This window comes from Zwartia sp. (assembly GCF_049655405.1).
GTDB lineage: Bacteria > Pseudomonadota > Gammaproteobacteria > Burkholderiales > Burkholderiaceae_B > Zwartia.
In genome coordinates this window covers 57,672-113,454 of the sequence record NZ_JBASJR010000001.1, presented here as the reverse complement: position 1 = coordinate 113,454, position 55,783 = coordinate 57,672, and the positions used below count along the sequence as shown (strand labels likewise).

General features: G+C 52.3%; 59 protein-coding genes and 1 pseudogene (2 of these 60 only partly in view). 28 read left to right on the top strand and 32 right to left on the bottom strand.

What is annotated here, in order from left to right; genetic code table 11:
• The 5 genes in view from WBJ47_RS00555 to soxA are tightly spaced (at most 51 nt apart) and all read left to right on the top strand, a layout consistent with a single transcriptional unit that may run on beyond the window.
• On the top strand, nt 1-688 hold the 3' portion of the coding sequence (locus WBJ47_RS00555) for a molybdopterin cofactor-binding domain-containing protein (RefSeq protein ID WP_422244554.1). The gene continues 1,502 nt to the left of window position 1, outside the view; 688 of the gene's 2,190 nt are visible here — the last part of the coding sequence; the start codon falls outside the window, past its left edge; it ends in the stop codon at nt 686-688.
• 38 nt (nt 689-726) lie between these two features.
• Nucleotides 727-1,140: a sulfur oxidation c-type cytochrome SoxX gene (soxX, locus tag WBJ47_RS00550; RefSeq protein WP_422244568.1), complete on the top strand. Its 414-nt coding sequence runs from the start codon at nt 727-729 to the stop codon at nt 1,138-1,140.
• A complete protein-coding gene (locus WBJ47_RS00545; RefSeq protein ID WP_422244553.1) occupies nt 1,137-1,589 on the top strand; it encodes a SoxY-related AACIE arm protein in 453 nt (150 codons plus the stop codon). The genes soxX and WBJ47_RS00545 overlap by 4 nt, the downstream gene beginning before the upstream one ends.
• Nucleotides 1,586-1,918, top strand: coding sequence for a thiosulfate oxidation carrier complex protein SoxZ (locus WBJ47_RS00540; protein ID WP_422244552.1), 333 nt, complete (start codon nt 1,586-1,588; stop codon nt 1,916-1,918). Before WBJ47_RS00545 ends, WBJ47_RS00540 begins: the two co-directional genes overlap by 4 nt.
• A 51-nt stretch (nt 1,919-1,969) precedes the next feature.
• The gene (gene soxA, locus WBJ47_RS00535; protein WP_422244551.1) at nt 1,970-2,755 is read left to right on the top strand and encodes a sulfur oxidation c-type cytochrome SoxA; all 786 of its coding nucleotides are present in this window, start codon (nt 1,970-1,972) and stop codon (nt 2,753-2,755) included.
• Here the strand turns inward: soxA and WBJ47_RS00530 are convergent.
• The 5 genes from WBJ47_RS00530 to WBJ47_RS00510 form a co-directional block, all read right to left on the bottom strand.
• Nucleotides 2,752-3,366, bottom strand: a complete 615-nt coding sequence (locus WBJ47_RS00530; RefSeq protein ID WP_422244550.1) for a histidine phosphatase family protein — start codon at nt 3,364-3,366, stop codon at nt 2,752-2,754. The two genes, soxA and WBJ47_RS00530, sit on opposite strands and share 4 nt — an antisense overlap.
• Before the next feature lie 31 nt (nt 3,367-3,397).
• Nucleotides 3,398-4,276 (bottom strand): peptidoglycan DD-metalloendopeptidase family protein, encoded by an 879-nt coding sequence (locus WBJ47_RS00525; RefSeq protein ID WP_422244549.1) that lies wholly within the window; start codon nt 4,274-4,276, stop codon nt 3,398-3,400.
• 5 nt (nt 4,277-4,281) lie between these two features.
• A complete protein-coding gene (locus WBJ47_RS00520; RefSeq protein WP_422244547.1) occupies nt 4,282-4,878 on the bottom strand; it encodes a disulfide bond formation protein B in 597 nt (198 codons plus the stop codon).
• Nucleotides 4,879-4,887: 9 nt separating this feature from the next.
• Nucleotides 4,888-5,046 carry a DUF5993 family protein gene (locus tag WBJ47_RS00515; RefSeq protein WP_422244546.1) on the bottom strand — a complete coding sequence of 53 codons (159 nt, stop codon included), beginning with the start codon at nt 5,044-5,046 and terminating at the stop codon, nt 4,888-4,890.
• A 106-nt stretch (nt 5,047-5,152) separates the two neighbouring features.
• Nucleotides 5,153-6,013 (bottom strand): MOSC domain-containing protein, encoded by an 861-nt coding sequence (locus WBJ47_RS00510; RefSeq protein WP_422244544.1) that lies wholly within the window; start codon nt 6,011-6,013, stop codon nt 5,153-5,155.
• 70 nt (nt 6,014-6,083) lie between these two features.
• Between WBJ47_RS00510 and WBJ47_RS00505 the strand changes: the two genes are divergently transcribed.
• A complete protein-coding gene (locus WBJ47_RS00505) occupies nt 6,084-6,566 on the top strand; it encodes a YajQ family cyclic di-GMP-binding protein (RefSeq protein WP_422244542.1) in 483 nt (160 codons plus the stop codon).
• Nucleotides 6,567-6,639: 73 nt separating this feature from the next.
• Here WBJ47_RS00505 and WBJ47_RS00500 read toward each other — a convergent pair whose 3' ends face one another.
• The gene (locus WBJ47_RS00500; protein WP_422244541.1) at nt 6,640-7,752 is read right to left on the bottom strand and encodes an NADH:flavin oxidoreductase/NADH oxidase; all 1,113 of its coding nucleotides are present in this window, start codon (nt 7,750-7,752) and stop codon (nt 6,640-6,642) included.
• A gap of 73 nt (nt 7,753-7,825) precedes the next feature.
• Complete coding sequence (locus WBJ47_RS00495; protein ID WP_422244540.1) at nt 7,826-8,362, bottom strand: methylated-DNA--[protein]-cysteine S-methyltransferase; 537 nt, start codon at nt 8,360-8,362, stop codon at nt 7,826-7,828.
• 132 nt (nt 8,363-8,494) lie between these two features.
• Between WBJ47_RS00495 and otnK the strand changes: the two genes are divergently transcribed.
• From otnK to denD, 3 genes are read left to right on the top strand one after another with little or no spacing between them, the layout of a single operon-like run.
• Nucleotides 8,495-9,781 (top strand): 3-oxo-tetronate kinase, encoded by a 1,287-nt coding sequence (gene otnK / locus WBJ47_RS00490; protein ID WP_422244539.1) that lies wholly within the window; start codon nt 8,495-8,497, stop codon nt 9,779-9,781.
• Nucleotides 9,778-10,461: an aldolase gene (locus WBJ47_RS00485; RefSeq protein ID WP_422244537.1), complete on the top strand. Its 684-nt coding sequence runs from the start codon at nt 9,778-9,780 to the stop codon at nt 10,459-10,461. The genes otnK and WBJ47_RS00485 overlap by 4 nt, the downstream gene beginning before the upstream one ends.
• A gap of 2 nt (nt 10,462-10,463) precedes the next feature.
• Nucleotides 10,464-11,447, top strand: a complete 984-nt coding sequence (gene denD, locus WBJ47_RS00480; RefSeq protein WP_422244535.1) for a D-erythronate dehydrogenase — start codon at nt 10,464-10,466, stop codon at nt 11,445-11,447.
• Nucleotides 11,448-11,460: 13 nt separating this feature from the next.
• Here the strand turns inward: denD and WBJ47_RS00475 are convergent, their stop codons facing one another.
• Nucleotides 11,461-12,261, bottom strand: coding sequence for an SDR family oxidoreductase (locus tag WBJ47_RS00475; protein ID WP_422244534.1), 801 nt, complete (start codon nt 12,259-12,261; stop codon nt 11,461-11,463).
• Nucleotides 12,262-12,263: 2 nt separating this feature from the next.
• Nucleotides 12,264-13,460, bottom strand: a pseudogene (locus WBJ47_RS00470) (CaiB/BaiF CoA transferase family protein); the annotation flags it as partial.
• A 94-nt stretch (nt 13,461-13,554) separates the two neighbouring features.
• On the opposite strand from WBJ47_RS00470, the gene WBJ47_RS00465 reads away from it, so the two are divergent.
• The 6 genes from WBJ47_RS00465 (at nt 13,555) to WBJ47_RS00440 (ending at nt 17,212) form a co-directional block, all read left to right on the top strand.
• Nucleotides 13,555-14,043 carry a GNAT family N-acetyltransferase gene (locus WBJ47_RS00465; protein ID WP_422244533.1) on the top strand — a complete coding sequence of 163 codons (489 nt, stop codon included), beginning with the start codon at nt 13,555-13,557 and terminating at the stop codon, nt 14,041-14,043.
• A gap of 13 nt (nt 14,044-14,056) precedes the next feature.
• On the top strand, nt 14,057-14,437 hold the full coding sequence (locus tag WBJ47_RS00460; protein ID WP_422244532.1) for a thiol-disulfide oxidoreductase DCC family protein: 381 nt from the start codon (nt 14,057-14,059) through the stop codon (nt 14,435-14,437).
• 90 nt (nt 14,438-14,527) lie between these two features.
• Nucleotides 14,528-15,235, top strand: a complete 708-nt coding sequence (gene folE, locus WBJ47_RS00455) for a GTP cyclohydrolase I (protein WP_422244531.1) — start codon at nt 14,528-14,530, stop codon at nt 15,233-15,235.
• Nucleotides 15,236-15,237: 2 nt separating this feature from the next.
• Complete coding sequence (locus tag WBJ47_RS00450) at nt 15,238-15,663, top strand: BLUF domain-containing protein (RefSeq protein ID WP_422244529.1); 426 nt, start codon at nt 15,238-15,240, stop codon at nt 15,661-15,663.
• Nucleotides 15,664-15,684: 21 nt separating this feature from the next.
• Nucleotides 15,685-16,899, top strand: a complete 1,215-nt coding sequence (locus WBJ47_RS00445; RefSeq protein WP_422244527.1) for an MFS transporter — start codon at nt 15,685-15,687, stop codon at nt 16,897-16,899.
• A gap of 13 nt (nt 16,900-16,912) precedes the next feature.
• Complete coding sequence (locus WBJ47_RS00440) at nt 16,913-17,212, top strand: 4a-hydroxytetrahydrobiopterin dehydratase (protein ID WP_422244525.1); 300 nt, start codon at nt 16,913-16,915, stop codon at nt 17,210-17,212.
• On the opposite strand, the gene WBJ47_RS00435 is transcribed toward WBJ47_RS00440, so the two are convergent.
• The 14 genes from WBJ47_RS00435 to WBJ47_RS00370 all read right to left on the bottom strand — a co-directional run bounded on the left by WBJ47_RS00435 (nt 17,199) and on the right by WBJ47_RS00370 (nt 32,558).
• Complete coding sequence (locus tag WBJ47_RS00435) at nt 17,199-18,740, bottom strand: cryptochrome/photolyase family protein (RefSeq protein ID WP_422244524.1); 1,542 nt, start codon at nt 18,738-18,740, stop codon at nt 17,199-17,201. The genes WBJ47_RS00440 and WBJ47_RS00435 overlap by 14 nt on opposite strands.
• Nucleotides 18,725-20,029 (bottom strand): DASH family cryptochrome, encoded by a 1,305-nt coding sequence (locus WBJ47_RS00430; RefSeq protein WP_422244523.1) that lies wholly within the window; start codon nt 20,027-20,029, stop codon nt 18,725-18,727. Before WBJ47_RS00430 ends, WBJ47_RS00435 begins: the two co-directional genes overlap by 16 nt.
• Nucleotides 20,026-20,175, bottom strand: coding sequence for a DUF2256 domain-containing protein (locus WBJ47_RS00425; RefSeq protein ID WP_422244567.1), 150 nt, complete (start codon nt 20,173-20,175; stop codon nt 20,026-20,028). The genes WBJ47_RS00430 and WBJ47_RS00425 overlap by 4 nt, the downstream gene beginning before the upstream one ends.
• 14 nt (nt 20,176-20,189) lie before the next feature.
• Complete coding sequence (locus tag WBJ47_RS00420) at nt 20,190-21,740, bottom strand: FAD-binding domain-containing protein (RefSeq protein WP_422244521.1); 1,551 nt, start codon at nt 21,738-21,740, stop codon at nt 20,190-20,192.
• A gap of 36 nt (nt 21,741-21,776) precedes the next feature.
• Nucleotides 21,777-23,150 (bottom strand): MmgE/PrpD family protein, encoded by a 1,374-nt coding sequence (locus WBJ47_RS00415; protein ID WP_422244520.1) that lies wholly within the window; start codon nt 23,148-23,150, stop codon nt 21,777-21,779.
• 35 nt (nt 23,151-23,185) lie between these two features.
• Complete coding sequence (locus tag WBJ47_RS00410) at nt 23,186-24,370, bottom strand: acyl-CoA dehydrogenase family protein (protein ID WP_422244518.1); 1,185 nt, start codon at nt 24,368-24,370, stop codon at nt 23,186-23,188.
• Nucleotides 24,371-24,382: 12 nt separating this feature from the next.
• Nucleotides 24,383-25,183 carry an enoyl-CoA hydratase/isomerase family protein gene (locus WBJ47_RS00405; RefSeq protein WP_422244517.1) on the bottom strand — a complete coding sequence of 267 codons (801 nt, stop codon included), beginning with the start codon at nt 25,181-25,183 and terminating at the stop codon, nt 24,383-24,385.
• Complete coding sequence (locus WBJ47_RS00400) at nt 25,180-26,346, bottom strand: CaiB/BaiF CoA transferase family protein (protein ID WP_422244516.1); 1,167 nt, start codon at nt 26,344-26,346, stop codon at nt 25,180-25,182. Before WBJ47_RS00400 ends, WBJ47_RS00405 begins: the two co-directional genes overlap by 4 nt.
• Before the next feature lie 93 nt (nt 26,347-26,439).
• Nucleotides 26,440-27,129: an MBL fold metallo-hydrolase gene (locus WBJ47_RS00395; protein ID WP_422244514.1), complete on the bottom strand. Its 690-nt coding sequence runs from the start codon at nt 27,127-27,129 to the stop codon at nt 26,440-26,442.
• 59 nt (nt 27,130-27,188) lie between these two features.
• Entirely contained in the window at nt 27,189-28,256 is a 1,068-nt protein-coding gene (locus WBJ47_RS00390) for a tartrate dehydrogenase (RefSeq protein ID WP_422244512.1), read from the bottom strand.
• A gap of 91 nt (nt 28,257-28,347) precedes the next feature.
• Nucleotides 28,348-29,220, bottom strand: a complete 873-nt coding sequence (locus tag WBJ47_RS00385) for an isocitrate lyase/PEP mutase family protein (RefSeq protein WP_422244510.1) — start codon at nt 29,218-29,220, stop codon at nt 28,348-28,350.
• A 20-nt stretch (nt 29,221-29,240) separates the two neighbouring features.
• Nucleotides 29,241-30,872 (bottom strand): amidase, encoded by a 1,632-nt coding sequence (locus WBJ47_RS00380; protein WP_422244509.1) that lies wholly within the window; start codon nt 30,870-30,872, stop codon nt 29,241-29,243.
• On the bottom strand, nt 30,869-31,579 hold the full coding sequence (locus tag WBJ47_RS00375) for a molybdate ABC transporter substrate-binding protein (RefSeq protein WP_422244507.1): 711 nt from the start codon (nt 31,577-31,579) through the stop codon (nt 30,869-30,871). Before WBJ47_RS00375 ends, WBJ47_RS00380 begins: the two co-directional genes overlap by 4 nt.
• Before the next feature lie 37 nt (nt 31,580-31,616).
• Nucleotides 31,617-32,558, bottom strand: a complete 942-nt coding sequence (locus WBJ47_RS00370; protein ID WP_422244505.1) for a LysR family transcriptional regulator — start codon at nt 32,556-32,558, stop codon at nt 31,617-31,619.
• A 100-nt stretch (nt 32,559-32,658) separates the two neighbouring features.
• On the opposite strand from WBJ47_RS00370, the gene WBJ47_RS00365 reads away from it, so the two are divergent.
• The 3 genes from WBJ47_RS00365 (at nt 32,659) to WBJ47_RS00355 (ending at nt 35,872) form a co-directional block, all read left to right on the top strand.
• Nucleotides 32,659-34,065, top strand: a complete 1,407-nt coding sequence (locus tag WBJ47_RS00365; RefSeq protein WP_422244503.1) for an MmgE/PrpD family protein — start codon at nt 32,659-32,661, stop codon at nt 34,063-34,065.
• 17 nt (nt 34,066-34,082) lie between these two features.
• Nucleotides 34,083-34,763 (top strand): DUF1007 family protein, encoded by a 681-nt coding sequence (locus WBJ47_RS00360; protein WP_422244501.1) that lies wholly within the window; start codon nt 34,083-34,085, stop codon nt 34,761-34,763.
• 71 nt (nt 34,764-34,834) lie between these two features.
• Nucleotides 34,835-35,872 (top strand): nickel/cobalt transporter, encoded by a 1,038-nt coding sequence (locus WBJ47_RS00355; RefSeq protein ID WP_422244566.1) that lies wholly within the window; start codon nt 34,835-34,837, stop codon nt 35,870-35,872.
• A 1-nt stretch (nt 35,873) separates the two neighbouring features.
• On the opposite strand, the gene WBJ47_RS00350 is transcribed toward WBJ47_RS00355, so the two are convergent.
• Nucleotides 35,874-36,239 (bottom strand): Fur family transcriptional regulator, encoded by a 366-nt coding sequence (locus WBJ47_RS00350; protein ID WP_422244499.1) that lies wholly within the window; start codon nt 36,237-36,239, stop codon nt 35,874-35,876.
• A 69-nt stretch (nt 36,240-36,308) separates the two neighbouring features.
• Between WBJ47_RS00350 and WBJ47_RS00345 the strand changes: the two genes are divergently transcribed.
• From WBJ47_RS00345 to WBJ47_RS00300, 10 genes are all read left to right on the top strand, one after another.
• Nucleotides 36,309-36,560, top strand: a complete 252-nt coding sequence (locus WBJ47_RS00345; RefSeq protein ID WP_422244498.1) for a hypothetical protein — start codon at nt 36,309-36,311, stop codon at nt 36,558-36,560.
• Nucleotides 36,553-37,356: a metal ABC transporter ATP-binding protein gene (locus tag WBJ47_RS00340; RefSeq protein ID WP_422244496.1), complete on the top strand. Its 804-nt coding sequence runs from the start codon at nt 36,553-36,555 to the stop codon at nt 37,354-37,356. The genes WBJ47_RS00345 and WBJ47_RS00340 overlap by 8 nt, the downstream gene beginning before the upstream one ends.
• Nucleotides 37,356-38,249, top strand: coding sequence for a metal ABC transporter permease (locus tag WBJ47_RS00335; RefSeq protein ID WP_422244494.1), 894 nt, complete (start codon nt 37,356-37,358; stop codon nt 38,247-38,249). Before WBJ47_RS00340 ends, WBJ47_RS00335 begins: the two co-directional genes overlap by 1 nt.
• Nucleotides 38,249-39,178 (top strand): metal ABC transporter substrate-binding protein, encoded by a 930-nt coding sequence (locus WBJ47_RS00330; protein WP_424585618.1) that lies wholly within the window; start codon nt 38,249-38,251, stop codon nt 39,176-39,178. The genes WBJ47_RS00335 and WBJ47_RS00330 overlap by 1 nt, the downstream gene beginning before the upstream one ends.
• Before the next feature lie 104 nt (nt 39,179-39,282).
• A complete protein-coding gene (gene hemP / locus WBJ47_RS00325; protein WP_422244490.1) occupies nt 39,283-39,498 on the top strand; it encodes a hemin uptake protein HemP in 216 nt (71 codons plus the stop codon).
• A gap of 67 nt (nt 39,499-39,565) precedes the next feature.
• A complete protein-coding gene (locus tag WBJ47_RS00320; RefSeq protein ID WP_422244488.1) occupies nt 39,566-41,872 on the top strand; it encodes a TonB-dependent hemoglobin/transferrin/lactoferrin family receptor in 2,307 nt (768 codons plus the stop codon).
• Between the two features lie 45 nt (nt 41,873-41,917).
• Nucleotides 41,918-43,000, top strand: coding sequence for a hemin-degrading factor (locus WBJ47_RS00315; protein ID WP_422244486.1), 1,083 nt, complete (start codon nt 41,918-41,920; stop codon nt 42,998-43,000).
• Complete coding sequence (locus WBJ47_RS00310) at nt 42,997-43,899, top strand: heme/hemin ABC transporter substrate-binding protein (RefSeq protein WP_422244485.1); 903 nt, start codon at nt 42,997-42,999, stop codon at nt 43,897-43,899. Before WBJ47_RS00315 ends, WBJ47_RS00310 begins: the two co-directional genes overlap by 4 nt.
• The gene (locus tag WBJ47_RS00305) at nt 43,896-44,969 is read left to right on the top strand and encodes a FecCD family ABC transporter permease (RefSeq protein WP_422244483.1); all 1,074 of its coding nucleotides are present in this window, start codon (nt 43,896-43,898) and stop codon (nt 44,967-44,969) included. The genes WBJ47_RS00310 and WBJ47_RS00305 overlap by 4 nt, the downstream gene beginning before the upstream one ends.
• 14 nt (nt 44,970-44,983) lie before the next feature.
• A complete protein-coding gene (locus tag WBJ47_RS00300; protein WP_422244482.1) occupies nt 44,984-45,754 on the top strand; it encodes an ATP-binding cassette domain-containing protein in 771 nt (256 codons plus the stop codon).
• Here the strand turns inward: WBJ47_RS00300 and WBJ47_RS00295 are convergent.
• The 8 genes from WBJ47_RS00295 to WBJ47_RS00260 form a co-directional block, all read right to left on the bottom strand.
• Nucleotides 45,734-46,225, bottom strand: a complete 492-nt coding sequence (locus tag WBJ47_RS00295; protein ID WP_422244481.1) for an anti-virulence regulator CigR family protein — start codon at nt 46,223-46,225, stop codon at nt 45,734-45,736. The genes WBJ47_RS00300 and WBJ47_RS00295 overlap by 21 nt on opposite strands.
• A 144-nt stretch (nt 46,226-46,369) precedes the next feature.
• On the bottom strand, nt 46,370-46,780 hold the full coding sequence (locus WBJ47_RS00290; protein ID WP_422244480.1) for a ribonucleotide reductase subunit alpha: 411 nt from the start codon (nt 46,778-46,780) through the stop codon (nt 46,370-46,372).
• 15 nt (nt 46,781-46,795) lie between these two features.
• On the bottom strand, nt 46,796-47,587 hold the full coding sequence (locus WBJ47_RS00285) for a peptidylprolyl isomerase (RefSeq protein ID WP_422244479.1): 792 nt from the start codon (nt 47,585-47,587) through the stop codon (nt 46,796-46,798).
• A gap of 11 nt (nt 47,588-47,598) precedes the next feature.
• The gene (narI, locus tag WBJ47_RS00280) at nt 47,599-48,345 is read right to left on the bottom strand and encodes a respiratory nitrate reductase subunit gamma (protein ID WP_424585264.1); all 747 of its coding nucleotides are present in this window, start codon (nt 48,343-48,345) and stop codon (nt 47,599-47,601) included.
• Nucleotides 48,346-48,347: 2 nt separating this feature from the next.
• A complete protein-coding gene (gene narJ, locus WBJ47_RS00275) occupies nt 48,348-49,055 on the bottom strand; it encodes a nitrate reductase molybdenum cofactor assembly chaperone (RefSeq protein WP_422244477.1) in 708 nt (235 codons plus the stop codon).
• Nucleotide 49,056: 1 nt separating this feature from the next.
• Nucleotides 49,057-50,589, bottom strand: coding sequence for a nitrate reductase subunit beta (gene narH, locus WBJ47_RS00270; RefSeq protein WP_422244476.1), 1,533 nt, complete (start codon nt 50,587-50,589; stop codon nt 49,057-49,059).
• A 27-nt stretch (nt 50,590-50,616) separates the two neighbouring features.
• Entirely contained in the window at nt 50,617-54,426 is a 3,810-nt protein-coding gene (locus WBJ47_RS00265; RefSeq protein ID WP_422244475.1) for a nitrate reductase subunit alpha, read from the bottom strand.
• Nucleotides 54,427-54,579: 153 nt separating this feature from the next.
• Nucleotides 54,580-55,783, bottom strand: the 3' portion of a protein-coding gene (locus WBJ47_RS00260; protein ID WP_422244474.1) for a NarK family nitrate/nitrite MFS transporter. 185 nt of this gene lie beyond the right edge of the window; the window shows 1,204 of its 1,389 coding nt (coding positions 186-1,389); its start codon lies off the right edge, out of view; it ends in the stop codon at nt 54,580-54,582.

Below are 55,783 nucleotides of genomic sequence, written 5' to 3'. Positions count from 1 at the left end.
ATTCCCCAATCAGTTGATCGATCATGCGATGCGCAACACGCACGTGCCTCCCGGTTTCTGGCGGGGTGTGAACGTGAACCAAAACGCGATCTTCATCGAATGCTTTATGGATGAGCTGGCGCACGAGGCCGGTATGGATCCAGTTGAGTTCCGTCGCCAATACATGGGTAAATTCCCGCGTAACCTCGCTGCAATGAATGCAGCAGCAGAGGGCATTGGCTGGAGCAAACCCGCACCTAAGGGTGTGCACCGCGGTATTGCGCAGATGATGGCTTTTGGTAGCTACGTGGCTGCAGCGTGTGAGCTGTCTGTCACAGACGGCAACAAGGTCAAGATCCATCGCATCGTGGCGGCAACGGATTGCGGTTATGCCGTCAACCCTGCACAGATTGAGCGCCAGGTATCAGGCTCCTTCGTGTATGGCTTGTCCGCCTTGTTTGAGGAAGAGTGCACGATCAAAGACGGTCGCGTTGAGCAAAAGAACTTTGACACTTTTAACTCAATTCGCCTGGCCCAGATGCCTAAGGTTGAAACCATCATTATTCAGGGTGGCGGAAAAGCTTGGGGTGGCATTGGTGAGCCTACGATTTGCGTGGCCGCACCCGCAGTGCTGAATGCTATTTTCAGTGCAACAGGCAAGCGTTTGCGTGATGTACCTTTGAAGAAAAGTGGTTTTACCTTGGTATGACGCAGCGAGTGATAAATTGGTGTTTGGCAGCGTGTTTTGTGTTGGCAGCACCATCTATCACTCTCGCTCAGCAGCTTGAGCAAAAGATCACAAGCGGGGAGGTCATTGTCGACTCCCTGTCAGGTGCCCCCGGAGATCCTGTTCGGGGGCGCGTGATTGTTTTAAGCCGTCAAAGTGGGTTGTGTATTCTTTGTCACAGCGGTCCGTTTCCTGAAGAGCGATTTCAGGGGAATCTGGCGCCTGATTTGGCAGCAAGCGCAGCCAAACTTTCAGAAGGCCAGCTTCGGGCAAGACTTGTAGATGCGAGTCGCTTTAATCCCAACACAATCATGCCACCGTATTTCAGTCGAGATCACGGCGTGCGTATTGCCCCGCAGTTCGCAAACAAGACGATGTTGACTGCGCAGGAAATCGAAGATGTTGTGGCTTTTTTAGTGAGCTTAAAACAATGAGTACAAGTCGCAGAGCATTTATTGCAGTCATGGGGGCGACGAGCATCGTTCCCTGGTTGAAGGCGCAAGCCACACCCGCGGAGGCCACGCAGGCCATTAAAAAAATTCTTGGCAACGCTCAGCCAAGGATGGGGCGTGTCAATTTAGAAATATCGCCTCTGGTGGAAAACGGCAATCTGGTGCCTATGAGTGTTTCGGTAGACAGTCCTATGACAGCGACTGACTTCGTTAAGGCGATTCACGTCATTGCCGAGGGAAATCCTCTGCCAAATATCGTTAGTTTTTATTTTGGTGCGCGCGCGGGTCGTGCGCAGGTGGCAACGCGTATCAGGTTGCAAACTTCACAGCGCCTTTGGGCCGTCGCAGAGATGAGCGACGGGTCGTTCTGGCAAGGCTCTGCAGAAGTTCTCGTGACGTTGGCTGCCTGTACCGAGGAGGTACTCGTATGAGCAAGACCTCGCGTACCGTTGTGTCGATGGCTAAAACTGCCACCAAGGGTGAGGTTGTATCGATCCGCGTGATTGTTCAGCATGATATGGAGTCTGGCTTTAGACATACCGATCGTGGTGTGCAGGTCCCCAGAGATATCATTCGTGATTTTATCTGCACCTATGATGGCGTTGAAGTGTTTCGTGCCGAGTTGCATCCTGCCGTAGGCGCCAATCCTACGTTTAGTTTTTATACCGTCGCCACGCAGACGGGCACGCTCGAATTCAAGTGGACAGGCGATAACGGTTATGCCTCGAGTGTCACGAGTCAACTGACTGTGACGGGCTAGTGTGAGCCTTTATTTTCAAGTGGAGCAGGGGGCGCAATGAGGATGGGCGCAATGGTTCGGTTTGTGTGCCTGATTCACTTGTGCTTGGGCATGTCTTTTGCACATGCCCAGCCTAAAGAGCCTGCGACACAGCCGACCCAGCTTAAGCGTCAATCCAGCTACTGGCTCATGTCTCCTGAGACGCGTGCGATGCAGGACGATGAAGCACTCAATCCTGCGACCTTTTGGGTGTTGGATGGCCAAACACTTTGGAATGCACCAGCAGGTAAAAAAAATATGGCCTGTGCCCAGTGTCACGGTGATGCTGCCGTCTCAATGAGGGGTGTTGCTGCGAGCTTTCCAAAAGTCGTCCATCACACACTGCTGAGCCTAGAAGGCCAGATCAACATGTGTCGTCAAAATAAGCAAGAGGCTGCATCACTGCCACTGGAAAGCAAACCCTTGCTATCCTTGGCGAGCTACCTGGGACAGGCCTCCAAAGGTATGCCGATTACTGTCGAGCGAACCCCCGTGAATGCTGCTGATCTCGAAGCAGGTCAGCGTTTATTTGAGCAGCGTATCGGGCAGCTCAACTTATCGTGTGCGCAATGTCACGCAGAGCGGGCGGGCCTCAAACTCGGTGGGAATCTTATTCCTGAGGCGCATCCAACGGGGTACCCGATTTATAGACTCGAATGGCAGACGGTCGGATCGTTACAACGACGTTTGCGAAACTGTATGACGGGCGTGCGTGCGGAGCCCTATGCTCTGGGCGCGAAAGAGTTGGTCCAACTCGAACTTTTTTTGATGTGGCGCGCACGTGGCATGCCGCTTGAAACGCCAGGTGTGCGGCCTTAGCCACCTGACAGGCTGTGTTCACCCTCGGCGAGTCCAGTGCCCACTAAATGCGCTGTGCAGTTCACGAGCTCGGCGCGATGAGGCGACTGAGCTGAGATGATCGTCAGAGATGTGTTGCCAATGCGTTCGGGTAAGGCGTGCGGTCCAAGGTCGACATTGTTTTCTAGCAACGCTTTGATCACTAAGCCGTGACTCACCACAATCAGTGGCCCATCAATACACGCTCTATGCGAAGCAGCAAAGGCTAGTGCTTGAGTGATGCGGGCATGGAAATCAGCCATCGACTCTCCATTCGCAGGTGCTTCGAGCATTTCCATGGCGTTAAAGCTCAGCGAGTCATGCGAGACTCCTCGCAGGTCGCCAAAATTGCGTTCCCATAGCAAGTCTGTGCTGACGGGATGGAGCCCTGTCTGGCGACTAATCGCCTCCGCAGTCTGCCAGGCGCGCGGCATATCGCTTGCCAAAATAGCGGCTGGCTTGAGTGCGCGCACGCGTGCGGCCATGTGCTCGGCTTGTGCGAGGCCGCGAGGAGCGAGAGGTGTATCAGCAGGCTGAATCGTGCGCGCTGCATTGAGCAGTGTTTCACCGTGGCGAATAAAAATAATCGACATTGCCTCTTCCTTGTACCCTTCTCATCGAGGATTAGGGCGTGAACATACTGATAAAAATGGCGGGGTCTACGCGTGCATCATTCAGGCTGACGTTCCAGTGGAGATGAGCACCGGTCACACGACCTGTTGCACCGACTTTGCCGAGTACCTGACCGCGCACTAAGCGTTCACCGGGCTTAACGTCGATGGTGGATAAGTGACAAAACATACTGATCATGCCTTGGCCATGATCGACAAAGACGGTTTTGCCATTAAAAAAATAATCACCGACCAAAATAACACGTCCCGCCGCTGGCGCCTGCACAGGTGTGCCTGTTGGTACTGCAAAATCGAGTCCAGAGTGCGGCGCACGGGGCTGATCATTAAAGAAACGCTTGAGTCCAAACGGGCTTGATAAGGGACCTTTGACTGGGCGATCTAAGAGCAAATTGCTAGGCTGCTGCGGACTAAACACTTGATACGCATCGTCTTGCAGTTTTTTTTCACGTTCGTATCGAGCGAGGTCCTCGGGACTGAGGTCGACATGTTTGTTTGTTTTGAGAGTAATACGCTGCTCACGATACTTTTTGTCCCGAACAGTGAAGGCGTGCATCGATTTTTTCCCGCCTTGCACGACCTCAATACTTTGAGAGCCAAGGCTGGCTGAAAGCGGGATACCTACGACGGCCATCCATCTTCCTGAGTCGGAACGCGTGATCAGTACGGGCTTGTCCAGATAACGCGCTGTGGGCGGGCTCTGGGTGCTTGGGTTGACTCCAGAGAGATCCACGATGGCGACGCCCCCTGGAACAGGCTGATTCAAGGTCTTGAGTTGAGCGGCAGAAAAGGTATTTGCACTTGCGAACATCGGTGCGATGAGCGCCGCAAAGGCAACTAGCAAGCAGAGTGCGCGAACTTTAATGACATGCATGCAATTCAAGGCCAAAACTTCCAAAGATACTGAGTTGGATTGTCAGGACACGAGCCAAACTGACACACCATGATGGCGCTGATGAGGTTGGCCGCCGTAATCAGAAAAAAGAGACCAATCAGAAGCGTGGCAATGCGTTTATTCACTCGAGAGGCGCTGGATAACTGGACGCGGGGGGCAGAGAGCTGATTTCGATCTAGGCAGAGCATCACAGCGCAAAACACCATCATGACGACAAAGGAAATAAAGCCCCAGGTATAAAAGTGCAGCCCGAACAGCGTCGAGCCGTAACCGGTATCGCCTGGCGCAATATGTAGCAGGATTTGTCGACCAGAGGCCGTAGCGCCTCCTAAGGCGGAGGCGAGAATGATGGCGTAATGAACGGGTGAGGCGCCAAAGCGAACATTGAGCATCATGCCGATCCCAGCAAGCGTCAGTGCGACACGTTGCAGCTGGCAAAGCGGGCAGGGCAGCTCGTTAAAAAATATCTGCCAATAAAACGCTTCGAGCAAAGAACCGCAAACAGCGGCTAAAGCGAGCGCGTTGAGCCAGAAAGACAGTCCCTGGCCGGCGGCGCTTTGTGAACGACTTGAATAGTCCATGACCGACCTTTAGAGGGAAATGTTGAGTGTGTCTGTCATGTGGTACTGGAGCCACGCCAGAAAGATCAAAAAGGTAATCCCCCAGGCGATGATAGTGGGCGTCCTTTCGCCACGCATGGTCAAGCCAATCGCAATGAGGGCAGTTAAAAAGGGCAGCATCATAATCATGGGGGTGACTTCCTGGTTGGGCCTGGCACAGGTGGCGCTTAATTAGCTTAACACTCAGCAGTGCGCTAGAGAGGACTGTTATGTTTTGTAGGATGAATATTTAAGATCAAACGGCAAAATCTGCTTGGAAAGGCTGTCCGACCCGCAAGGTCTGTCCAGCGCCCGAACGGACAATTGCATTCATACCAAAGCAGATCGCATCATGCATACGATCGAGTCGACGGTAGGCCGAGAGCGTCTCCATGACTTCGGGGGTGCTTGTGGCGGTGTAAGGATCGATATTAGGGATCGGACAGCGACCGCAGGGCTTGACCAGTTGGAGGTCAATCATTCCAGCGGCTGTGTGTAGCAAAAGATGGGAGAGTTCGTCTTCGATATGCGCATCCAGCCCCTCTAAGACCAAGTTTGGTCTAAAACGCAACATGTCCACTGCCTCAAAACCCTCGGCTATCAGGCGCTCATTTAACACCTCGAGTGCGCGTTGTGTGACGACAAGTAGTGCAAAACCATCGCTAAACATATTGGGGGCATGAAGATCACCCGTCCATTCCTTTGCCGAGAGCCGGCTTGCCTGTGGCGAAAACCGGATTAGGCGAAATTGCTTGCCTGGCACGGCTAAAAAGGCATCAAGCCATGCCGCAACCTCATCGCCCATATCGTCGCCCGGGAGCGTATCGCGCCAGACGGTGACTTGTTTGGATGTGCCAACATGGTCAAACGCAACCCGAACCTCCTGGTGGTCGGGCGCGCTCAAGTAGAGCGCTTCTCCAGTGAGCCGCGGTGTGATCCAGACCATATGGGGAATCTGACGTTGGGTCAGAAACTGCCCTTCTTGGTCGACGATCATCCATTCACGGTCGTGCAATAGACCTGTATGCAGGAGTGGCGACTCCGAAATTTCGATGCCAGCGCACGACTTGATCGGGTAAATGAACATCTGGCTGATGACGCCCGTGCAGTCTGGCATGCTGATCTTCCTATTTGTCAAAGGTCGTTCTATTCTAAAATGAAGCTCTTACTTCTGTCAGGATTTCGTTATGCCTTCATTTGATGTGGTTTCAGAGGTCGATAAACATGAGTTGACCAATGCCGTAGATCAGGCCAATCGCGAGCTTTCGACACGCTTTGACTTCAAGGGAACGGATGCTAAGTTCGAACTGGATGAGTTTGTCGTGACTCAGGTGGCCTCCAGTGCTTTTCAGCTCAAACAGATGCTGGATATTCTGCGTAGTCGCTTAAGTGCGCGCGGGATTGATGTGCGGTCAATAGACGTTGCGGATCCCTTGGAAAACTTGGGTGGCGCCCGTCAAAAAGTGACAATCAAACAGGGAATCGAACAGCCGATTTCGAAAAAATTGATTGCTGCGATGAAAGAGGCCAAGCTCAAAGTTGAAACGCAGATTACGGGTGAAAAACTGCGCGTCACAGGTAAAAAACGCGATGACCTCCAGGAAGCCATCGCGTTATTGAAAAAGGTCGATGTCCCCTTACCACTGCAGTTCAACAATTTCCGGGACTAAATCCCGGAAATTCGAAGTTGAGTGGCTCAGGCGGTTGTTAAACGCAAGCGCTTGAGCCTTGCTAGACGAGCCTTTATCGACCGCCCGTTTTTGCATCGCCAAACAACGCGGTTAAGCCGCGCGGCTGAGAGCGCCAGTATTGCTTGGGCGCTTGCACAATGGCTCCGAGTTCAGCCGCAGCGTGCCAAGGCCAGCGTGGGTCGTACAACATTCCGCGCGCCAGTGCGACCATGTCAGCTTCACCCGAAGCAACGATCCCTTCAGCCTCTTTGGCTTCAGTAATCAGTCCCACCGCCATAGTGGGCAAGCCTGTCCCTTTTTTGATGGTCGTTGCCAAGGGAACCTGATACTTGGGTCCAAGTGGGATTTTTTGCTGAGAGGAAACGCCACCACTCGACACGTCAATAAAGTCGCAGCCGCGTGCTTTCAACACATTGCAAAACTCCACACTTTCTTCGGGCGTCCAGCCACCTTCAGCCCAATCTGTTGCGGAAATTCGAATGCCCAGGCTGGTCGTCTTTGGCGTCACTGCGCGGACGGCATCAAACACCTCAAGAGGAAAACGCATGCGATTGGCTAGCGAGCCACCATATTCGTCGGTCCGCTGATTGGCGATAGGAGAAAGAAATTGATGCAACAAGTAGCCATGTGCGCCGTGCAGTTCAATGCCATCAAACCCAATGCGCAGCGCCCGTTTGGCAGACTCAACAAAGGCATCTCGGATGCGCGCCAGGCCTGCTTTGTCCAGCGCTAGCGGTGGCGCCTCAGTCGGCAGGTGAGGGATCGCGGAGGGGCCCACTGGCTGCCAGCCACCCTGCTGTGGCGAGACGAGTTGACCACCTTCCCAGGGGCGCGCGCTAGACCCCTTGCGACCGGCGTGCGCCAGTTGGATCATGATGGGCATGGAGGCCTGCTGACGCACGATATCAATCGTTTTTTTGAGCGCGGCTTCTGTTTCATCCGAATACAAGCCCACACAGCCATGTGTGATGCGACCAATGTCTTCGACCGCTGTCGCTTCAATAATCAATAAGCCTGCGCCAGACATGGCCATTTGGCCAAGATGCATGATGTGCCAGTCGGTTGTTTTGCCTTCGTCTGCGGAGTACTGACACATCGGGGCAATCACGATGCGGTTGGGAAGACTAAGCGGTCCGATTGAAATGGGCGTAAACAGCTGACTCATGTGTCTGTATCCTTGTTTTTGTGAGACTGCAAAAAGGTAATGTCGAGATTGAGTGTTCAATAATCGCCAAATGCTAACGGTCGGCGTTCGAGACTGCAAGCTGATGGGCTTCCCAGGCAAGCATTTGTACCTTTAGCGCGGCGCCCCAGCGAAATTGACCTGTTTCCCCTGTGGCGCGAACGACACGGTGGCAGGGAACAAGGTAGGCCAGCTGATTGGCGGCAATCGCAGTTCCAACGGCGCGCGCAGCACCAGGATGGCCCAAGCTCTCTGCGAGTGCACCGTAGCTTCGGACTTGCCCAAAGGGGATGTCCCTTAAGGCTTGCCAGACCTTGAGCTGAAACGGGCTACCTGACATGGCCAGTGTGAGCCTCGGCTGCGAATGCTCCGACTTGCTTATCTGAAATACTTGTCCAAGATAAGCCTTTGCTTCTTTGTCGTCACGCGCAAGGGTGCAATCCGGAAAGTCCGTGGCCAATACATCCTGAGGCTGGGGATTGGCTGTTTGCTGCAGGTGCAGCATAACGATTCCCTGCTTAGTCCACCCGATTATTCCAAATCCAAAGGGTGTTGGTCCTTGTCCATAACGAACGGTCGTAAGCGTATGCATGATGATGAACCCATAGTAAAAGGGTGGGCGTGCGCATGAGAGGTCTTGATTAGTGTAATGGGTCTGTATGGCATGCGAAAGCTAGGCGACCCGGGCATATAATTTCCTGAAACCTTTAGAGGCAGGAAATCGATGAAGCAGGTGTTGTTAGGTTGCATTGCAGATGACTTTACCGGCGCCACGGACCTGGCGAACAATCTCGTGCGAGCCGGCATGCGCGTCCTGCAGACGATCGGAGTGCCTGCAACGCCGGTCGAAGCGGATGTGGATGCGGTGGTCGTATCGCTTAAAAGTCGAACGATTGCGCCCGCCGAGGCGATTGCGCAATCCCTTGAAGCATGCAAATGGCTGCGAGCGCAAGGTGCGCAACAAATCTACTTTAAATACTGCTCAACCTTCGACTCGACGCCTCAGGGCAATATTGGCCCGGTCATCGATGCCCTCATGGACGAGTTGAAGACGGACTTCACGATCGCAACACCGGCCTTTCCGGATATGGGGCGGACTGTATTTAAGGGGCACCTGTTTGTGGGTGAGGTGTTGCTCAATGAAAGTGGCATGCAAAACCATCCTCTTACACCGATGAAGGATCCTAACTTATTGCGCGTGTTGTCTCCCCAGACCACACATCGCGTAGGCTTGATTGATCATGCGGTCGTGGCGCAAGGACAGGAGGCGGTACGCACACGCATTGCTGAGTTGCGTCAGCAAGGGGTTGGGGTGGCGATTGTGGATGCCATCAGCAACGCGGATCTTTATCGATTGGCACCTGCGTTGTCCGATATGCCGCTTGTGACGGCTGGTTCTGGCGTCGCCATTGGTTTGCCTGCTAACTTTTCGATTCAGCCCAACCCCCACTCAGCCGCACTGCCTCCTGCGGCCGGTTCAAAAGCGATTCTGTCTGGGAGCTGTTCACGCGCGACCAATGCGCAAGTGGCTGATTTTGTCGCAAAGGGCGGGGCGAGTTTTGAGATTGATCCGATGGCTTTGGTCGATGGGGTCGAGTCAGTCGCTTCTGTCGTGCAACAAGCCCTGATCTGGGCTCGCCCCAGGCTCGGTCAGCAACCTGTCTTGATCTACTCGACCGCTGCCCCGGAGGCCTTGCAGGCTGTGCAGAGCCGATTAGGCGTGGAGCAGGCCGGTGCGCGCGTCGAAGCAACGCTCGCCAAGATTGCACAAGGCTTGGTGGAGGCTGGCGTGGGCCAACTGATTGTCGCAGGCGGTGAAACGTCAGGTGCTGTCGTACAAGCGCTGAAAATGACGCAACTTCAAATCGGTGCGCAAATTGATCCAGGTGTGCCGTGGTGCACTGGACGGACATATCCAGCAGACAGGCTGATCCACGTGACGCTCAAGTCCGGCAATTTTGGTGGTGTCGAATTTTTCACCCAGGCCTTTGAACGGATACAGGCGACATGAGTCTTTTATCTCAGCCCTCAGAAACACAGCTCCGTGAGCAACTGTGCCAAGTCGGCCGCAGCTTGTTTGAACGCGGCTATGTGCATGGAACGACCGGCAATATTAGCGTCAGGCTGCCTGAGCCGGCTGGCGGCTTTTTGATTACACCGACCGATGCTTGCCTGGGTTTTCTAGAACCCGACAAACTTGCCAAAGTGGATGCAAGCGGAGAGCAACTCTCAGGTGATCGTGCCAGTAAAACACTGGCCTTGCATCGACGCATTTATCAACATTCGCCCCAAGCCAATTGTGTCATCCACACACATTCTTCATGGCTGGTGGATTTGACACTGAGAGGGGTGTGGCGCGATGACGATATCGTGCCCCCTCTCACACCATATTTCGTCATGAAAGTGGGGCATGTGCCGCTTGTGCCTTACTTTAGGCCGGGAGATGTTCGTGTCGCGGACCATATTGCAACCCTTATCGAGGCCTATCGTACGCGTGGCCTGAGCTTGCGCGCTGTGATGTGTGATCGCTTAGGGCCGCAGGTCTGGGGAAGCAACTTAGTGTCGGCGATGGCTGTACTTGAAGAGCTCGAAGAAACGGCACGCCTCTGGTTAAGGAGTGGTCGTCAAGCCGAGCCACTTTCAGAGGCCGCTATTGAGGAATGTCGACAACACTTTCAGGCGTCTTGGTAATCATGAATATTCTTATCACCGGTGGTGCGGGCTTTTTGGGGACCTTGCTTGCGGGCGAGTTATTGAAACGCAACTGTTTGCGAGGCCGCCCCCTGACAACCCTGACGCTCACAGACCTAGTGGCACCCACGCGACAGGAAATTGTCCAGCATCCCAAAGTACGTATTGACAAGGGAGATTTGCTCAATCGTCTGCCCGAGTTATTTAAAAATGATTACGACGCGGTCTTTCATTTGGCTTCAGCGGTGTCAGGTGAATGCGAAGCAGACTTCGAGCTTGGCTTGCGCTCAAATCTTGAGGCAACCCGCGCCGTGCTGGAGGGGCTGCGTGCTCAGCATGCTCGCACGGGTCAAGCACCCTTGTTTTTCTTTGCGAGCTCTGTGGCGGTGTTTGGCTCAGACCCCGCGATTGCCATGCCTTCTGTGGTGACAGATTCAACTCTGCCGACGCCTCAGTCAAGCTACGGGATTCATAAGTTCATCTGTGAACAGTTGATTGCGGATTACAGCCGCAAAGGCTTTATCGACGGTCGTGTCGCCCGACTGATGACGGTCTCGGTTCGTCCGGGACGCCCAAATGGTGCGGCCTCAAGCTTTCTGTCAGGTATCGTGAGAGAGCCGCTTTCGGGTGTCGCGATGCGATGCCCGGTGAGTCTCGATACACGTGTGGCCTTGTCCTCACCCCTGACGTCCATTGCAGGTGTGCTGGCCGCTGTTGAGGCGACGCGCGAAGAGTTCGGGGGCCGGACGGCACTGAATCTACCTGCGCTGACTGTGACGGTTGGTGACATGTTGCAGGCTTTACGCGAGGTAGCGGGTGAGCAGGTAGCCGCTCTCGTCACGGTCGAACCCGATGAGCAGATCACGCGCATCGTGGGAGGCTGGCCGTCAAAGTTTGATTGCCAGCGCACCCATCGCCTAGGACTTAAAGGGGATGCGTCCTATCAAGACATCATTAGACAATACCTTGATATGACGCGTGCCTAAAAGGGCAGTTGCTTTAAACGACGCAGGGGTGTGCCGCGCCATCCATCGTGAGGATCGCGCCAGTGACATAACTGGCACGGTTTGAGGCAAGATAGACAACCGTATCCGCCACTTCCTCAGGGCTAGCCAAACGACCCATCGGCACCTGGGCAGTCATGCGTTTGAGAACCTCCTCTTGGCTAATTTTTTCATGATCAGCATTCACTTTTAGACCCTCAATGAGCCGATCTGTCAGGGTGCCTGACGGGTTGACTGCGTTGATGCGCACGCCTTTCGGGCCATAGGCCGCTGCGAGGCCTGCGGTGGTCAGCATGAGTGCTGCATTGGCACTGCCACCTGCGATGTGTGGTGTGCTGGGGACTTTTCCGCCAGAGCCGACAACGTTGACGATGACACCAGTGCCTCGGGCACCCATACGCTTGATCACTGGATCAATCATATTGATGTAAGTAAAAAACTTGGCATCCATCGCTTCCCGAAAGAACGCAGGTGAGAGGCTTTCTGCGGGTGTGCGTTTGGCGGCACCTGCAGAGTTGACCAGCACATCGATTGCGCCAAAGGTTTTTTCTGCCGCATTGAGCGCTTCCTCGGCCGACTCCGCTTTTTGCACATCGGCCGAAAACAAAGCGATTCGGTCCTGGCTGCCGGGTACTTGTGTGGAGAGTTGTTTTTTAGCTGACTCAAGCGTGACGGGATTGCGCGAGACCAAACTGACTTTACAGCCTTCTTCGAGAAATACTTTGGCACAGGCCAGGCCAATGCCTTTGCTGCCGCCAGTGATCAGCACGTGCTTGTGGGTGAGGTTTAATTCCATGTCACGACTCCATTGTCTTTGAGGGCAGATATTTCTTCTTGGGTATAGCCGATGCTTTGTAAAAGCTCAATCGTATCGGCGCCGATTGTTGGCGGGGCTTTGCGCACTTGCAGGCGTTCACCTTCAAGGGCGATCGGTAATAGGGCGACGCGGGTTTCGATTTCTCGTCCGGCGCCCGTGTTGTCGGCTGCGATCGTGACGGGTGCCAAGCCGCCCGTGGCGAGTAGATGGGGATCGTCAAACAAGTCGTGTGGGCGTGTAATGGGCGCATAAGGCAAGCCGCATTGTTCAAAACGGCTGCTCAGTTCTTTTGCACTCAACACGCCAAACCGTTCACGCAAAATCGGAATGAGCCAGCTGCGCGCCTTGACGCGGTCATTGTTCGTCACCAGTCTATCGTCAGACTTGAGATCATCAAAGCCGAACTCTTTGCACAAGATCGTCCATTGCGTGTCGCTGACGGCTGACAAGAATATCTGCTCACCATCCTTGACTGTAAAGACATCGTATACAGCCCAGGCGCTTAGCCGGTTAGGCATTGGATTGGCCGGAGCACCTGTCACGGCAAATTGCATCATGTGTTGCGCAACCAGAAAAACATTGTTTTCAAACAAAGCGCTTGCGACCTCTTGACCCTTGCCTGTGCGATGCCGTTTTTGTAGGGAGGCCAACACACCGATCGCGCCAAACATGCCACCCATGATGTCGTTCACGCTCGCACCTGCGCGCAAGGGTTGTCCAACCGGACCCGTCATATAGGCCAGACCGCCCATCATCTGCACCACCTCATCGAGTGCGGTGCGGTGTTCATATGGTCCTGGCAAAAAGCCTTTGTGGGACACATAGATGAGGGCGGGGTTTAGCTTGGATAAGGCCTCGTAACCAAAACCAAGCTTGTCCATGGTGCCGGTTTTGAAGTTCTCACTAAAAACGTCGGCTGAACCGAGCAGCTTAAGGACAATTTCTTTTCCCGCAGGATGTTTGACATCGACTGCAATGCTTTTCTTGTTACGGTTAAACATTGGGAAAAAACCAGAGCCTGAGCCCAGCAGCTTGCGGGTGTTGTCACCTGCGAGCGGTTCGACTTTGATCACCTCGGCGCCGAGATCGCCAAGAATCATCCCACAGGTGGGACCCATGACCATATGTGTAAATTCAACAACGCGAATGCCTTCAAGGGGCAGGGAGTCGGACATCATGTACCTTCGATTTGGGTCTGCAAACGAGTTGTTATACCATCGGACAAGCGGTGGCAGGCTCGTCGGTCCGCGTCAGCATCTAGGAGAGGTTTTTATGCAGTGCAGCATTGTTGTCAAAGTCGTGGATTATCTTGATCCAAGTGACCGCCAGGCTCTCCTTTCCATGCTTGATATGTATGCCAGAGATCCAATGGGAGGCGCTGAGCCCCTGCCTGCGGATACACGACTGCGTTTGTGTGACGACCTCGCTAAGTTTTCCGGAGCGATCAGTTGGCTGGCGTTCAAGGACGGCCAGCCAGTCGGGTTGTTAAATGCCTTGCCCGGATATTCGACCTTTAAAGCACGCCCTTTGCTCAATGTGCACGACATTGCTGTGGACCCTGCCCACCGCGGTCAGGGTGTCGGTCAGGCGCTTTTGACAGCGATGGAGGGGTATGCGCGCGCTTCAGGGTGCTGCAAGGTGACGCTTGAGGTGCTGAGCGGCAATACCCAAGCGCAGCGCTCCTACCAACGGTTTGGCTTTGAGCAATATTCCCTCAGCCCAGAAACGGGGCAGGCCCTCTTCATGCAGAAGTGGTTGTAGGTGTGTGGTCTTTATGGACAAAGCCTCTGTGAAAGCAAATAATCAGATCACTGTGTATTTCGATGGTTCGTGTCCGCTTTGCAGGCGAGAAATTGGTTTTTATAAAAACAGTGCAGGCGCGGACCAGATTAGCTGGCAGGATGTCAGTCGCGCGACAGACGGACAAGTCGCTGGTGATTTGAGTTGCCAGCAAGCGATGGCGCGCTTTCATGTGCGAGGCGCCGATGGCACCCTCAAAAGCGGTGCTGCGGCTTTTGTCGAGCTCTGGTTGAGCCTGAAATATTGGCGCTGGTTCGGGCGGTTGTTTGCGCATCCCCCTGGAATATGGTTTTTAGAAAAATGTTATGTTGGGTTTCTTCGGATTCGTCCAGCGATACAACGTCGGATCAAGTAGTGCTTAGCCAGATCGTGCTTCCGTTAATGCTTAAGTTTGATCTTCTTTTCCCCAACACAAGATACTCACACCACGATTAAACTCAACCTTATGAATCCTACTGATCAAGACCAAGACAAAGGCATACCCATTTCGGTATCCATCCGCAATCGCCTGAAAACAGCACGCAAGCGTTTTCATGCCAATGACAACATCTCCGACTTTATCAAACCAGGCGAACTTGCTCTGCTGTTGGATGAGGTGGAGGGAAAAATGAAAGGCGTGTTGGAAAGCTTGGTGATTGACACCGTTTCCGATCACAACACCAATGACACCGCGCGTCGCGTTGCCAAAATGTACCTCCAAGAGGTGTTTGGCGGTCGTTATCGTCCCCAGCCCCCGATTACAGAGTTTCCTAACGTCGAGCATCTGAGCGAATTGATGATTGTCGGACCGATGACCGTGCGTAGCGCGTGCAGCCATCACTTTTGTCCCGTGATCGGTAAGGTTTGGATCGGCATCATGCCCAATGAGCATACCAACGTGATCGGTCTCTCCAAATACGTCCGCCTCGCGGAATGGATCATGAGCCGCCCGCAGATTCAAGAAGAAGCGGTCGTGCAGCTCGCTGACTTGATTCAGGAAAAAACCCAACCCGATGGTTTAGCTGTCGTCATGAGCGCGACACACTTTTGTATGTCCTGGCGCGGTGTCAAGGACATGGATAGCCGTATGATCAACTCAGTCATGCGGGGAGCCTTTCTAAAAGACCCCAATTTGCGTCGTGAGTTCCTGTCCTTGATTCCTCGAGAGGTATAGCCATGTTGGTACGTTTGTTATATGTCAGTCGTGCACTAGACCCAAGCGCGAACGAGGAGACGGATTCGATTTTAGATTCCTCGCGTCAGCACAATATCGCCAATGGAATTACCGGCATTCTTTGTTATGGCGGCGGAATTTACCTTCAGGCGATCGAAGGTGGTCGCAAGCAAGTCAATGAGTTGTATGGCCACATCATTCGTGACACACGACACAAAGACGTTGTGTTGCTTCACTACGAAGAAATCACTGAGAGACGTTTTGGTGGCTGGACAATGGGAAAGGTCAATCTTTCCAAACTCAACACCTCAATCGTACTCAAGTACTCTGAGCAGCCCGAGTTGGATCCCTACTCGGTCTCTGGTGCGGTGTCACTTGCGCTCTTGGAGGAGCTCATGTTGACGGCATCTATTATTGGTCGCGCATAAACACACAGGAATCCAAAGAAGATGAGCGCAACTGACGCCTCCTTGCACACTCAGGACCATTCGTTGGCCGTTCGATTGTTGCTCAATGTCGGGCATGGTTTAGACCACATGTTCTTGCTGATCTTTGCGGCATCAGTCGGCGTGATTGCAATGGATTTTGGCTTTGACAGCTGGGAAGATCTGATGCCCTACGGTGTGGGAGCTTTCGTGTTGTTTGGTTTAGGCTCGATTCCCTCGGGTCGCCTGGGTGATCTCTGGGGGCGCCGTCGCATGATGGTGGTGTTTTTTGTTGGTATAGGTGCCTCCACGCTGATTGCTGCCTTGAGCCAAAACGCCTGGCAACTCGCCGCAGCGCTCACGTTGGTGGGTGCTTTCGCCTCTATTTATCATCCTGTCGGCATTCCCTTTTTGGTGCAAAAGTCGGTCAACCCGGGCTATGCGATTGGGATCAATGGTTTGGCGGGTAATTTGGGCGTGGCTCTTGCCGCTGTGGTCAGTGGTTTTTTGATCAAGTGGCTCGGATGGCGCGCTGCCTTTGCGATCCCAGCAGTATTGTCGATTGCCTGTGGCGTCTGGTTTGCTTATGTGTGTCCAGCAGAAACCGAGGCGCCCGCCAAGCGTAAAACAACGGCCAAGGTCAAATTCCCTCCTGCCTTGATTGCGCGGGTGTTGGCAGTGATGACGGTGAGCGCGGCGACCGGGAGTGTGCTGTTTAACTTTACGACCAATGGCAATGGTCAGCTGTTGCTCGAGCGCTTTAAGGGCATTGTGGAGGATCCCGCAACGTTAGGCATCATGTTGGCCGTTATCTATGTGGTGGCGTCGCTGATGCAAGTGATTGTCGGAAAGCTGCTTGACCGCTTTGCCATACGCCCCATTTTTCTTGGCATTGTGTTGCTGCAAATCCCGTTGTTTTTGCTCGCTTCCCACGCCCAAGGTTGGTGGTTGTTCGCAGCCTTGTTGGGCGTCATGGTGTTCATTTTCGGCGCGGTACCCTTCGTAGATGTGATGGTGGTGCGCTATGTGGACGACCGGATGCGTTCGCGCGTGGCGGGTATTCGCTTGGCCGTCTCTCTGGGTTTGAGTTCAATTGCAGTCTGGGCGCTTGGCCCATCGGTTAAGAGTCTCGGTTTTGATGTCATGTTGTTAGTCATGGCGGGTTTTGCTGCGTGTACGGCCATCGTCGTGATGCTGTTGCCCCGTGAACCCGGTCCTTCCAATACACAGTCATCTTGAGAGGTCGACCATTATGAGCATTGCACGCTTACAGTCTAGTGAACTCGATGCCGCCTGCGCAACCTGCCCGGATTGGCAATATGATTCGACCGAGGGAGGGCGCTTGTCCCGTACTTGGCATTTCAAAGACTTTAGCGAGGCTTTTGCCTTTATGACGCGTGTCGCGATCTTGGCAGAAAAATTGGACCATCACCCCGAGTGGTCCAACGTCTACAACAAGGTCTCTATTGTGTTGACCACGCATGATGCGGGTGGTCTGTCGACACGCGACATCATGATGGCCTGTGCGATTGACCGCCTCAGTACGTATTGAGTGATGCTTTGATTTCCTGAGCTTTTTCTTTGATGCCCTCGACGGCGGCATCACTCATTTTTTCAATATTTCTGTACACCATTCCGAGCCTGAAATTCTTGGAGAGTTTCTCTTCATGGCGGATAAAAAAGTCCCAGTACAAAGCGTTATACGGGCATGCGCGCTCACCTTCGCGTAACTTTTTATCGTAATGACAGCCTTTGCAATAGTCGCTCATTCGGTCGACATAGGCCGCGCTCGACACATAGGGTTTGGTGGCCAGCAGCCCGTCATCGGCAAACTGACTCATGCCAATGACATTGGGCAACTCTACCCACTCAAACGCATCAATATAGATTCCAAGGTACCAGCGATGCAACGCAGCGGGATCTAATCCAGCCAGCAGAGAAAAGTTGCCAATGACCATCAGACGTTGAATATGGTGTCCATAAGCATGCTCTAAGGATTGACCGATGGAGTCGGAGAGACAGTGCATCTTTGTCTTGCCGGTCCAAAACCATTCTGGCAAGGGCGTGGTGTGGTTAAACGTATTGTGCTGTTCATAGCCAGGCATATGGTGCCAATACATCCCACGGATGTATTCGCGCCAGCCTAGTATTTGCCTGATAAAGCCCTCAGCCGTCGCGATCGACACCTTGCCTGCGCGCCAAGCTTGTTCGGCGCGGCTCACCACTTCTTGTGGGTTGAGCATCTTGGTGTTGAGCGAAAAGGAGAGTAGCGAGTGAAACATTCTCCAGTGTCCCGTACTCATCGCATCTTGAAAGTCACCAAAGTTTGGCAATATGTGATCAATAAAGTGATCCAGTTCTGCGAGCGCTTCTTTACGGTTCAAGGGCCAGAAAAATTCTGCTGCATGTGGCACGCCTAATGTTTGAACACCCGCTTTTTCGATGACAGTCCACAAGGCAGAGTGATCGTGTTTGGTACGCTGATCTTTGGGTTCCGGAGGGGTGCCGGTCCAGCGCTTGCGATTCTCATGATCAAAATTCCATTGCCCTTCGACGGGTTTCTTAGCATCGAGCATGAGGACCTTGTGTTTTGTCCGCATCTGACGGTAAAAGCGTTCCATCAGCCAGCTTTTTTGACCTTTAAAGATCTCTCCTGCCTCGTGACGCGTCGTGTAAAAGTGTTCACTGTCGCACATCTCCACCGCGATCTTTAAACTTTTACCAAATGTTTCAAGTTGCGCATCCAGACGCCACTCATCAGGCTGTTGATATTCAAAGCGCGAACATTGATATTGTTTGAATAACTTTTCCAGATTAAGCGTAAGAGACTGTGTATTTTTAGCGTCATCGATGGCGAGGTAATGCACGCGGTGACCTTGAGACTCAAGCAGTGCAGCGAGGTCACGCAGACCAGCAAAAATCGCCAGTACCTTTTGGGCATGATGCACCACATAGTCTGTTTCTTGACGCATCTCCATCAAGGTGTAAACAACGTTTGGGTCCACGTTTGAAAACCAACTGTGTGCGGGGTTCAGTTGGTCACCCAGTACTAAGCGAAGCGTTGTCATGTCTGTGCCCATTGTTTGCGATAGAGCCCCTTAGGGTCATGTTCTAGCGCTTGTTTTTCTAAATTCATCCGTCGACCGCCTCTCGGATCTGTGCCCAAGCCCGCGATATAGAGCCAGTTTCCCTGATTGCTATAAACGTCGTAATCCAAGAGTTGTGACTCAAACCAGGCCGCGCCCGCTCGCCAATCGATTCTTAAGTCATAAATTAAATAGCTTGCGACGATCTGACGCATGCGATTGGACATCTTTCCTGTCGCGGCGAGTTCGTTCATCCCCGCATTGACGAGTGCATTTTTTGTTCTACCTTGAGTCCATTGCTCAAAGAGTTTGAGCGCGATGCCGCTCAAAGGCTCAGCAAGGCTGGGCGCATCACCGCTTGGGTCAGGCTTGCGCAGGCCTTGACGCAAGTAAAGGGCACGTCCATATTTCAGATGTAAAAAACGAAAGTAATCCCGCCAAACCAGTTCAAACCAGATCCAGTAAGTGCCATCGTTGGCACCTCGGGCAGCTTCGTATTGCGTGAGCCGCTCAACAATCATTGGGGCCGAGAGTGCTCCAGTGGCTAACCAAGTAGAAAAGCTGGTCGCGTAGTCTGTGCCAAAGAGTTGATTGCGTGTTTGTTTGTAGGTGTGAGGTAGTTCGTCTGAGAAGTAGTGGTCCAGGTGTTGCTGACCTTGAGAGGTGCCTGCGCTTGACTGACTGTTTGCTTCTAAACTCGAACCTAGATGCTCAAGCCGCTGCTTCAAGCAGACGCTTTCAACCGCAAGGTTCTCGGGCAGAGAAGGCATGCGCTCAGGTCGTGCGGCCACTGCCCGGGCGCGCAGTCCTGTAGATTCGAGCTTTTGCCTAAACTGCGTAAACACATCGGGCATTTGCCGAGGCGTAAAAGGCAACGTAGCCAAATCCAACATGGTGGATTGCCACAGGTATTGAACCTTGATGCCTTGCTCTCTAAGCTGCTCGATTTCGGCTTGCTCTTCGGGGGCGGCAATTTGCTCACAGATGATGCCGTCGGCTTGCGTGGATTGAACCAGTGAGGCGAGGGTGGTGACCGCATCGCCTTGCAACACGAGCAGTCGAGTACCGAGTGCTCGACATTGTGCATCCAGTGCGACAAGGGTCTCCGTGAGATATCGTTTGCGCGGCTCACTCTCGCGTGGAAAACCCCAGCGTGTTGTGGCGTCCTCTGGTGCGAGTACAAAAACGGGAATAAGGTGTGTCGCCGTGCGACAGGCTTGATTCAGCGCAGGAGAGTCCTGCAATCTCAGATCGTTTCGAAACCAATAAATCAAGGTGCTCATTTAGATGCTCCCGAAGACGTTCTACAGCGGTCGGAGCAAAATTTCACGTTTTCCCAGTCACGCTCCCATTTTTTTCTCCAAGTAAAAGGGCGGGCGCAACGCTGACAGACTTTGCTGGGGAGGTCAGCTTTTTTGCGGCCACGCATGGGGGAGGGGGTAGTCATGAGAAATCCAAGGCGTGCTGTGTCGGGGAGGGCGTTTGCGTGGGACTGTTGATCCGTCTGCGGCTGGTGGGCTGACTCGAACGCCTGCGCGAGGCGTGCTTTTCAACAATCGCTTTTTTTCCTGCTTTGACGTCTGCATCACTGCGTCTATCGTACAGGCGACGCTTAGACTCGCGTGTGGCGGCTTCGAGATCCACGACGGGCACAGGGAGCCTATTGTCGGCGTGGATGCCAAACTGCAGTTGCATCTCAGGTGTCAAATGCCAGGGTTCAAATAACCAAGTGTCTGGGACTTTTTTGAGCGCCGGAATCCAGCGTCGCACAAAGACGCCCTTTGGATCGTGGTCACGCGCCTGTTTGATGGGATTGTAGATGCGCGGAATATTAATGCCTGTGGTGCCCGCTTGCATCTGCATCTGACTCCAGTGGATACCAGGCTCATAGTCAAGAAAATGTCTGGCCAGCCATTGGCCGACTCCCCGCCAGTGCAGCCAGAGCGGGTACGCCGCGGTCGAGACAATCATCGCCCGCATCCGAAAATTAATCCAGCCCGTGTCTTTGAGCATCAGTACGCAGGCGTCCACGAGAGGCCAGCCTGTGCGTCCCTCGCTCAGCGCGACGAAATTCGCCTCATTCCAGTCATCTTCCCGCAGACCATCGTAGCCGCGGTGAACGTTTTGATACTCAAGCTCAGGTTCTGACTCCAACTTTTGAATAAAGTGACAGTGCCAGTACAGACGGCTCATGAGCGCGCGTAACCCTTTTGATTTGCGGCTCTCCCTGGAGCTCTCGCGGTCCATGACGTCCACCATCGCATGCACGACTTCGCGCATGCTGAGGCAGCCATAGGTAAAGTAGGGCGAGATCCGCGAGCATGCCGTAGGCGCCGACAAGGGTGAGGATATTCCGCCACGATATTGTTCGCTGCGGACCTCCAGAAAATCATTGAGAATTTCCAGACCAATCTGACGTCCGCCTTTTTGACGGTGAGGCGGATTCAATGGGTCAATGCAAAGTTGCGCCGCACTCGGTGGCCTTGGCTCAGTCCAAGGCAAGGGGAGAGCGTCGATCCGGGCCGGGGCGGGCAGGCAGTCTTGCTGCATGTGCTCTTCCCAGGCGGCTTGCCAGAGGTTTCGATTGTGCAGTCGTCGCACGACGCCAAACTGTATCGGCTCATGCCAGGCAATGCCTTGTTGACGGCACCAGTTTCCAACGGCAATGTCACGTGTAAAGCTCGGCGCGTTGCCGGTTTCCTGATGCGAATACAGTGCATCAAATGGCATGAGTGCGTGCAACCTCTGCAAGACGTCAAGCGCCTCCCCGGTTACAACGTGTAACTGTCCACCGAGTCTTTTAATCGCGACATAGAGATCGCGCAGACTTTCGATGGTGAACTCATAGTGCTGCGTCGAGGCATCCGGGCTGCGCCAGAGGCTTGGCTCGATGATGTAAAGACAACAGACACGACCGCGTTTGACAGCGGCAGTCAACGCAGCGTGATCATGGACGCGCAAGTCCTTTTTAAACCACACTACGCTTTGACTCATTACACTCCGTTGACTACATCATCGGCGCCTGCAGGACTATTTGCCAAATAGGCTCTGCACGCTAGGGAGATTCTCTAGACCCGCTATGCGGTCATAGAGGCCATCGTCCGCGCCATGCATGGCCGGATTTTCGGCTTTGCCTGTCGCGACGCAATCCATGAATTTCGCCTTTAAACCGGCGGCATCGATGGGGTTTTTTGCATTGCCCAGAGGAAAACGAATTTCACCTGAGTCAAACTTTTTTCCATTCTTTGTTTCAATCACCACGCGGTCTGTGAATGCAAAGGCGGGCTCTAACGGACAGGCGGTATCAACCGTAGTCACACTGACCTTTCCGTAGAGTTCTGACACATCAGGGCGTGTGGCAAATGCGTCCGTCAATTGGGATAAACCGACCTGACGCGCCACCACAGCGGAGGCCACTGCAAACTGAGCACTAAATTTAGCCTCGAGACCTGTCACAGGATGTTTGTTGCGCAACATTGAAGCTTGGGCGGGACCCATCGTCACGTGGACGTTGCTGATGTCCTCGGCTTTGAGGTTTTCACGTTCGACGATCGCCAGTACCCCGTCGATCGTTCGGTGACTCGAATAGCAAACAGGGTAGCGCTTGATCGATAAGCCGCTATCCAAAATCCGCAAGGTCTTACCCAGGGTGTCAGCGGGTCGCTTGAGGTCTGCACGGCCCGACAATGAAAGTGCAAACAAATAGCCAGCAGGATGTTCAAACACATCGGGTGCCGAAGTCATGCCGAGTTTGGACAAGCGGACTGCATCAATGCCGTGCGAGGCCGCGCGGCCAGCGTGAAAAGGCTTGGTCATGGTGCCAAAGTTCGCGACCAGACCACTAGCGAGACTGGCGGAGATGGCGAGTGCTTGACGCGCCTCCTCCACAGAAAGCTTATTGAGGTAAGCCACAGCCGCGGCGGCGCCCACCGCGCCAAAGACACCTGTTGGATGCCAGCCCTTGAGATGATATTGCTCAGGTTCGCGGCTGACGAGCTCCGCCCAGACTTCGTAGCCCACGATATAAGCACGGACGGCATCCAGACCTGAGCTATTGAGCTTGTGGCCTTCGGCCAAAATAGCGGGGACCAGGACAGTACTGGGGTGGCCTGAGATCGCCACATCGTCATAGTCTAAAGCGTGACCAGCCACTGCATTAATGAAGGCTGCTTGTGCCGCGGGGTGCATGGTGCCTAAAAAGGGAACCGGCGCCTCGGCTGGTGTCGTGGCTTGGGCGAAAAACTGTCGGACGATGTCCACGACGGGTTCGCGATGCCCGGCCATCATGGTCGCAATCGTATCGATAAAGCCTGTTTTTGCAACAGCATAGGCAGCTTGCTCTTGACCACCAAAGGTCGGTTGCGCTACGAAGGCGGCGAGAGCGTGGGTTAATCCTTGAGTCATATTTGTCTCCTGCACAATATTTTTATTTTGAGTGGTTAAAACGAACGTGGCATGCCGAGCATGTGTTCGCCGATATATGACAGCACCAGATTGGTCGAGATTGGCGCGATCTGGAACAGGCGCGTTTCGCGCCACTTGCGCTCGACGTCGTATTCCTTGGCGTAGCCAAAGCCGCCATGACTCTGCAGACAAGCCTCGGCTGCATGCCAGGTCGCATCTGAGGCGAGTAACTTGCCCATATTGGCCTCATCTCCGCAAGGCAGGCCCGCATCAAACAGCGCGGCCGCGCGGCGTAACACCAAGTCAGCGGCCTCGGTCTCCGCGTGTGCACGCGCGATCGGGAACTGAACGGCCTGGTTTTGACCGATCGGACGGTCAAAGACCCGACGCTCGCTTACATAGGCCACCGCTGTTTTCGCGAACCAGCGGGCATCTCCAATCGCCTCGGCCGACACTAAAATACGCTCGGCGTTCATGCCGTCGAGAATGTACTTAAAGCCTTTGCCTTCCTCGCCGATCAAGTTGTCTGCGGGGATTTTCAGATTGTCGAAAAACACTTCAGTCGCATGGTGATTGACCATGGCCTTGAGCGGACGAATGTCCAAACCTTTGCCCAAGCCATCGCGAATGTCGAGCAGGAACACAGACAAGCCTTCGCTCTTTTTCTTACACTGATCGAGCGGAGTTGTCCGCGCCAACAACAACATCAAATCAGAATGCAAAGCACGCGAGGTCCAGACTTTTTGACCGTTAATGACGTAATGATCGCCTTGACGCTCGGCCCGTGTTTTGAGCTTGGTGGTGTCTGTACCTGAGGTGGGTTCTGTCACGCCAAACGCTTGCAGACGCACCTTGCCGGAGGCGATATCGGGGAGGTATTTTTTCTTTTGCGCTTCGCTGCCATGACGCAATACGGTACCCATGGTGTACATCTGGGCATGACAGGCGCCAGCATTACAGCCCGATGAGTGGATCGTCTCAAGGATCACCGCTGCTGCGCGCAGCGGCATGCCGCTGCCGCCGTACTCTTCGGGGATCAGCGCACCCAGATAGCCGGAGGCGGTCAAGGCCTGAACGAACGTTGTGGGGTAGTCTGATTTTTCTTCGAGTTCTCGCCAGTAAGAGCCTGGAAAGTCCGCACAGACACGTTTAACGCCTTCGCGGATTTCTGGATAGTCCTCACCAGTCTCGATGGTGATGTTTTGTTTTGGATTTGCCATGTGATGCTCCGCTTAACAGCCTTTGAAGTTCGCTTTACGCTTTTCGTTAAATGCCGCGACACCTTCCATTCGGTCTTCGGTGTCGATGAGATGGTTGTATGCCTCAATTTCGAAACGGAAAGCAGTACGCAACTCCATTTGACCGCCATAACGCACAGATTTCTTGATTTGGCGGACAGAAAGTGGGGCATTAGCAGCAATGACTTCCGCCGTTTCGAGGGCTTCGGCTAGCACCTCAGTTGGCTCCAGAATGGCATTGATCAAGCCATACTCACTTGCCTGCTGGGCGCTAAAGGGCTTGCCAGTCATCAAAATCTCTTTGGCGCGGCGCTCACCAATCGCTCGCGGCAGATTTTGTGTACCGCCGGCACCGGGCATGATGCCAAGTGTGACTTCGGTCAGCGCAAAACGCGCAGCATTGCTGGCATAAATAAAATCGCAAGACAGCGCCATTTCCAGACCCCCCGCGTAGGCGTGACCGTTGACCGCTGCAATGACGGGCACAGGCAGGTCCACAAGCGTCCAGTACATGCGCTCAAACAATTCGTGTTGCAGAGTCCATTGGCGCTTGGTCATGCCGTTGCGCTCTTTGAGATCGCCGCCAGCACAGAAAATCTTTTCCCCGGCACCCGTCAGCACGATGCAGCGTACTTCACCGGCATCCGCGGTCAGTCGATTCCAGAGATCCAGCAAATCGTGCCCGGTTTGCGTGTTGATCGCGTTGCCGACTTGTGGGCGGTTGAGGGTGACCTTGAGCACATGGGTGCTCACCATCTCTGTGGCGATGGTTTCGTAAGTGGGAAAAGTACTCATGTTGCGTTCCTTTTGGAGATCAATTCAGAATGTTCACCGAGTTTGGGCGGTGCGGCGTAGGGTTTGGGTCTGACGCCGTCAAAGCTAATCGGCAGACCGATAAAGCGCATCCCTGTTCCTGGGACGTCTTGCATCAGACCGAGTGCCTGGGTTTGTGGATGCGCGACCATTTGCGCGAGATTGTTGACTGGTGCGCAAGGAACGCCTGCCGCCTCAAGTTGCTCGACCCAATAGTCGGTGGGTTTGGTGACAATGATGGCGTCGAGCATTGCGTAAAGCTCGGCCTGGTTTTCCACGCGCCGCGGGTTGTCGATAAAGCGGGGATCGGTTGCCCATTCAGGTTTACCGACCGTAGTGGAGAGCGCTTTGAAAAGCGCATCGCTGCCCGCGGCGATGACAAGCTCACCATCGCTCGTCATATAACCTTTATAGGGAACGATACCTGAGGCTCCCGAGCCTTGTTTGGCCGCGACCTCGCCGTTTGAGAGATACTGCGCGGCAAGCAGGGACACCCAGGTTGTGGCTGTTTCATACAGTGAGACGTCGATGACTTTACCGACACCGGATTGTTGGCGCTCAAGCAGGGCGGTCAAGATACCGATAATGCCCCACATGCCTGTACCCATGTCGACAATTGAGGCACCCACGCGAACCGAAGGTCGACCGGGCTCACCTGTCGTACTCATAATGCCACCGAACGCCTGCATCAGTGGGTCATAACCCGGGCGATCTTTGAGGGGGCCCACTTTGCCAAATGCCCCCAGGTTGCAATAGATCAGCCGAGGCTGTTTTGCCAAGAGGCTCGCGGCATCGAGTCCCAGTTTTTCAACATGACCAGGTCGAAGATTTTGAATGACAATATCTGCGTGATCGCAGATGTATTGGCGAAGTTCTTCGATTTGTTGTGGATCGCGCAGGTCGCAGACCACTGACTTTTTGTTGCGGTTCAAAGCTTGAAAAAAAGGAGAAGCGCCCTCCCAGAAAGGTGGCCCCCAGCGACGGGCATCGTCACCATCGGCTTTTTCAATTTTGATGACTCGGGCACCGAGCTCGCCGAGAATTTGTCCGGCAAAAGGTGCGGCAACACTGTTGCCTAATTCAATGACGACCAAACCGGCGAATGGGCCGGTCTGGGTATGTTCTTGCTGCGTAGACTCAGGCATTATGGATAGACTTTTTTGAGTGGATTGTCCCTCCAAAATTATGTCACGAATTCATCCACTCAACGCTGAGCCTTGGGGTGATATTCGCTCAAATTAGCGCAAAATCAGTTCGATCGAAGGCGGTTCGTCCCAGATCCAGTTGCCATTGCGTTTAAAAATCTCTGGAAAATGGCCCGGCACGACAATGTCGGTCCCATCGCAGATTTCTGCGATGGAGCGTTTAGAGTCCTCAGTCGAACCAAAACACATATCGCCGACTTGCGCGAGGACCTCTTTGGGGTACTTGACTGCATCCCCAGCCAAGACGACGCGGCGACCGTCCGCCTGCGTAAAGCGCAGCGCCTGACAGCCTGTGGTGTGACCCGGTACTTCAAAGTGCTCAATCCCAGGTGCGATCATGCCCCTTTTGGGAAGCACCCGCAGATCAAATTCCGCTAACAAATCATGAATTTTCCAGGGAATAAAGAGATCCTCAGGATGTGGGTTGCGCGCATAACCGAGTTCAGTTTCGCCCACCGCGACAGGTACACCTTTAAATAAGTCCAGATTTTGACAATGATCAAAATGCAGGTGAGATAAAAAGACGAGATCGATATCCGTGGGAGCCAGGCCGCGTTCTTTCAGACCATTGATTAGGCCTTTACGGACGCAATAATGACCCGTGTCGAACAAAATGCGTGTGCCGTCCTCAGCTGTGACGAGCGCAACGTTGCATAGACCAAAAAAACCGCCGCGAAAACTCAGGCTATTGCCTTTAATGAGTAATTCATAACTCGCATTCACTGACGTTCTCCAGAAAGTGCCACCCGAGTGGCCTCGGTTGGCCTTAAATTATTAACTGTTCAACTATTCAACTGTTCGCAAATCGCCGCTGTGACTTGTGCAGTTGTCGCCAGTCCACCCAGATCGCGTGTGTGCAGGCGAGGATTTGCCGTCACCGCTTCGATGGCTTTCATCAGGCGATCCGCGGCAGCCTGTTCGCCCAGGTGCTCTAGCATCATGACGACGGACCAAAAGGTGCCGATCGGATTGGCTAAACCTTTGCCCATGATGTCAAAAGCAGAACCGTGGATGGGTTCAAACATGGAGGGATAGCGTCGCTCAGGATCGATGTTGCCGGTCGGAGCGATTCCCAGGCTGCCAGCCAAAGCCGCAGCCAAGTCACTCAAAATATCTGCGTGCAAGTTTGTCGCAACAATGGTGTCGAGTGTGGCGGGTCGGTTGACCATGCGCGCTGTGGCAGCATCGACCAACTCTTTATCCCACTTTACATCCGGAAATTCTTTGCTGATCTGAACGGCGATTTCATCCCACATCACCATGGCGTGGCGTTGTGCGTTGGATTTTGTCACCACGGTTAAAAGTTTGCGTGGGCGAGACTGTGCGAGTTTGAAGGCGTAGCGCATGATGCGCTCGACTCCCGCGCGCGTCATCATGCTCACATCGGTGGCGACTTCGATGGGATGGCCTTGGTGGGCACGACCGCCCACGCCGGAGTATTCACCTTCTGAGTTTTCGCGCACGATCACCCAGTCGAGCTGTTCAGGTGTGCAACGCTTGAGCGGTGCATCAATGCCGGGCAAGATCCGCGTCGGGCGAACGTTCGCGTATTGGTCGAAACCCTGACAAATTTTCAGGCGCAATCCCCAGAGCGTGATGTGATCCGGAATATGCGGATCACCCGCCGAGCCAAACAAAATTGCATCCTTGTCGCGCAACGCATCCAAGCCATCTTCCGGCATCATCACGCCATGCTGACGATAATAGTCACCGCCCCAATCAAAACTCTCAAATTCGAATTTGAGTGATTGATCTTTGGCTGCAATGGCCTGAAGTACTTTTTGACCCTCAGGAATCACTTCTTTACCAATGCCATCACCAGGGATTGCGGCGATACGATATGTTTTCATGGATGGATCCTTAGCGTTGTCGTTAGATTTTTTTTGGTTATAAAAAGAGTACAGCCCGTTCGCTATTTAGAACGCGAGCCTTGAATAAAGGTTATGGTTTGCCGCCATTTTCGTAGTGTTTGCCGCGTGCAAGTAGTTCGGGTGTGCCAATGACTGCATTGAGTCCATCAAAGTCCAGCATGGCAGACTGAAAGGCCTGAGTACTTCCTGTGACTTTGAGGCTGGCGTAATAATTTTGCAGTAAGTGGGCGACTGCCCGCACAGTTCCGCCTGGAAAAATTGCGATTGAGTAACCGATTGCCTGCAATGTTTCAGCGGACTTGACTGGTGTTTTTCCGCCTTCAACCATATTGGCGAGCAGGGGAACGCGCCCTGCAAATCGCTGGTTAACGATTTGCATTTGTTCATCACTGCGTACGGCCTCAACAAAAAGAATATCCGCACCCGCTTCCAGATACCGCTCAGCACGCTCAATAGCTGCGTCAAACCCCTCAACGGCTACCGCATCCGTGCGTGCCATGATGAGCGTGTCACTGGAGTGCCGGGCATCAGTCGCTGCTTTGATCTTGCCGACCATCTCTTGACTAGAAACAATGATTTTGCCATCAAGATGACCACAGCGTTTTGGAAATGACTGGTCTTCAAGCTGAATGACGTTGGCGCCAGCGCGTTCAAAGCCGCGTACCGTTCTTTCAGTATTGAGTGCGTTACCAAAGCCAGTGTCGGCATCGACGATCAACGGAATCTGGACACGATCTCTGAGTTGCGCCACTTTTTCACAGACTTCAGAGTAGGTGGTCAGACCAATATCTGAACGACCCAGAGTGGTGTAGGCGATTGAAGCACCAGAGAGGTAAAGGGCTTCAAAGCCTGCTTGCTCTGCGAGGGCAGCGGACAGTGCATCATAGACACCGGGAGCGAGCAAAATTTCTGGCTGAGCCAGTCTAGCTTTCATTGATTGCATGATTGGTTTCCTGTCAGTGCTCATTGTCCTGAGCGAAACACATTGGCGGGCTCATCGAACCAGTTCCGGTTCTTGCGTAAACGGCTTGTCATCGCGAGGGCGTGTGGAGCAGCTTCACACAAAACTTCCATCAGCGCATCATCAAGTTTCAGTCCTGCATTGCTTGCCATGCGAACCGCAAAGGCCCGCGTTTCTGCATCGCAGTGTGAAGTCTCTGGTGTCAAATCAGGTGCGATGAGGGTAGGAGCCGTCTGACCTGGGATGAGCTCGGGACGTTTGTTGCGTAAACCAATCGCTTGTTCAAAGGCATGTCCTGCTTTTAAGACCAATGCGTCTGCAAGTGGCGCCCCCACAATTTGTAAACCCATCGGTAATCCGGCTGCGTTGAAGCCACAATTGACAGACACCGCTGGACCACCAGTAATGTTGGCCAGTACCTGGGTATTTGGTTTGCGCCAAAAGGTGATGGGGCGATGTGCCGTAATCGGCTGCGCTGGACCAAAACCAGGCATCACAAGCAGATCAAATTTTTCGTAGATCGGCTTCATTTCCTCCAGCATGCGCTTGTGTTCGCGTGTTGCAGCGAGAAAGTCGAGTGACTGAAACATCACTGCCGGCAAAATACGCGTCAAAAAGTCTCGCCCATAGTCATGCGGACGTTCGGTCAGCCCTTGTTGTTGTACGCCAAAAATTTCCGTTTCAGCCAAGACGACCTTGACGTCCATGTAGTCTTGCATGGGGCGTAGGCGACAGTCTTGCACTGAGGCCCCAAGACTCTTGAAAATTTCTACGGCATGATCAAGTGCTTGGCGGTGCTCTTCATTGGCAACAAGATCTTCTTCCCATACATAACGCAACACGCCGACACGTAAACCCTTTAGGTCTTGGCCCAGACTTTCTGCATAGTTAGGAATTGGCTGTTCAAAGCTGTTGCCATCAGCGGGATCATGCCCCGCAATCGCTTGCAGCATGAGCGCACAGTCCTCAACCGTCCACGCCATCGGACCACAGTGATCCAGCGTAAAGGAGTTCGGCATCACACCTACGCGACTCACCAGACCCGAGCTCGGCATAAAACCTGCAATGCCACACAGAGAGGCAGGGCCTCGAATGGAACCGCCTGTATCTGTCCCCAGCGCTGCTCCTACAAAGCCGGCGGCAACCGCAGCACCCGAGCCACTGGAAGAGCCGCCTGAAAAACGTGTCAGATCCCAAGGATTGCGCACCGGCGGCCACGGTAGATCTAGAGAAGGACCTCCATGTGCAAACTCGTGTGTGTTGAGCTTGCCCATTAATAAAGCACCTGCCTCATACAGTTTGGCCACAACGGCACAATCGCTGCTGGGCACATGTTTTTGACCGATGCGCGAACCGCCCGTCGTCAAAATGCCAGCTGTTTCATAAATATCTTTGGCGCCAAAAGGAATGCCGTGCATTGGACCGAGGTAGCGCCCAGCCATAATTTCGCTCTCAGCAGCTTTGGCTTGTTGACGCGCGAGTCCAAACGTCGGGGTGATGAAGGCGCTGAGTTGATCATCTAGCGACTCAATGCGCGCACTCAAATGATCCACGTATTCAACAGGTGAAAGTTTTTTGGCTTTGATCAGACGACCTGCTTCGGCAATCGTCTGGAAATGGAGTTCTGTGCTCATACTGGATCCAGCCCCTGTTGTGTAAAGGCGCGCTTGGCATGGTCTGTTTGTAAAAACTGAATCAATGTTGCGATGGCGGCATTCTGGACGGTTTCTCTAAAAACACCTGCAGAAAATACGGTGGACTGTTGAACGGCAGGTGGCAGCTTGCCGAAAATATTGATCCCCGGCACTTGCATGAGTTCGCTCATTTGCTGAACGGCTAATTCCACCTCACCCTTGGCCACTAATGCACCGGTCAAGCCCTCTGGCAGGACCGTTGCTTTGGCGCGAACTTCTTCATCTAGTCCCAGCCGTTTGATGAGACTCGCAAAGTACATGCCACTTGCGCCTTGTTTGGAAAAGGCAATAGAGCGTGCGGCTTTAAGTGTGGCGATAAAAGCATCCTGGGTAGAAATGTCAGGTACGGCTGCCGACAACCCAACGGCCATGGCAACATCGGAACTCACCAGATCCACTCTGCTGCCACTGTTTAAAATTTTCTCGACAATCAACTCGTCAATTGAACCGGCAACCGCGAGCAGCAGATCGCCGCGCGCACCTGCGCGGATGCGCTCACTCAGATGGGCCGTTGCGCCATACTCAATGTTGATCTGGATGCCAGAAGCTGCAGTAAAAGCAGGGATGAGCTCGTTGAGTGCATTGCGTAGCGCCATGGTTGAAAGAACGCTCAAAGAGGACTGGGCGGGGGGCTGTTGCGTGACCATGTTTTTTTGTCTCGTGTGAAGTTGAATTTGATAATGACTATTGCTCTATTTTGCTCAGCGCTTGTGGATCAATATCCTCAACAATAGTCTTGAGATAGTCCACAAATACTCTGACTTTTGCAGCCAGAGTGCTGCGTGGCAGGTGAGCAATGAATACCTCTGGTCCAGCGACAACGTAGTCGGACAAAATACGTTGAATCTTGCCGGAACGCAGCGCGTCACCTGCAATGAAATCGCTCACCATCACAATACCCGCTCCTGCGATCGCAGCCTCTAAAAGTGACTCTGCATTGTTGATGTTCAGTGCACCCGAGACCACTTTGGAAAAGTCTTTGCCGTTTTTAGTAAAGTGCCATTCGCGATGGTCTCCACTGATTGGCAGCAAATAACCCATACATTGATGGTGATCTAAATCTGCGGGGGAAGTTGGGATGCCATGCTTGGCTAAATAGTCTGGCGAGGCGTAGGCCGCAAAACTCAGATTGCAGAGTTTATGTGCGACGACACGGTCGTCTGTGACAGCGCCAATTTGAATAATGGCATCGACAGACTCATAAGTGAGATCAACTTGACGATCACTTAATTCGATGTCAACACTGAGCTCCGGGTATCGTTGCGTAAATTCCCATATTTTTGGCACCACAACCCGACGTCCAAAGCCTACCGGCATCTGAAGGCGCAATTGACCTTTAGGTGTCGCAGTCGTGGAGGTCACCGCCGTTTCGGCATCTTCGATTTCGATGAGAATTTGTCGGCAACGCTCAAAAAAGCTTGCGCCTTCGCCTGTGAGGTTCACCAAACGGGTGGAGCGCGTCAGCAGTTTGACACCGAGCTCCTGCTCGAGTCGGGTGATGGATTTGCTGATCGCCGAAGAGGTCAAGCCTAGTCGTTGCGCTGCCAGGGTAAAGCTGCGTGTTTCAGCAACTTTGACAAAAACGAGTAATGCATTAAGGTTTCGCATGACAATGAGTGTACTCATGAATCAAATTCAGTAATAGTCTTTTATTCTAGCGAATTGACCCGGCAAACATCAGTCGTTAGCATCGGGACTTCTACTTAGCGCAGCCCCCCTTAAAACTATGGAAAATCATCCCGCCTCCCTTTTGCCCGGTGCTACTCAGGCGCTGGCAGAGTTTGCTACCTCTATCCAATACGCCGATATTCCTGCGGAAGTGATTCAGCGCATGAAGATGAGCTTTTTGGACAGCGTGGGGTGTTGTCTATTTGGCGCAACGCTTCCTTGGACCCAGCGAGTCCAAGCCATGATCGAAGAAGAGGGCGCCCGCGGAGTGGCTTCGATCTTCGGTGCGGGCGTTAAAACCTCCGTTGCGGGTGCGGTGCTGGTCAATGCCACCGCAGGCCATGCGTTTGAGCTGGATGATATTCATAAAGAGTCGATTGTGCATGCGGGCTCTATTGCGACGCCTGTTGTGGTGGCGCTTGCCGAGCAGTTGGGCTGTCGCAGCGGTCAACAGCTCTTGACTGCCATGACGACAGGCTATGAAATCGGTACACGCGTCGGAAACGCGGCGACTATGGGCTTGTTTTTTCGGGGCTTTCATCCGCAAGGCGCTTCAGGCGTATTCGTTGCTGCAGCAAGTGCTGGAAAAATGCTGGATCTCAATGCCTCTCGAATGCAACATGCGCTCGGTATCGTTGGCTCTCAAGCGGGTGGTTTGATGGCCGCCCAAGAGGGTGCCATGGTCAAGCGCTTTCACTCAGGCCGTGCAGCACAAAGCGGGGTTTACTCTGCGTATCTGGCGAAACGTGACTTTACGGGCATTACTGATGTGCTTGAGGCTGGCTATGGCGGATATCTCAGTTCATATTCAAACACCCCAAATGCAGTGAGATTGACCGAAGACTTGGGTCAGGTGTGGGAAACGGCCAAGGTTGGCTACAAGCCTCATGCTTGTGTCACAAGTATCCACTCTGCCTTGGATGCTTTTGCGCACTTATTGCGTGAACATCACTTAACACCTGATGATGTGGCCAACGTCGATATTGGAATGAGTCCGATGACATATACGCATTGCGCTTGGGAATACAAGGCGCAGGGCGTGACGGCTGCTCAAATGAATCTGTATTACGGTATTGCGGTCATTGGTTTTGATGGCAAGGCTTTTGTCGCGCAATACGCAGAAGATCGTCTGGCAGATCCCAAAATCATGGATTTCATTAAAAGAATTCATGCCCGCATTGATTCTGAGATCGAAGCAATGGGCCCCGCCTACCGACATGCGGCGCGCGTCTCTGTCACCACGCGTGATGGTCGCGTATTCAAACACGAAATTTTGAACCGCAGGGGGAGTCCGGAAAATCCACTTTCTCACGAAGACGTGGTGTATAAATTCCGTAACGTCGTTGAGTCATGCCTGTCTAAAGTGAATATCGACCGCGTGATTGCCTTGACGGATCGCCTGGACACGACAGACGATACCAGTGAGCTTTTTGGCCTGTTAGCAGCAGTCCGCTATCAAGCCTAACGAAAAAATGAGTTGATATGATGATATCCAAAAAAACATACGCTGGCCTGCTACTGATTGTTGCGCAATGGTTGTCGCTATCCGTTGCTCAGGCGCATCCTCACATCTATATTGAGGGCGGGGTCTCACTTGTTTTTAATAGCCAAGGACAGGCGACAAGCCTGCGCCAGTCTTGGCTCTTTGATGAGTTGTTTTCGACCTATGCCTTGCAAGGCATGACACGCGACCAATCTGGTCAAGTCGCGCGCGCAGAACTCGAAAAAATCACCAGTGAGTGGATGACTTCGCTTGCGGAGCCAGAATCACATTTCTTTGCAAAGATCACGCTTGCAGGCAAGCCCTTGACCTTTGGCGCGCCAAATCATGCGCAGACCACTTGGGATCCTAAGACTAGCCAACTGGTCTTGTCTTTTGAGGTGCCAATCGACCCGCCCGTCAAGGTCGATGCAAAGGGACTCGAGGTGGATATCCAGGACCCCAGCTATTTTGTTGCTTTCGATTACAAAGGGGGTGCCCGTGCCATAAAAGGGATCGACGCACCCTGGCAATGCAAATTTGGGTATATGCCGCCGAGGCCTCTTGACCCGAAAACAGAGCGTTTACTGTGGTCAATCCCTCCAACACAAAAGGAATTGCCTGAGAATTTACGCGAAGCTGTACGCCAGCTTTCACATCAATTCACTGTGAAGTGTCCATGATTCATTGCGCTGACCCAAAAAACAATACGTCAAACTTGCGATTCAACGGGTTTGTTTTTGTGTGGCTACTGATGCTCTGTATCGGTTTTGCTGAGCCCGTGTTGGCTCAAACTGCCCACCCCTTTGCAACGCCTGAGCAACGCTTAAGCATGCCTTCGCCTGGTTGGTTTGCAGAGTTCAGCGGTCAGATGGCCGCATGGCAAGGGCATTTTTATCGCCAATTGACCGGTGCAGTGCGGGCTTGGAAACAAGATGGCTGGGCAGCGTGGTTGTTGTTAGCGCTTTCCTTTGGTTACGGTGTTTTTCACGCCTTGGGTCCCGGTCACGGAAAGGCTGTTTTAACAGCTTACGTCTTGGCAAATCGCGAGACGATCCGTAATGGTGCTTTACTCGCCATGCTGTCTGCTTTTTTGCAGGCTTTTGTCGCGATCGCTTTGGTTGCAATTGCAGCAGGCGTGCTGCAGGTGTCAGGGGTGGAGATGAATCGTGCCACTTGGTGGCTAGAGCTCGCTTCTTACGCCATGATGGCTGCGCTTGGTGCCTGGCTGGTTTACAAACATGTACTAAAGCCCTTGATTCATTCAATTCGCGCATGGCTGAGCGCCGGTCAGAGACCACAGACTCAGCATGCGCACCATACGCATGGAGAGCATGCGTGCAGCCACGATCATGGCCATGCACATCACCATGCCCATTCAGACCATGCTCATGTTCATGATGAGAGTTGCGGGCATGTGCATATGCCTGATCCTAATTTAATCGCAGGTCCACTCAATTGGTCTAAGGCGCTCTCAGCGATTTTGGCCGTAGGGCTCAGGCCCTGCTCGGGTGCGGTCTTTGTGCTCGTGTTTTCACTTGCACAAGGGTTTTTTATTGCAGGCATCGCAGCCGCTCTCGCGATGGGTTTGGGGACCGGACTGACGGTTGCTGCGCTAGCCTCCGCTTCTCTTTGGGTCAGCCAAGTCACGGTCTCTGCGACGGGTGGAACTCAGCGAGTGTGGGGGAAGGTTTTTTTGATGGGCTTGCAAGCGCTTGCATCATTTGCTGTCTTGGCGCTTGGCCTGCTGCTGCTGAGTGCTGCACTTGGGACGGGCACGACGGGCAATTAAGTCAGCAGTCTTTGCAGCGGCCATAGAGTGTTAAGTCGTGATCTTCGACTTTGAAACCCTTTGGTGCCAGCATGGCTAAGTCTGACGGGCAGGAATGAATATCAAAGACTTTTTGACATTGCTTACATTGAAAATGATGATGATGTCCGTGATTACCCAGTTCAAATCTTGGGTTTTCACCGGGCAATACGACCTGTCGCAATGTTCCATCTTCGACCATCGCTTTCAGGTTGCGATAGACAGTGGCAATGCCTAAATTGGGCACAGCATGTCCAGCTAGCTCAAGCACTTCCTGAGCGAGCAAAGGCCGTGCGGCCGTCTGCAGGGCTTCTTTAATTGCTGACCGTTGTCGAGTAGAGCGTTCCATAGGCTTTAATGATAGTGTATTATCAATATTGATAACATCTCTAACTTTACACTTGTTTTAGAGTCTTGAATGCAAACCCATCCACATCAAGAGCATTCGCATCCGCACGGGCAGCAGCATGCGCATGATCATGCGCATGTTCACGCGCATGATCATGCGCATACTCATACGCATGGCTCCGCATCCTTGCATGCACATGCGCAAACCAAGGATCTCAAAAGTCCCGTGTTGATCGGACTTGGACAGCGATTGCTTTGGATCACCTCTTTGCTGGTCGTGTTGTGGTTAGTCGTTTTTTGGGCATTGCACACACATGGCTGAGCTTGACGTAATGACCTCGAGTCCCAAGGCAATCGAGATTCGAAATCTGACGCTTGCCTACCAAGGGCATCCCGCTGTGCACCATCTGAGTGGTGCCTTCGAAGCTGGGTCACTGACTGCAATTGTCGGACCAAATGGTGCGGGCAAAAGTACCTTGCTCTCAGCTTTGTCTGGTCAAAAAAGTGGCATAGAAGGTTCAATAGATTTTGCGCCTGCGATTCAGTCCGTGCAGGGGCGTGCGTCAAAACTCGCATATCTGCCCCAGCAGTCCGCCATTGATCGTGAGTTTCCAGTCCGAGTGCTGGATGTGGTATCGCTCGGGGCATGGCGCGAACTCGGTAGTTTTCGTCCAGTTTCTGCTGAGATACGCGCCCGAGCTTCAGAGGTGTTGGCAGCTGTCGGATTGATTGGCTTCGAGCGACGCTACATTGGCGAACTCTCCGTCGGACAGTTGCAACGTGTTTTGTTCGCCAGGCTATTGATGCAGGATGCTCAGATTATTTTGCTTGATGAGCCTTTTAATGCGCTGGATACCCGCACAGCCGAAGATTTGCTCGGGGTGGTCCTTAATTGGCATCGACAGTCACGCACCGTGATTGCCGTGCTCCACGATCTGGAGATGGTTCGCCAATATTTCCCACAAACCTTGTTGCTTGCGCGGGAGGTCATTGCTTGGGGAAGTAGTGCTGAGGTCTTGACGACAGAAAACTTGACGCGCGCACGACAGACTGCCGAGTACTGGGATGATCGCGCACCTTGGTGCGTTCGCCCACCCGAGAGTGGGAGCAGAGGTTGATGATGTTCGAATGGGGAACACTTTTATATAGCTGGATCCTTGCACCGTTTGTCGAATACGGTTTTATGAAACGTGCCTTGATCGCTTGCGTGGCGATTGGTTTGGCCTGTGGACCGATTGGCACAATTCTGGTGTTACGACGGATGAGTCTTGCCGGCGACGCGATCGCGCATGCTGTTTTGCCAGGCGCTGCGGTGGGTTTTATCTTTTTTGGATTGTCATTGCCTGCCATGACGCTCGGTAGTTTTATCGCAGCAGCCCTCATGGCACTGGTCGCAAATTTTGTCACGCGGTGGACAAGCCAAAAGGAAGACGCGAGTTTCGCTTCTTTTTATTTAATCGCACTTGCACTAGGGGTGTTGCTGATTTCCACTTCAGGCAGCAAGGTTGACTTGTTGCACTTTTTGTTTGGGAGTGTGCTGGCGACTGACGCTGAATCATTGCTGATGATTGCGGGCGCTTCGACGGCCTCACTTTTACTATTGGCGGCGATTTGGCGTCCTTTGATGGTGGAGTGCTTTGATCCTGGTTTTCTGCGCTCTGTCGGGGGGCGAGGGGCGTTCGTTCACCAGCTTTTCATGCTGATGGTGGTACTTAATTTAGTCTCAGCCTTCCAGGCGCTTGGCACACTCATGGCAGTGGGTTTATTAATGCTACCCGCGACCGCTGCGAGATTTTGGTGCTACGGAGTGGTGGCCCGCTCCTCGCTCGCCGCAGGCTTTGGTGCGCTCAGCGGTTACTTTGGTCTGTTGATCTCCTATCACGCTAATTTTCCTTCCGGCCCTTCTATTGTCTTAGTCGCAGGCCTTTTGTACTTGATTTCACTTTGTTTGGGTTCCCGCGACAGTTTCAGATTAATTCTCTTTCCCACCCCCCAGCACAAGGAGTCATGATGCTGAATACGTTTCAGGCCAAAGTTCGACTGTTCGTTGCAGTTGTACTGTTGGGGGGAATTGCCCCTAGCTATGCGAGCGAGCCCCTGCCTGTCGTGGCAAGTTTTTCCATTCTCGCTGATATGGTCAAGCAAGTCGGTGGTCCTCACGTCGCCGTCACAAGCTTGGTAGGCCCAAATTCGGACGCCCACGTTTTTGATCCGACTCCCGCCGATGCGAAACGCCTGGCGCAAGCCAAGCTCGTTGTGGTCAATGGACTTGGTTTTGAAGGCTGGATGAATCGTCTGATTAAATCCTCAGGCTACAAAGGGCCTGTTTTAACGGCCAGCAAAGGCGTCAAGACAATTCCGATGGCAAAAAGCGATCATGACCATGGTCACAATCATTCGCACGCAGCACCTGACCCACATGCCTGGCAAAATTTAATGAATGCGCGTCAATATGTAGAAAACATTAAAGTGGCCTTGAGTGCAGCGATGCCTGCGCAGACTGCTGATTTTCAAGCACGCGCAGCAGCTTATCTCAAGCAAATTGATGCGCTGGAGAAAAGCACTCAAGCCAAAATTGCTGCTGTGCCAATGGAACGCAGACGGGTCATTACCTCTCACGACGCGTTTGGATATTTCGCGCGCGCCTACAAGGTGACCTTCTATCCACTCCAGGGGTTGTCAACAGGTAGCGAGCCCTCTGCAGCGGATGTTGTGCGCATTGTCAATGAAATCAAAAAGAACAAAGTGACTGCAATTTTTGCAGAAAATATTTCTGATCCACGCGTATTGGAGCGCGTGGCGAAAGATACGGGTGCGAAAATCGGTGGCACACTCTTTGCCGATGCCTTGTCCGAGCCCGGGACTGACGCAGACACTTATCTCAAGATGTTTGAACGGAACGTGTCGACCATTGTCTCTGGTATTTCAGTTTCGCCTTAACCCTCAGCGCGCGAGTATTGAGTTCGCGCACAGTTTGTCTTTCGCTTGCATTTTGTTTCAATTAATTCCGGAAGATGAGAATCATTGTCGTTTAGAATGTAGTCATGATTAAACGACATTCTCATCTTGATCCCTCTTCTGCACTCCGGCATCAAGCAATCACACGCTCACCCAAGCGGGACTTTTGCACAGCAAAATCTATTGTGAGTGTCACAAGCGAGGCACTGTTTGCGGGTGCTGATGAGCTTGAGATTACACATCAGGGTGCCCAGTATCGTTTGCGTCAGACCGCGTTAGGAAAACTTATCCTGACCAAGTAGTTTCATTTATTTCATTGCACGAGCCAGCCATCGCCAGCCAGTGCCTAAATTCATTTAGGACACACCTATGCTGCGTATTCATCATGCTGGATCTCCTCGCGCACGTCATCTCACTCCCAAGCGAAATCTCACCTCTGGGTTCATGACGGGCTTGACTTGCAGCATCACTGCTGGTTTGTATGCAAGCCTTGCTACAGCCCAGGCTCCCGAGCACACCTTGACCCAATTGAGCGAAATAACTGTGAGTGCTTCGCGCGGAGAGCGTCGCATAGACGAGGTGCCGGCATCTGTCACTGTAATCAGTGCTGAAACCATAGAAAAAGAAGGTGCGCGTGACTTAAAAGATATCTTTCGCAACGAGCTTGATGTCACCGTGCCGTCGGGTCCAACGCGCTTTAGCAATGCAGGTACCTCAGCAGGGCGATCGGGAAATCAGGGTGTCAACATTCGCGGCCTTGGCGGCAATCAAGTGTTGATGCTAATCGATGGAATACGGGTGCCCAATGGTTTTTCGTTTGGTTCATTTAATACTGGTCGTGGAGACTATCTGGATGTAGATGGGATCAGGTCTGTCGAGGTGCTGAGAGGCCCCGCATCGACACAATATGGCAGCGATGGTGTTGCTGGTGCCGTCAGTTTTCGCACACTGGATCCCGCTGATTTATACAAAAAAGAGAAAAAACAAGGCGATGTTGGCGACAAGGTTGGCGTGGGTGGCGCGGGTGGGTTTGTGCGAACAGGTTACGCCAGTATCGATCGTTCCTGGTCCAGCACGCTTGGACTCGCAGGGGAGCGAGGTCCATGGCAAGGCATGATTCTCGGGAGTTTCCGGCTCGGGCACGAAGCCATCAATCAGGGAACGAACAAGGCTCAAAACATTGACCGAACGGTCCCAAATCCCGTTGATTACAACAACCGATATTTGCTTGCAAAAGCGATGCTTTCTATCAATGTCCATCAGCAGTTGGTACTTACACTCGAGTCCCAGCGACGCACACAAGCCACCGATGTCTTTTCCGCCAGAGTGGCTCAACCGCTCAGGCCTCTGGGCACCTTGAGTTTTTCTACATTGGATCGAATCAATCGCGACCGCCTATCGCTTGAACATCGTTACAGCGATATGAGTGCGGCTTTTATCCAAAAGGCAGAAACCCGTGTTTATTGGCAGGATGCACAAATCAATCAGTTTGCGACAGAGGAGCGCTACCGTGCACGCGGACGGACACGTGACAATACATATCAAACAACAGTATTTGGTGCCGCAACACAGTTTGAAAGCAACATCACAAACTTTCTCGATCAGCGACTCACGTACGGCTTGGACTGGAGTCAGGCCAATATCCAGGGTGTCCGTGACGGCACATTCCCTCCCTATGGCGGCGTATTCCCTGACAAACCCTTTCCCGACACAACCTATACGCTGAGTGGTGCCTTTCTGCAAAGTGAAGTCGAGTTAGGAGATTTCAGCATCACACCCGGGCTACGTTTTGACTATTACCGTATTGCACCCTCTACGAATTTCAGTGGTCCACACACCCAAAAAGGTAGGCACAACAACCCACCCGCAACAACTGATGGATACGCCTTGACGCCGCGTATAGGCATTGTCTGGTCCATGCATCCGATGTTCGCACCTTATGCTCAATATGCCCAGGGATTTCGCGCACCGACGCCTGATCAGGTCAACAATGGTTTCAGGAATCTCGCCTCAGGCTATACGAGTATTGGTAATCCTGACTTAAAGCCTGAATATGCGGATAGTTTTGAAATTGGAGTGAGGGGATTTGACCAAAAAGTTAGTTATTCACTCTCTGTTTTTGACAATTACTACAAAAATTTCATTAGTCAGCAAATTGTCGGCGGAGCAGGTCGACCATCGAATCCTACGGTTTACCAGTACGTCAATCTGACAAATGCGCATATTCAGGGGCTGGTTGCCAGAGCTGACTGGAGATTTGAAAAAAACTGGAGTCTCGAGTCAGGTTTTGCATATATGAAGGGAGACTCAACAATTCGAGGGCATAAACAACCTCTCGACTCTATTCAGCCTTTCAAGATCTTGTTCGGTCTTCGATATGATCAGGCAGAGTGGGGGGCTCGAGCAGATTGGATCTGGAATGCGGCCAAGAGCCCTTCACAAATCGCACAGTCATCGCCAGAACAGTATGCAACGCCATCCTATGGCACGCTGGATCTGGGGTTCTATTGGAAACCAGCGCCAAATTTCACTCTCAACGCTAACGTGAATAATGTTTTTGATACCAAATACTGGCGATGGTCCGATGTAAGCGGTTTATCCAGTCACAGCGCGATCAAAGACGCGTACACAGCACCTGGTCGCAATATCCAGTTGTCTCTGCGCTTCGACTTTTGATCTCAGAGACCAATTTCCAATCACGATCTATAGCAGGAGTACATCATGACTCAAACCCATGAGACGATACGCGCAGCTTTTGCCGCAATGCGCCGGGACGGACCACGCAGACATCGCGATATTGCAAAAATATTGATGATTTCAGAGGCTGAATTACTGGCCGCACACTGCGGTCAGTGCGCTCTCGAGGAGAGCGTCACACTCCATGCGATTCGTTTGAGTGAACAATGGGCGGAGCACATCTCGAGCATGGAGACCTTAGGTGCAGTCATGGCTCTGACCAGAAACGCATCATGCGTTCATGAAAAAATGGGTGTCTACACTCCGGTGAGTCAAACAGGGGATATAGGGCTGGTACTTGGAAATGCCATTGATCTGCGTATTTTCTATAAAAAATGGCATGTTGGCTTTGCTGTTATTGAAAAGACTGCGCGCGGTGTACAGAAAAGTCTTCAGTACTTTGATCAAGCTGGCGTTGCGATTCACAAGATTTTTTTACTTCCTGAGAGCCAAAGCGACGCTTTTGAATCTCTGATTGATCGTTTCATTGATCCTGAACAGTCACCCGGTGTGTCTATTTGTTCCCAATCACCCGGCAATCCAGAATGTACCAACAAGGAAGTTGATGTTCCGTCTTTACAACAAGATTGGATTTGTATGCGTGACACACATGATTTCTTTTTGTTGTTGAAAAAACATGCCGTATCGAGATTACAGGCATTTCGACAGATTGGCACAGACTATACATTTTCTGTCAGGCCAGGTGAGTGCCGACGGGTGTTAGGCGTTTGTTCAGATAAAAAAATACCTGTCATGGTATTTGTCTCCAATCCAGGTGTGATTCAGATTCATACGGGAGCGATTCATAATATTTCTGTTTCCAATGGATGGTTAAACATCCTGGACGATGATTTCAATCTGCATCTTCGCCAAGATCAAATCGCCAGTGTTTGGGTTGTGCGCAAGCCGACAGTCGATGGTGTAGTCACTTCCATGGAACTGTTTGATCATTCGGGAGAAGTCATCGCAATGCTTTTTGGTCAGCGTAAACCTGGCTTTCCAGAAAATATTCAGTGGCGTGCGTTACTGGATGGCCTGTCGACTTCGAGCAGATTATGCGCCGCATGACACCTTCCCGATTTCCAGAAACACTGGCATTTTTGATGAGAAGAAGGGCTCTCAGCCGTCTGGGTACGATTGGTGCGTTGGCGCTTAGCCCACAACTGCATGCTGGACATTCGAACGATAGAGTCCTCCGTATCGTCTGCGCTGGGGGTGCGTTGACCGAGATTGTTTATGCTCTGAAAGCTAAACACTGTCTTGTTGGCGTGGACTCAACGTCTACTTATCCTGTGGAGGCGCTATCCTTGCCGCAGATTGGTTATGCACGCAGCCTTTCGGCAGAGGGTGTGTTGGCGCTCAATCCAACGCATGTATTTGCAACCGAAGAGGCAGGACCAACGTCTGTATTGCGCCAGATCGCTTCTGCCGGTGTGTCTATCGAGCAAATGGACTCTGGATACCGATTTGAAGGTCTTGTTGAACGTATTACGCGTATTGGAAAGTTGCTCAGTCGGGAGTCGCAGTCTAGTCTGGTGAGTCAGCATCTACAGCTTGAATGGGAGCGAGTTCTCGCATCGTCCGCCGTGACTGATTTGCCTCCTCCGAGAGCGATATTTCTCTTTGTCCATAGTGCCAATCGTTTGCTGGCATCGGGGACGCATACGGGAGCGCATGCCATGATGACGTATGCAGGTGCGATCAATGCCGTATCAGGATTTTCTGGGTACAAGCCTCTTACCCCAGAGTCACTGGTAGCGGCCCAACCAGAGGTATTAATGCTCACTGAAAATGGTGTGCGTGCCTTAGGTGGTCTTGCGAATGTTTTTAAACTTCCTGGCGTCAGTCAAACACCTGCAGGTCGTAATCGACGTATCGCTTCAATGGATGCAAGTTTATTGCTTGGCTTTGGTCCGCGTCTTCCTGCTGCAGTGCAGATGCTGCGCTCAAAGTTGATTGGATCATGAGAACAGCCAACTCAAGGGTAGTCAACTCAAAGGTAGTTCACTTAACGATCTCGTTTGCGGTAGTGTTGGTGAGTCTGTTGTTTGCATTACAAACCGGTGCCGTCAATGTCGACTGGAATGATTGGCTCAACTTAAGAACGGTTGCGTTTTCTTTCTTTGGTGGGGATCTTGTTCACGTTCTAATAGATGGAGATTCATATGTGCTTTGGTACCTGCGGATGCCGCGTGTGTTGTTGGCTGTCTTGATTGGAGCATGCCTTGGTCTGTCAGGGGCACTTGTACAAGGTTTGTTTCGCAATCCCTTGTCAGATCCAAGTTTGCTGGGGGTGACAACGGGTGCTGCTTGTGCGGCTGCCCTCACAATCGTTGTGTTCTCTGAATTCACTACTACTGTATCTGCGAACGTTAGGTTTTGGCTATTACCCATTGTTTCTTTTTCAGGGGCGTTTTTGACCTGCATGTTTTTGAATATCAGTTCCAGATGGTTGACGCCAGGTTCTATCGCGGGGCTTCTATTGCTAGGGATTGCATTGAATGCCCTCGGTGTGGCCATTATTGGTTTGTGTACCTATCTTGCGACAGATGAGCAATTGCGTAGCCTGTCTTTCTGGACACTTGGGTCATTGGCTGGCGCGAGTTGGACAATGGTTTTAGTAGCAGGGTTTTTACTTGCTGGCGCTTTTCTTTGGGCCCGCTCATTGGCATACCGTCTCAACGCGCTGAGCCTAGGTGATGTCACAGCCTCTCATCTGGGCGTGGTAGTGACGCGCTTGCGCTGGACTGTATCAGTTTTAGTCGCATTATTGGCGGGGCTGGCTGTTGCATTTTGTGGGGTGATTGGTTTCGTAGGTTTAATCGCGCCTCATCTGGCGCGTTCGCTCGTCGGATCCGATCAGCGTGCGCTTTTACCCTATTCGCTACTATTCGGATCGTTACTCATGCTGGCTGCAGATACGATGGCTCGAACGGTGGCGATACCCGCTGAGATACCTGTCGGAATTTTTACTGCACTTTTGGGTGGTCCGTTTCTAATGCTTCTATTGCGCACTAAGCGTCATCAAGTTGGGTGATTGCAATGCTAGTGATGGAAAATGTACATAAAAAATATGGCCAGTATTGTTTTGGACCCTTTACTCTTCGAATTCGCAGTGGCGAGTGCATGGCGATCCTGGGACCCAACGGCGCTGGAAAATCAACACTTCTCAAGCTTCTTTCAGGTTCGACCTTGCCCACTTCAGGTCAGATCAGATTCAATGATCGTCCCTTAAGCGCCTGGGATCCTCATCAACTCAGTCAACATCGTGCAGTGTTGACTCAATTTCATAACATGGCTTTTGCACTTTCAGTGCATGTCGTGATTGGTCTCGGGCGCGTCTCCAGAGAGAGGGGCGCATGTTGTGATCAGATTGTTGCGCGGGCAGGTGAGATGTTGGGTGTGACACATCTGATGGCTCGGACAGTGGACACTCTGTCTGGAGGCGAGTTGGCTCGCGTGCATTTGGCACGCATATTTGCCCAGCTTTGGGATGTCGAAGACGGGTATATTTTGATGGATGAACCGATTGCTGCAGTGGATCCCGGCTTGCAGGATCTTTTGCTTGAGACACTCATGAGGTTTGCAAGGATTCGCCGACATGCAGTGATTGCAGTGATGCATGATGTCAATCATGCTCTCAGATACTTTAGTCGCCTGACGCTCGTTCACCCTGGATCAGAAATTGAATGCGTCGAAAGTGGTGTGGATGCAAAACAGTCGCTGGAGCAGTTGTATGGTGTTCGTTTGACATGTCTCACGGACGAGCAGGGTGATCTCGTCATGATGCCACTTCGAAATTTAACGAAAAACATTCCTTAAAACATCTGCCACAATCGCCGTTCCAATTGCGACTAAAATTAAATCAGACCCTGCGACTCGCCACTCATAACCTGGGTGGTATGGGAGTTGACCGAGCATGGCATTCGGTGGATATTTTTTTGCGATACCAGGTGGAAGCGGTTTACCTCGAGCCAGGTTTTTAGCGATTCCGGGAGGTAGTGGTGCATAGCCAACCATGCCATAATTTGTAGCGAGGTTTTGAGCGGCTATCGCAGTGATGCCCGCTATGACCAGACCCGTGGCAAGGTCAGAGGAGTTGTCCTGAGCATTACCCTGACTCTGCCCTTGGTCACTATTGCCTTTATTTCCATTATTGCCGTTGTTTCCCTGGCTCCCCTGGTTACCCTTGTTAGGGTTACCTTTGCCGGGAGGAGGGTCGGCCAGTACGGGTTGGATCGCTACAATACTGCTCAGCAGTAAAGCGATCGAAATGCGTTGGAAGCTTTTCATATCACGGTCTCCCTGTCGATGTTCAAAGCATGAATATCAATACTTATTAAGCTCAGGGTACACCAGATGCTCAACTAAGTGGATGACCTTGGTCAGTATGAATATGATTGTGCAGTTAGTTAGAAAAATGATTGATTGATGACATTAACTTATTAACTTAACGGCATGACCCATGCGGTTGAAAGTAGCAAATTGGCTAATTTGTCCAATTTTAATAGACTCAACCATTATTCCAATTTTTTTGTCGATTTCTTGATCCAGTAGGCTTTGACCGGGCTTTGCGCCCAATGCTCCTGCAAAGACAATGTCCCAGTCCTGAACAAACTCATTGGCTTCTTGGCATAATTCTGTGAATGATTTGATTTCGTCGGCTCGTTTGTCGACACAAGCAACAGGCATAAGCGCTCCGCCGTGACCGGCAGCGAAACCAGCGCGTTGTTCATCGCTGCAGTCGTCCGGAATTTCAGCTTTAGTAAACACAAGCAAAAGCTGCTGTTGAGTACTTTGAGATTGAGCTGCGTTCAGCAAATCGTCAAATGAGGTGATTTCCATCATGCATGCCTTGTCATATTAATTTTGAACGAGAGGTGTGTCGGCGCTTTCAAGTTCTATTCCTTCTATTTCAGACCCACCGACGAGTATCATCATGAACTGACGTAATGCAGTCGCACGTGACTGCATGGAAAGATGCATCTCAATTTTGTCCTTGACTTCGTCAAAACTCAGTTGAGTCCCTGTTCGTCTTTCTAATACTTCAATAATATGAAGTCCGTGTCGAGAGTGAATCAATCTGGGATGAAGACCTTGACCCAGTTGAGCCTCGCCATCAAAAAAGAGCGCCCTTGCGAGCTCTGGCGCGCATTCATGGGGCTCCAACCAACCTAGTTGGCCACCCTCTCTTCCCGACGGACAGTTAGAGAGCTCTTTCGCTTTTTGATCAAATAAGCCAGCGCCCGCATTTTTATGCATGAGTTCAAGAAGAGCAGTTTCAGCATGTCCCGCTAATGCCTGAACAGGAACGCCTTCGGTTACGGCAAACAAAATATGTCGTAGATTGATCGCTTGTCCAACGACATACTTAGCTTTGTTGGCTTCGTAGTACCTGGAACATTCGTTTAATTCAGGCTCAGGAGTGAGTACCTGTTTTTCAAGCATGTTTTCAATGATTGCCTGTTCTTCCTCAGTTAGTGGGAGCCAACAGGATGTTTGACGAGGTGAAACAAGCTTCAGGCGGGCGGCCTCTTGACGCAACAGTTCAGCATAGGCACGTTCACGCAAATCATCGTCAGAGAGTTTTTCTCCGTCTTGAGCCAGTGAGATCCCATTCACTTTTGGGGATGAAACGATCAATATTGCAGACATGGAAGTTTCTCCTAAGTCGAGCGAGTCGTTGAGTGCTTGGAAGATTGTGACTGACTCAAGGAGGTTTTTTTCAATCCGAGTCGTCTGCTGCGAACGAGTTGAGGAGGCCTAAAGACATAGGCGACTGTCGCAAAGCCACTCCAGACATGCACCAGCCTGGAAAATGGAAACAAGAGGAAAATTGTCATGCCTAATACAAGGTGGACTTTATAAGGCCAGTCAAGATTAACAATGCCGCTTGCATCCGGTCTGAACGTCAGGATACGTTGAGCCCAGTCTGAAAGGGATAGCATGACAGAGCCATCTGAGTGACTGAGTGAAAACGGTAAGGTGACGAGTCCTATAACCAACTGGACCCACAAAATCAGCAAGATAAACAAGTCAGTACGATGGCTGGTGAGTCGGATTCGTGGATCGAACATCCGTCGATGGAGTAAAAGACTCAGTCCGATAAAACAGATGAAGCCCGCAATTCCCCCTGCGTAGATTGCCACGAGCTGTTTTTGAGCCGGGGTGATAAAAGGCTCGTAGATAAAATGGGGGGTGAGCAGCCCAACGGTGTGACCCACGAACAGGAACAAAATGCCTGCGTGAAACAGGTTGCTTCCCCAGCGCAATTGTTTTGCGCGCAAGATTTGAGATGAGTCACTTTTCCAGGTGTACTGATCGCGATCAAAACGCGCCAGACTGCCCATCAAAAAGACTGTCAGACAGATATATGGATAAACATTGAAGAGAAAGTTATGCAGCGTGCTCATGCTTACGCTCCTTGATGATTCAACTTTGTTTCGGTCGCGGTACGTTTCACAATACGGATGGGTTGTGGTTGTCCGGGTTTGTTTTGACCTTCTGTCGAGCAACCTCCAAAGACTTCGGGCTCTTGCCAGCTTTCATCCATATCGGGATCTTGCTGGATGGTGACTCGTTCAGCCTTTTCACCTGAGAGTTCGATGATGGCAGCTAAAACGCTTGCATAGTCGCTTTCTCTTTCGAGTAGTGCCGTGAAAATCGCACGTGAGATGTGCGCGGTTTCGCTTAAAAACGCCCGAGCTTGAACAGCCGGTTGGGTCGATGCAAATTCCAGTAACACGGGCAAATAATCCGGTAACTCGTCTGGATCGAGATACAAACCCGCTTTTTCGTAAGTTTGTATCAAGTCAACCATGGCTGGGCCACGGTCTCTCGAATCGCCGTGCACATGCTCGAACATCAGTAACGAGGTTCTGCGACCACGGTCAAAGATATCCACATACTCTGACTCGACTTCCAAGGTTGGACGTTTGGTTAGTTTGTGAATCAAACTGACAAGTTCGTTGGTTCTGGACGGACTCAGAGCGGACTCGTTTTCAAGCGCTTCGATCAGTTCTGGTCCATGCGCTCTGAAAGATGCGTCCGGGTAACGGAGCAAATAGGCGAGCGCCCGCAAAGTCAGGCTCGCGTTGACGGGAGGGGTGTCAAATAGGTTCATCTCAGGCCTCTACCTTTATAGGGATCGTGCGTTTTTTCTCGCTACCAAACAAGCTTGTTTCGGAGACGCCCTCTGAACAGCCGTTTCCGAAACTAAATCCGCAACCACCCCGCACGTTGAACGTATTTTCGGCATATTCGCGATGTGTCGTTGGGATGACAAAGCGATCTTCATAGTTGGCGATGGCCATGTAGCGGTACATCTCCTCGACTTCTTTCTGAGAGATCCCCACTTGCTTCAATACATTTGTATCGATGACTCCATCTACATGTTTTGCCCGTTGATACGTCCGCATTGCGAGCATTCTCTCGAGCGCTCGAACGACCGGAGCTGTGTCGCCTGCAGTCAGCAGGTTTGCCAGATACTTCAGTGGGATGCGCAATTGACTGACATCAGGGATCGCGCCTTTTGCTTCGACATGTCCGGCTTGTGCAGCTGCCGTGATGGGTGAAAGAGGAGGGACGTACCACACCATCGGTAAGGTACGGTATTCGGGGTGCAGTGGAAGTGCGACTTTCCACTCAACCGCCATTTTGTAAACGGGACTTTGTCGCGCGGCATTCATCCATGCGTCAGGAATGCCATCCGCGCGTGCCTGTTCGATCACCTTGGGATCATTCGGATCTAAAAAGATATCGAGCTGAGCCTGATAGAGATCCTTTTCGTCCTTGACGCTGGCTGCCTCGGCGATTCGGTCGGCATCGTACAGCAGTACGCCAAGATAACGGATACGGCCTACACAAGTTTCCGAGCATACGGTGGGCTGACCTGCTTCAATCCTGGGGTAGCAGAAAATGCATTTTTCAGCCTTTCCGCTTTTCCAGTTGTAGTAGATTTTTTTGTAAGGGCATCCACTGACACACATGCGCCAGCCTCGGCATTTGTCCTGATCGATTAGAACGATTCCGTCTTCTTCGCGTTTGTAAATTGAACCAGATGGGCAGGACGCCACACATGCGGGATTCAGGCAGTGTTCACACAGACGTGGCAAATACATCATGAAGGTATTTTCAAACTGCCCCATCATCTCTTTCTGAGCCGCTTCAAAACCCGCCAGATTGGCGTCCTTGCTGCGCTTGCTAAACTCTCCACCGAGAATTTCTTCCCAGTTTGGCCCCCATTCAATTTTTTCCATTCTGAGCCCGGTGATGAGCGAACGCGGACGCGCGGTCGGCGCATGCTTCATTTCGGGCGCACTTTGCAAGTGGTCGTAGTCGAAGGTGAAGGGTTCGTAATAGTCGTCTATTTCGGGAAGGTGTGGATTGGCAAAGATTTTCATCAATAGTTGCCATTTGCCGCCTTGCTTGGGAGTAATGCTGCCGTTTGGCTTGCGGATCCAGCCACCTTTCCATTTATCCTGGTTTTCCCACTCTTTGGGATAGCCGATACCTGGTTTAGTTTCGACGTTGTTAAACCAGGCGTATTCGACACCAGGTCGACTTGTCCAGACGTTCTTGCAAGTGACTGAACAGGTATGGCAGCCAATACATTTGTCCAGGTTGAGCACCATTCCGATCTGTGCGCGTACTTTCATTTCTAACTCCTTTGATCTGGCGTGGGCTCAGGGATTTTCGCCCTGTGACTGGTAAACGGCTGCGAGATGGTCGTCTCGTGGCGTGTCGAGCCAATCAACGTTCTTCATCTTGCGCACGACAACAAACTCGTCACGATTCGTTCCGATCGTGCCGTAGTAGTTAAAGCCGTAACTGTACTGAGCGTATCCGCCAATCATATGGGTGGGTTTGGTCACGATGCGGGTGACCGAGTTATGGATACCTCCCCGCACGCCCGTGATTTCAGATCCCGGTGTGTTGATCGTTTTCTCTTGTGCGTGGTACATCATGACCATGCCTGGATTGACGCGTTGACTGACGACGGCACGCGCTGCGATCGCTCCGTTGATATTGAATAGTTCGACCCAGTCGTTATCGACGATACCTGCTGACTTGGCATCATCTTCGCTCAGCCAGATCACCGGACCGCCCCGATTCAGTGTCAACATCATGAGGTTATCGCTATAGGTCGAGTGGATCCCCCACTTTTGGTGAGGCGTAATAAAGTTCAACAGGATTTCAGTGTTTCCGTTAGATTTGATGCCGTGAATGCCGTCTGTTGTTTTCAAATCGACGGGTGGGCGGTACGAGGTAAAGCCCTCGCCGAACGCTCGCATCCAGGGGTGATCCTGATAAAACTGCTGGCGGCCTGTCAGCGTTCTCCAGGGAATGAGCTCATGGACGTTGGTGTAGCCTGCGTTGTAGCTGACGGTTTCACTTTCGATACCACTCCAGGTGGGCGAGCTGATGATTTTTCTGGGTTGAGCCTGAATATCCCGGTAACGGATTTTTTCATCCTCTCGGTACAGCGCCAGATGGGTATGGTCGCGTCCTGTTTGTTTACCAAGTGCTTTCCAAGCCTTTACGGCGACATGTCCGTTTGTTTCAGGCGCGAGCTGGAGCACAACTTCGCAGGCATCAATGTCACTGACGATGCGTGGCATACCTTGGGTTACGCCGGGCTCCTCAGTCAAACCGTTAAGCTGACCAAGTTGCGTCACTTCCACGTCCGTCTTCCACCCAATTCCTTTGCCACCATTGCCGACTTTACTCATCAGCGGGCCAAGAGCGGTAAAGCGTTTGAATACATTGGGGTAATCTCGTTCCACCACGGCGATTTGAGGGGCTGTTTTACCGGGGATCAGTTCGCATTCACCTTTTTTCCATTCTTTCACTTCGAAAGGTTGTGCGAGTTCAGCAGGGGTGTCGTGCATGAGAGGTGTCAAGACGATTTCTTTTTCGACACCGAGATGTCCGACACACACTTCGCTAAAGGCTTTGGCAAATCCTTTGTAGATCTCCCAGTCAGACCGCGACTGAAAAACAGGATCTACCGCAGCTGACAGAGGGTGGATAAAGGGATGCATGTCGCTGGTGTTGAGATCATTTTTTTCATACCAGCTCGCTGTGGGTAGAACAATGTCTGAGTACAGACAAGTGGTCGACATTCTGAAGTCCAGCGTGACCAGGAGGTCCAGTTTCCCTTCGGGTGCTTCCTTGTGCCATTTGACTTCAGTCGGTTTCGCGTCATCGACACCCAGATCCTTGCCCTGAACGCCACTCTCAGTTCCGAGTAAATGCTTGCAAAAGTACTCGTGTCCCTTACCGCTGGAACCCAGAATATTGGAGCGCCAGACAAACATGTTGCGTGGCCAGTTCTCGACGGCATCAGGATCTTCGCAGCTGAGTTCGAGTGAACCGTCTTTGAGACCTTTGACGACAAAGTCTTTAGGATCGACTCCGACGGCCTGTGCTTTCTTCACAACTTCCAGAGGGTTCGTTTTGAGCTGGGGGGCACTGGGTAGCCAGCCCATTCTCTCGGCGCGAATGTTGTAGTCGATCATGCTCCCGCCATAGATTTTTTTATCGGCCAAGGGGGACACGATTTCTTCCATCGTCAGTTTTTCGTATCGCCACTGATCCGTGTGAGCATAGAAAAAGCTCGTGCTGTTCATCTGGCGAGGCGGACGAATCCAGTCAAGCGCAAAGGCCAAGGCGGTCCAGCCGGTCTGTGGCCGCAGTTTTTCCTGACCGACATAGTGTGCCCAACCACCTCCGCTCTTACCAATACAGCCACACATCATGAGCAGGTTGATGACACCGCGATAGTTCATGTCCGAGTGATACCAGTGGTTCATCGCAGCGCCAATGATCACCATGGATCGACCCTCGGTTTTGTGCGCATTGTCCGCAAATTCTCGGGCGACGGTGATGACTTGCTGACGTGGGACGCCCGTGATGCTTTCTTGCCAGGCTGGTGTGTAAGCGGCCTGATCGTCAAAGCTCTTCGCGCCACTGCCCAGACCACGGTCGATGCCGTATTGCGCGACCTGTAGATCAAAAACAGTCGCGACAAACGCCCCCTGTCCGTTGGCGAGCGTGAGTTTAGTGGCCGGTACTTTTGCGTGATTGATTTCGTTAGTGGTTTTGTTGTGGGAAAAGTGAGGTGTCGCATTGCCTCCAAAGTACGGAAAGCTGACCTGAACGACATCGTGTGCTTGTGCTTCCTCTTCAATGACAGAGAGCTTGAGTGTCAGGTCCTGGCCTGTCCGTGCGTCTTTTGACTCAAGATTCCATTTACCCTCATCCTTGCGTCCTTCTGCACCCCAGCGAAAGCCGATCGAACCGTTTGGTAAAACGACGTTCCCTTGCGTATCGAAGGCGAGTGTTTTCCATTCTGGATTGTTGTCTTGCTCAAGATCATTTTGAAGGTCGCTTGCACGCATATAGCGATCAGGCACCAGAGTGACTGAACCATCCTCTAGTGTCTTTTCTTTCAGCAAGACCAGCAGTGGCAAGTCCGTATAGCGTCTTGCGTAGTTGTCAAAATAAGGACTACGTGTTTTTCCGTTGCCGGGGAAGTAAAACTCTTTCAGAACGACATGTCCCATGGCCATCGCCAGAGCGGCATCAGTTCCCTGCTTGGGATGCAGCCAAAGGTCGGCAAGCTTGGCGACTTCTGAATAGTCAGGTGTGACGGCAACAGTTTTAGTGCCCTTATAGCGAACTTCAGTAAAAAAGTGCGCATCGGGTGTGCGAGTCTGGGGAACGTTTGAGCCCCAGGCGATGATGTAGTTGCTGTTGTACCAGTCCGCTGACTCGGGCACGTCTGTTTGTTCGCCCCAAACTTGAGGGCTGGACGGCGGGAGATCGCAATACCAGTCGTAAAAACTCATGCAGACGCCGCCAATGAGTGACAGGTAACGGCTACCTGCTGCATAGCTGATCATGGACATGGCGGGAATGGGTGAAAAACCAATAATCCTGTCAGGTCCGTATTTTTTAATGGTGTATACGTTGGCGCTGGCGATGAGTTGATTGACTTCGTCCCAAGTGCTTCTGACAAAGCCGCCCATGCCGCGCAGTTGCTGATAGTCGCGTCGCGCCTCTTGGTCGTCGGCAATCAGCGCCCAGGCATCGACAGGTGTCTTTGCGACCTTAAGCGCCGAGCGCCAGCGTTCCAAGAGGCGTCCCCGGACCATGGGGTGTTTGACACGGTTCGCGCTATAGAGGTACCAGGAGTAGGAGGCGCCGCGTGCGCAACCTCTGGGTTCGTGGTTGGGCATATCCCAGCGCGTCCGGGGATAGTCCGTCTGCTGGGTCTCCCAAGTGACAATGCCGCCTTTGACATAGATTTTCCATGAGCAGGAGCCCGTACAGTTCACGCCGTGCGTGCTACGTACGATCTTGTCATGCGCCCAGCGGTTTCGGTAGGCATCTTCCCAGGTGCGATCCTCATTGGTCGTGCGACCGTGTTCACCAGAAAATTTTTCTGTGGGAAGTGAAAAGTGGGTTAACCGATCTAGAAAATGACTCATTACTCTTTCTCCAATTCTGCTTGCCTCGAAAGGCCAGAGTCCTGACGACATCCTACGGGTGTAGGGTGTGGTCGCCAATTCTCCAAACGAACTGATCATTCAGTTCATTGTGGGGAGGGGACTAGTCCTTTGTGATTAGTTTGTGTGTACTGGTTAGCATGGCATCGGTGCGTGACGACGGGAGTACCACCACCACGTGACGAAAAGACAGCTCAGATAAAACGCGATAAAGACTGCGAGAGCCGCGTGAGGAGTTCCCGTCATGTCAATGGAGGTTCCAAAGCTTTTGGGGATAAAAAAGCCTCCGTATGCACCTACAGCACCAGAAAAGCCCAGGACGGCAGCGGCTTCTTTTGCACCGTCGAGGGTGGCGCGTCGCTGCGAGGTTTCGTCTTTTTCGGCGGCATGCTGGCGTTCTTGCAGAAAAATCACGGGAATCATTCTGAACGTTGAGCCGTTGCCGATTCCTGTCAGTGCGAACAGGATGATGAACATCGTCAAAAAGCCGTAAAAATTTCCTGTGTTTCCACTGCTGGGAAGGAAGTACATCACACCCATCACAGAGAGGATCATCAAGAGGAACGTCCAGAATGTGACGCATGCTCCGCCAAGTTTGTCTGAAATCCAGCCGCCAATTGGACGTACTGCGGCACCGACGAGCGGCCCTAAAAATGCATACTGAGTTGGGTTGACATTCGGAAACTGCGACTGGGTGAGCAAGGCCAGCCCTGCCGAAAACCCAATAAAAGAGCCGAATGTTCCAAGGTACAGCCAGCACATCAGCCAGTTATGCTTGCGTCGAAAAATGACAGCCTGATCCGCGAATGATGCCTTCGCATCGGCGATATCGTTCATGCCGAACCACGCGGCAATGGATGCGATCAGGATAAATGGGACCCAAATAAAGCCTGCATTTTGTAGCCAGATCGTTTGTGTACCGCCTGCAGCTGTCGTGGACGAGTGACCGTCCCCGCCCAGGGCGCCGAACATGCCCACGGAGATGACCAAGGGCGTGATAAATTGGACAACGGACACACCAAGATTGCCGACGCCCGCATTCAGACCGGTTGCAAGACCTTTTCTGGCCTTGGGAAAGAAAAAGCTGATGTTCGACATCGAGGAGCTAAAGTTTCCTCCGCCAAAACCGCAAAGCAGAGCGAGCATCAGTAATGTCGGGTAGCTCGTGCTGGTATCCCTGAGGGCAAAGCCCATGCCAAAGGCTGGAATCAGCAAACTCGCAGTCGAAATGGCAGTCCATCTGCGACCGCCGAAAATCGGGACGAGAAATGAATAAAAGATGCGTAAGGTAGCTCCGGACAAGGCGGGCAACGCAGTCAACCAGAACATTTGGTTTTTG

Bases quoted from the DNA above. Each gene is read 5' to 3' on its own strand.
- WBJ47_RS00290 (WP_422244480.1), bottom strand. From the start codon at position 46,780: ATGATGGAAATCACCTCATTTGACGATTTGCTGAACGCAGCTCAATCT.
- WBJ47_RS00450 (WP_422244529.1), top strand. From the start codon at position 15,238: ATGTTGGTACGTTTGTTATATGTCAGTCGTGCACTAGACCCAAGCGCG.
- hemP (WP_422244490.1), top strand. From the start codon at position 39,283: ATGATTAAACGACATTCTCATCTTGATCCCTCTTCTGCACTCCGGCAT.
- WBJ47_RS00495 (WP_422244540.1), bottom strand. From the start codon at position 8,362: ATGCATACGCTTACGACCGTTCGTTATGGACAAGGACCAACACCCTTT.
- WBJ47_RS00340 (WP_422244496.1), top strand. From the start codon at position 36,553: ATGGCTGAGCTTGACGTAATGACCTCGAGTCCCAAGGCAATCGAGATT.
- WBJ47_RS00405 (WP_422244517.1), bottom strand. From the start codon at position 25,183: ATGAGTACTTTTCCCACTTACGAAACCATCGCCACAGAGATGGTGAGC.
- WBJ47_RS00310 (WP_422244485.1), top strand. From the start codon at position 42,997: ATGACACCTTCCCGATTTCCAGAAACACTGGCATTTTTGATGAGAAGA.
- WBJ47_RS00305 (WP_422244483.1), top strand. From the start codon at position 43,896: ATGAGAACAGCCAACTCAAGGGTAGTCAACTCAAAGGTAGTTCACTTA.
- narI (WP_424585264.1), bottom strand. From the start codon at position 48,345: ATGAGCACGCTGCATAACTTTCTCTTCAATGTTTATCCATATATCTGT.
- WBJ47_RS00530 (WP_422244550.1), bottom strand. From the start codon at position 3,366: ATGTCGATTATTTTTATTCGCCACGGTGAAACACTGCTCAATGCAGCG.
- WBJ47_RS00390 (WP_422244512.1), bottom strand. From the start codon at position 28,256: ATGAAAACATATCGTATCGCCGCAATCCCTGGTGATGGCATTGGTAAA.
- WBJ47_RS00510 (WP_422244544.1), bottom strand. From the start codon at position 6,013: ATGCCAGACTGCACGGGCGTCATCAGCCAGATGTTCATTTACCCGATC.
- WBJ47_RS00415 (WP_422244520.1), bottom strand. From the start codon at position 23,150: ATGACTCAAGGATTAACCCACGCTCTCGCCGCCTTCGTAGCGCAACCG.
- WBJ47_RS00500 (WP_422244541.1), bottom strand. From the start codon at position 7,752: ATGAGTCAGCTGTTTACGCCCATTTCAATCGGACCGCTTAGTCTTCCC.
- WBJ47_RS00265 (WP_422244475.1), bottom strand. From the start codon at position 54,426: ATGAGTCATTTTCTAGATCGGTTAACCCACTTTTCACTTCCCACAGAA.
- WBJ47_RS00350 (WP_422244499.1), bottom strand. From the start codon at position 36,239: ATGGAACGCTCTACTCGACAACGGTCAGCAATTAAAGAAGCCCTGCAG.
- WBJ47_RS00380 (WP_422244509.1), bottom strand. From the start codon at position 30,872: ATGAGCACAGAACTCCATTTCCAGACGATTGCCGAAGCAGGTCGTCTG.
- WBJ47_RS00485 (WP_422244537.1), top strand. From the start codon at position 9,778: ATGAGTCTTTTATCTCAGCCCTCAGAAACACAGCTCCGTGAGCAACTG.
- WBJ47_RS00345 (WP_422244498.1), top strand. From the start codon at position 36,309: ATGCAAACCCATCCACATCAAGAGCATTCGCATCCGCACGGGCAGCAG.
- WBJ47_RS00525 (WP_422244549.1), bottom strand. From the start codon at position 4,276: ATGCATGTCATTAAAGTTCGCGCACTCTGCTTGCTAGTTGCCTTTGCG.
- WBJ47_RS00475 (WP_422244534.1), bottom strand. From the start codon at position 12,261: ATGGAATTAAACCTCACCCACAAGCACGTGCTGATCACTGGCGGCAGC.
- WBJ47_RS00335 (WP_422244494.1), top strand. From the start codon at position 37,356: ATGATGTTCGAATGGGGAACACTTTTATATAGCTGGATCCTTGCACCG.
- WBJ47_RS00295 (WP_422244481.1), bottom strand. From the start codon at position 46,225: ATGAAAAGCTTCCAACGCATTTCGATCGCTTTACTGCTGAGCAGTATT.
- soxA (WP_422244551.1), top strand. From the start codon at position 1,970: ATGGTTCGGTTTGTGTGCCTGATTCACTTGTGCTTGGGCATGTCTTTT.
- otnK (WP_422244539.1), top strand. From the start codon at position 8,495: ATGAAGCAGGTGTTGTTAGGTTGCATTGCAGATGACTTTACCGGCGCC.
- WBJ47_RS00365 (WP_422244503.1), top strand. From the start codon at position 32,659: ATGGAAAATCATCCCGCCTCCCTTTTGCCCGGTGCTACTCAGGCGCTG.
- WBJ47_RS00385 (WP_422244510.1), bottom strand. From the start codon at position 29,220: ATGCAATCAATGAAAGCTAGACTGGCTCAGCCAGAAATTTTGCTCGCT.
- WBJ47_RS00400 (WP_422244516.1), bottom strand. From the start codon at position 26,346: ATGCCTGAGTCTACGCAGCAAGAACATACCCAGACCGGCCCATTCGCC.
- WBJ47_RS00300 (WP_422244482.1), top strand. From the start codon at position 44,984: ATGGAAAATGTACATAAAAAATATGGCCAGTATTGTTTTGGACCCTTT.
- WBJ47_RS00430 (WP_422244523.1), bottom strand. From the start codon at position 20,029: ATGAGCACCTTGATTTATTGGTTTCGAAACGATCTGAGATTGCAGGAC.
- WBJ47_RS00435 (WP_422244524.1), bottom strand. From the start codon at position 18,740: ATGGGCACAGACATGACAACGCTTCGCTTAGTACTGGGTGACCAACTG.
- WBJ47_RS00285 (WP_422244479.1), bottom strand. From the start codon at position 47,587: ATGTCTGCAATATTGATCGTTTCATCCCCAAAAGTGAATGGGATCTCA.
- WBJ47_RS00465 (WP_422244533.1), top strand. From the start codon at position 13,555: ATGCAGTGCAGCATTGTTGTCAAAGTCGTGGATTATCTTGATCCAAGT.
- WBJ47_RS00420 (WP_422244521.1), bottom strand. From the start codon at position 21,740: ATGAGTCAAAGCGTAGTGTGGTTTAAAAAGGACTTGCGCGTCCATGAT.
- WBJ47_RS00355 (WP_422244566.1), top strand. From the start codon at position 34,835: ATGCTCTGTATCGGTTTTGCTGAGCCCGTGTTGGCTCAAACTGCCCAC.
- denD (WP_422244535.1), top strand. From the start codon at position 10,464: ATGAATATTCTTATCACCGGTGGTGCGGGCTTTTTGGGGACCTTGCTT.
- WBJ47_RS00540 (WP_422244552.1), top strand. From the start codon at position 1,586: ATGAGCAAGACCTCGCGTACCGTTGTGTCGATGGCTAAAACTGCCACC.
- WBJ47_RS00460 (WP_422244532.1), top strand. From the start codon at position 14,057: ATGGACAAAGCCTCTGTGAAAGCAAATAATCAGATCACTGTGTATTTC.
- WBJ47_RS00445 (WP_422244527.1), top strand. From the start codon at position 15,685: ATGAGCGCAACTGACGCCTCCTTGCACACTCAGGACCATTCGTTGGCC.
- narJ (WP_422244477.1), bottom strand. From the start codon at position 49,055: ATGAACCTATTTGACACCCCTCCCGTCAACGCGAGCCTGACTTTGCGG.
- narH (WP_422244476.1), bottom strand. From the start codon at position 50,589: ATGAAAGTACGCGCACAGATCGGAATGGTGCTCAACCTGGACAAATGT.
- WBJ47_RS00370 (WP_422244505.1), bottom strand. From the start codon at position 32,558: ATGAGTACACTCATTGTCATGCGAAACCTTAATGCATTACTCGTTTTT.
- WBJ47_RS00545 (WP_422244553.1), top strand. From the start codon at position 1,137: ATGAGTACAAGTCGCAGAGCATTTATTGCAGTCATGGGGGCGACGAGC.
- WBJ47_RS00505 (WP_422244542.1), top strand. From the start codon at position 6,084: ATGCCTTCATTTGATGTGGTTTCAGAGGTCGATAAACATGAGTTGACC.
- WBJ47_RS00320 (WP_422244488.1), top strand. From the start codon at position 39,566: ATGCTGCGTATTCATCATGCTGGATCTCCTCGCGCACGTCATCTCACT.
- folE (WP_422244531.1), top strand. From the start codon at position 14,528: ATGAATCCTACTGATCAAGACCAAGACAAAGGCATACCCATTTCGGTA.
- WBJ47_RS00410 (WP_422244518.1), bottom strand. From the start codon at position 24,370: ATGGCAAATCCAAAACAAAACATCACCATCGAGACTGGTGAGGACTAT.
- WBJ47_RS00515 (WP_422244546.1), bottom strand. From the start codon at position 5,046: ATGATTATGATGCTGCCCTTTTTAACTGCCCTCATTGCGATTGGCTTG.
- WBJ47_RS00520 (WP_422244547.1), bottom strand. From the start codon at position 4,878: ATGGACTATTCAAGTCGTTCACAAAGCGCCGCCGGCCAGGGACTGTCT.
- WBJ47_RS00425 (WP_422244567.1), bottom strand. From the start codon at position 20,175: ATGCGTGGCCGCAAAAAAGCTGACCTCCCCAGCAAAGTCTGTCAGCGT.
- WBJ47_RS00375 (WP_422244507.1), bottom strand. From the start codon at position 31,579: ATGGTCACGCAACAGCCCCCCGCCCAGTCCTCTTTGAGCGTTCTTTCA.
- WBJ47_RS00315 (WP_422244486.1), top strand. From the start codon at position 41,918: ATGACTCAAACCCATGAGACGATACGCGCAGCTTTTGCCGCAATGCGC.
- WBJ47_RS00360 (WP_422244501.1), top strand. From the start codon at position 34,083: ATGATGATATCCAAAAAAACATACGCTGGCCTGCTACTGATTGTTGCG.
- WBJ47_RS00330 (WP_424585618.1), top strand. From the start codon at position 38,249: ATGCTGAATACGTTTCAGGCCAAAGTTCGACTGTTCGTTGCAGTTGTA.
- WBJ47_RS00440 (WP_422244525.1), top strand. From the start codon at position 16,913: ATGAGCATTGCACGCTTACAGTCTAGTGAACTCGATGCCGCCTGCGCA.